This window comes from Mycobacterium numidiamassiliense (assembly GCF_900157365.1).
Taxonomy (GTDB): domain Bacteria; phylum Actinomycetota; class Actinomycetes; order Mycobacteriales; family Mycobacteriaceae; genus Mycobacterium; species Mycobacterium numidiamassiliense.
The window spans coordinates 3,084,101-3,139,887 of the sequence record NZ_FUEZ01000004.1 but is presented as its reverse complement, the minus strand read 5'-3'; the positions used below and the strand labels follow the sequence as shown (position 1 = coordinate 3,139,887).

Here is a 55,787-nt window from a genome sequence, read left to right as displayed (position 1 = left end):
ACATCTCGTCCTCCCTCACTCATCGAGAACGCTAGTGTCCGAACAGGCATCGATCAGGAGGCTTTAGTCCCCAACCACGTGGATATGAGTCCTGCCGCCGCACACGGTAGAGATGCAGTGATCCAGCCGGCAGGGACCATCGTCGCGAAAGGGGGGTCGAACGGCCCTGCTCAAAGGCGGGAATCCCCAATAACGTCTCCGAATGAGATACGGGATAGCCCGTTAGAGCTTCCAATCGGAGGATGCAATGACTCACCCGCAATCCCAACAACGGGTCGTTGTAGGTATCGATGGCTCCGACGCCGCGATAAATGCGGCCAAATGGGCTGTCGCCGAGGCAATTAGCCGCGATGTACCGCTGCGCCTGATTCATGCAATACCCGAACAACAGCCAGATGGACCCGCGGCTGATGAGAGTCTGGATATCGAGTACGGCGAAACGGCGCTTCGCGCTGCTTCCGCCGCGCTGCATGCCGTGGGTCAGCAGGTCAAAATTGAAACCGACCTCGTGCACGGATCGCCTGCGGGCGCTCTGATCAGCGAGTCACGCTATGCGGCAATGGTCTGCATCGGATCCATCGGGATTGGGGGGCTAGCCCGCAGGGTGATCGGCTCGACCGCCGACGCCGTTGCCCAGAAGGCTCATTGCCCGGTAGCCATCATTCGCCACAATCGTGGCGCTGCCGAATCGGATTCCGGATCGGTCGCGGTCGTCGTCGACGAATCCCCCGATAACGACGCCGTGCTTGAGTACGGATTCAGGGAGGCGAGACTTCGCGAGGCGCCAATTCTGGCGCTGGGGGTTTGGCGTTGGGGTGTAGGTGAGATTCCCTACCGCCAGCTGGATCATCGGCTTCGCCGCTGGGTATCTGAGTACCGTGAGGTGCACGTCCGTCCGGCCGCCGCGCGGCGCGGCGCCGCTGAATTCCTCACAAACACACAGGAACCTGTTCAGCTCGCGGTAGTTGACAGCTCAGACGCCGACAAAGCCGCCCGCATGATCGGTCCAATCACCCCACACTTCGGTCACTCCGGGTGCTCGGTGCTCGTCGTACGCAAATAACGACTTGTAGGGCAAGCGGACGCTACGGGTGCTTGCGAACCGTCGAGTGAGGCAGCGCGGCGACAAACGGCGTGTCGACGCCGACTGGACCTAAGTTGTCGGCCCCACCCGGTGAACCCAGCGCGCAATTTCGGCCTGGGAGCACTTGACTGAAGAAAGCCGCGTTGTCCTCCAGGTGCTGTAACTCGTCATCGGGCAGATCACCCTCCCAGTAAATCGCGTCGAGACGGCAGATTGACATGCAAGCACCGCAATCCACGCACTCGTCGGGATTGATATACATCGTTCGCGCGCCCTCGTAGATGCAGTCAACCGGGCACTCCTGAACACAGGACTTGTCCTTTACATCTACACAAGCAGCGCCGATCACGTAGGTCATGAACTTGACGGTAGCCAACCCGGGAGGGCCGTCGCACTCATCGAATGTCCTAGATCCTGAGGACCAAAGACCCTTTCAGTGCATGGCGCCCACGCCGCGCGCTAGCTGCCACGGGTGACAATCACTGGCACCTTTGCCGCGTGGGCCATAGCGGAGCTGACTGAACCCAGAAGCATCCCGGCAAAACCTCCGCGACCGTGGCTGCCGACGACCACCAGCTGAGCGTGCTCCGATTCCTTGAGCAGCCACCGAGAAGGCTGGTCACAACAGAGCACCCGCTTCACGCGCACATCTGGGTACTGTTCGTGCCAGCCGGCGAGACGTTCGGCGAGGATCTCATCTCCCTTAGCCTCGCTGTCCCGCCAGTCCATCCCGAGCATCGGGAACACGCCGACATCACTCCACGCGTGCAGCGCCTCCAACTCAACCCCTCGACGAGACGCTTCATCAAAGGCCAAGGCAGTCGCCGCTTCCGAGGCAGGCGATCCATCGATCCCCAGTAGCACAGGAGCATTGGGATCAGGAACCGCGCCGTTATCGGAGTGAATAACCGCGACCGGGCAGTGCGCATGGTGAATCAGTGCCGTAGTGACCGAGCCCAGCAGCAGCCGTCCCAACGCACCCAGTCCATGACTTCCGGCCACGAGCATCCAAGCATCCTTTGACGCGTCAATCAGCGCCGGGACAACGGTGGAATACACTATTGCACTGCGTATTTCGGGTGGATCGGACTCACCCAGGTTGGTGTTAAGTGTCTTGCGGGCCCGATCGACGACGTGCTCTGCGCTTGCCTTCTGCCACTCGGGCATGTCGGGCTCCGCATACAGTTGACCCACCGGCCAGCCGACAACCACGGGGGCAACAACGTGGATCAGCGTGATCGGCACGTGCCGCATGACGGCCTCGCGGGCTGCCCAGGCTACCGCAGCGTCAGATGCCACCGATCCGTCGACGCAGACCAGCATTCCGTGTTCCTTTGTGGTGTCTGACATTTCACGCTCCTTGCTATGCAATCGCATTGGCTGCCGTCGGCGTCTCGTCAAGACGATCGGGTAGCTCGATTTCCAGATGACGAACCGATCCGCAACCTTTTGACTTACAAGGCCAGCCAAGATCGAAAAATACCGTCAGCATGAGTTGATTCTCGCCTAGAACATCGGCCACGAACCGCTCGACCCCACGAGCGCGAGCGAGCTGGGCTAGATGCCTCAATAAGGCCGTTCCTACACCAAGCGAGTGATCTTCATGGGCGACCGCAACTGCAATTTCAGCAGCTTTCGGATCGTCGTGAACGACGACGTAGTTTGCCACTCCGATCAGTCGGTCAGCGTCGAATGCACCGACAGCACAATGACCTTGTGCGGGCTCAGTCATCTTGCCGACGAGCTCGTTGAGATTAATCTGGTTCAGCGTAAAGAAGCGGAAGTATCTGTCATAGTCGCTGAGATGCTGATGGAGCGCCACCGTCGCTTCTGCGTCTTCGGCGCCGAGGGGACGCAACGATACGAACCGACCGTCGAGCAGTTGAGCTGTAGCCGCGATTCCCACTAGTTGATTGCTCATCGTTTCTCCCGAACCGCTGATGCGCGCACGCTGTCATACCGGTTGCCTTGCACATGACGTTATGCCTGGTCCGAGGGGTTGGGCAGGGTCGTTAGACTCCTACCCCGGCACCATTCGTCCCACATATCTGAGCCACGGGTTTATCTCGACCGCCCCGCGAGGCTGGCGCGGCAACAGAATGGGTGACCCGCAAGCGGCGTTGCTAGGGATTTCGTCCGGTGTCAACGATCGATCAGCGGAGCGGTCCAGTGAACGCGAGTGCCGCCCTCCGGTGGACTGGTGACCTCGCAGCGGCCACCGACCTGTTCAGCGCGATACGACATGTTGGCTAGGCCGCTTCGCCGCGGGTTGTCAACGGGCATACCGCATCCGTTGTCAATGATGTCGACAGTCAACATGTCGGCAACGCTGACTTCGACGGTCACTCGGGAGGCGCCGGAGTGGCGAACGGCGTTGCTGACGGCTTCTGCGGTAACCGCTTCGGCGTGGTCGGCAAGGTCGCCGCCGATGGCGGTCATCGGACCATGCATGCGGACGGTGGTGACAATGTCCCGATCTTCAGTCAGGTCGGCGACGATGCGTTGAATCCGATTCCGAAAGCCGCCGTCGACATCCGAGGGAGATTTGAGCTGGAAGATGGTCGCGCGGATCTCCTCGATGATGGTTTGGAGATCGTCCAGCGTGCGGTTCAGGCGGTCGCCAACCTCCGGCGAGCGCACCCGGGCGACCGTGCCCTGCAGATCCATGCCCGCGGCGAACAACCTTTGGATGACATGGTCATGGAGGTCGTGCGCGATGCGCTCACGCTCAGCCACCAGGGCCAGCTGGCGCGCGTGCTCGCGGCCCGACGCAAGCATGAGTGCGATCGCAGCGTGAGTGGCAAAATCACTCACCAGGTCGAGGTAACTGTCATCGAATGCAGGCCGATCTGCGCTGCGGGCGACAGCGATCACTCCAGCGACCTCATCATGGGCTCGCAGCGGCATCAGGATCGCGCTACGTTGCCCGACATCGGTGAATGCTTGAATCGGGTAGCTCAGCGCCTCCGTGATCATCGGCTTACCAGAGCGGAACACACCGCCGCTGCTGGAGTCCTCAACGGGAATCCGTTGGCCAACAACGTCGGAGGCGTTCAGCCCCACCGCCGCAGCGACAAACAGCGTGTCGATTTCGTCAGCAGGTAGGTCGGCGTCGACCGGAACAAGCACGATGGCCTGTTCGGCTTCGGTCAACGCGCAGGCCCGTTCAGCAATCAATTGCAACGGAGCCTGGTTCGGTTCGACAACGGACAGTAGCGCGGTCGTGATTTCCCGGCTCGCGTCCATCCACTTCACCGAGGTGCGCTCCCGCTCGAATAGTTGCGCATTGTCGATGGCGACCGCCGCCGCCAACGCCAGCGCTCGAGCGGCGACCTCGTCGGATTCAGAGAACAGCCGACCCGGCTCATCGTGGGTCAGATACAGGTTGCCGAATACCCTCCCCCGGATGGAGATCGGTACACCAAGAAAAGCCCGCATCGGAGGATGGTGCTCGGGGAACCCGACCGCATCCGGGTGCGTCGTCAGATCCTCTAAACGCAACGCCGGCGTATCGAGGAGTGACACACTGAGAACACCCTTGCCAACCGGTAGGGGCCCGATTCGCCGGGCCGCGTCGGCATCGATTCCTTCATGGACAAATGCGACCAATACGCCCTCGGGATCACGTACGGCCAGTGCCCCATAGGGGGCAGAGGTCAGTTTCCTGGCTGCGAGAACGATCCGCCGCAGTGTTGCGTCCAGGTCCAGATCTGAACCGATCTCGACAATCACGCGCAGCAACTGCTCCATTTGGTCGCGTGCCGCGAGCAATTCGTCTAGTTGCTCGTGCATCTTGCTGACTAGTCCGCGCTGACCTAGTCCGGCAAAAGCCGAGATACTCTCGTCGCTGGCCACCAGACCAGACACCTCCACCACTCTTAGCCCCATGGCAGCTTGCGCGTGTTGCGCAAAGCGACAAGTGCGATTTTGAGCAACGCGGAGATGCCTGCCGCCAGCGTAGTCTCCTTCCGACTAGACCCCAACAGCACGGGATCCACGGCCCTGACGAGCTCGTCGGCGAGTCGTCAGACGACCAACTTCGCGGTCAGCTAGCTGCCCCGAGTGATCGGCGCTGACAGATCCCCCGCTTTAGCGGTCATTTACGCTGTCAGCGCGGCCGGTCAGGCCGGCGATGTGCCCGTATCCGCCACCGGCGGGTGAGATCCATGGTCCAGCTTCGACGCAAACACCGCTGCTTGGGTGCGCCGCTCCATCCCCAGTTTGGCCAGCAAACGAGATACGTAGTTCTTCACCGTTTTCTCGGCCAGGAACATGCGGGCTGCAATCTGTCTGTTAGTCAATCCCTCGCTGAGCAGCGCAAGCAGCGTTCGCTCGCGCTCGGTCAATCCAGACAAGGGATCTTTGTGCTCCGCGGCGCCGCGAAGTTTCGCCATCAAGGCGGCGGCTGCCCGATTGTCCAGTAGCGACTTGCCGGCACCGACGTCCTTGATCGCCTGAGCCAGCTCCATGCCCCGGATGTCTTTGACGACGTAGCCGCTGGCACCCGCCAAGATTGCCTCGAGCATCGCTTCATCCGAGGTGAACGACGTGAGCATCAGGCATCGCAGCTCCGGGAGTTCGGACAGCAGATCGCGGCACAATTCGATTCCGTTGCCATCGGGGAGGCGCACGTCAAGCACGGCGACGTCGGGCCGCAATGCCGGTATTCTCACCAGCGCTTCGGACGCCGAGCCCGCATCGCCAACAACCTCGAGCTCGGGGTCCGATGCAAGCAGATCGGCAAGACCGCGGCGAACGACCTCATGGTCGTCGACCAAGAAAACCCTTACCATTGCAAGTCCTTCCTGCTGGCCCTTCGAGCGAAGAATCAGGGAACCTGCCTCAATATCCCACATCATTCACAATCGCCGCGGTTCATAAACGCTGTTGGTGATTGACGATGAGAAGTGAGCATTCGGCGTCCTGCAGTATGGCACCGCCGATTGGCCCAAAAAATTCGTTGAGGTGCGCATGGTTTCGGGCGCTGACGACCACCGACTTCGGCGTTCTGCGGTTCCGAGCCAGGTAATCCAGAAGTCCGCCGTGCATCACCACCGCTTTGACTCCCAGGTTCGGATAGCGTCGCCTCCAGCGAGCCAGCCGGCGATCAAGGTCAGCGTATGCTCGCCGATCGCCGTCGCGCGCCTTTTCGTCATCGCCCAACGTCGTCGGCGCGCAAACTACTGCGTACACGGTCGCGTTGCGCAGCTGCGCTTCGTCCATGGCGGCGCCCAGCAATACGCCGTTCTCGGCAGAACCGTCTACTTCGACGACAATCTCATGCGGAGGCTGTCCCGGCTCGTCGTGATGGCCGCGAATAATCGCTACGGGGCAGCGCGCCGAAACAGCTAGAGCCGCACCGGTGGAACCCATCCGGCCCGCCTGAAAGTGGCGGAGCCCGACCGCGCCCACACACACCATCGACGCTGATGCCGACGCGCGGATCAACAACCCAATCGGCGGCTCCTGAGAGATCTCCGTCTCGATCTTTACCGCCTTGCCTGCGGCTTGGATCGCCGTGAGCGCTTGCCGGACAGCCATTTTCGCTCCGGCAAGCCTGCCGGCCGTGGTCTGCGGTTCGGCGTCTTGGGCGTCGCACAGCTCAACCGCGTAAAGGAGATGCAAAGGGACGTCGCGGCTCACCGCTTCATCGACCGCCCAGAGCGCCGCGCGTATTGCCGCCTTCGAACCGTCTATACCGACGACGACTGGCCGAGATGTGGGTGACTCATTCATGGCACGGCTTCCGGATTCAATCGCGGATCAGAGGAACTGAGCTGCCGGAATATCCACAATTGGAGGGTAATTCGGGTATCGTCGCGACACCGACGACCACCAACTTGGCATACTGGCGGTTCATCTGGACTCCTGACTAGCGGCCTGAGGGCAGACCACTTTGATCGGCCTAATGTCAGTTTATTTAGCCTGTCGCTGATGACGAAGGGGCCATTAGACCTCAGCTCGGATGCCGTTCGGACGCGCGGCGCGGCTTTATGTGCGTCATCGTATTTGCGCTGATTTTCCAAGAGGTATTTGCTTCCCGCAGTTCGGGCAGAACCTTTCGGCAGGGTGGTGAGCTGCTCCACAACTTGTGCAGAAGTGAGGTTCCGTCGCCGTCAACTGTTGCGCGGGAACGACACCCAAGGGTTGGGCCGCGTCTTGTTCGGTGACAACACCCCCCACCACAACGGACCCATGCGGGACTGGCTGGAAATCAACAGCTTTGACTTCCGCGCGATTGGGCCGACGGTTTCTCACGGCGACAAAGATCGCACGGCCCCCTATCGCGAGCACCAGTAAGACCGCACCTGCGATGTACCAACGCATGTTTGAGCTACTGAACACCGATGCGTCGCCGTACTGCTGCCGCAGATTTGCCGCACTCGTCCGGAGATCGGCCAGCCCGGGATAGTCGGGTGACAACGCCGCGGCCTGGTCGAAATCTTTGATCGCCTCGCCGTATCGGCCGGAGTAGTAATGATCCAGCCCTTTGCGGTAGTAGACATCGGCAGGTCCGAGCGTCGCCTTGACAGCCTTGCCCGCGAGTATTGCCGCGATGCGATCTGCGGGTGCGATGAAGTTGAACGCCTGCGGTTCGCCGACAGGGCCGAAGCTGTTTAGCCCGATCACCCTGCCGTCGAGGTCGACCGTCGGGCCGCCGCTCATGCCTTCGGAAACCGCGGCGTCGACTTCATACTCCGGCATGGTTTTCATGGTCGACTTTTTGCTGACCTTGCCACTCTTGTTCGTTGGGTCTAGCGATGGACCGGTGATCTGTTGAGTAGCCTCCGAAAAACCCACCGTAAGAATCGATGTGCCGATGCTGACGTCGGCATCGCTAGCAAGCTCGGACGATGGCATATTGTGCTGCTCCACCTTGAGCAGAGCGACGTCACCCTTGCCAAGGGGCCGGAAATCGACCACATTGGCCGGCATCTTCCCGGCGACCTTTGTCCCGGTGCCGTACAACACAGTGACGCTAGTCTCGGGACCCCGATCGGGGGTATCACCCTCGACGCGTGCGTTCTTCACAAGCCACCGGAGGGCTGCGGCAGGGTCCCCGGCCTCGGGCGAGTCTGGAAACTGGTTCGTGTAAGTGCTCACCGCGTTTTTGAGTATCAACTGTTTTGCGTTCTGCGGATCGACACAGTGACCTGCGGTCGCCACCCAGCCGTCGGGATTGACGACGAAACCGGTGCAGGTCCAGGTTGCCACAAAGGGAACGGTCGAACCCTCACCAAATTGGGACAGCATCTGGCCGCTGGGCAACCGGACCTGGCCGTAGCTTTGGCCCGCGAGGTACATCACAGCCGGCCGTATCATCGCCGCCGCCCTTTCCTCGGGGTTGACCTGTTGACGCCCGGCGTCTGCAGACGCAACGCCCGGCGATCCAACCAACACCGCGAGGCCAGCCGAGGACAGCAAGGCGAACGCCCGGCCCCATCGAGTGCGTCCAGCCATGATTCCTCCTCGTGTCGACCCTGGTCTTTGACGATCCGGCATGTCGAGTCGCGGCAGTAGGGACCGAAGTCCTATGCCCAGAGGACGTTGGTTTCGACTTAGGCCGTCGGGCACAGGCCTGCATTCGACCAACGCTGCAGCCGGTGCGTCCGGCAATGATCGATCTGAGCGAAGCAAACAACTCGGCGCTCTCGCGTCCCGGAAGAGCTTGGGTCAGGCGCTAATACAAATCCCTGTCATTGACGTCGGATGGTTCCGCACATAGCGCGAAGAACTTGTCCACATCCGCCCGATCGCAGGCTGCCGTACCAGGTGTCATCATCATGGCTGCGCCCGCCGCGATGCCCAACCGAACCGATTTGAAAAGCGGCCACCCACGACTGAGGCCTACCGTGATCGCGGCGACCATCGCGTCGCCCGCTCCGACACCGCTCCCCCCGAGCATCGGAATCGCCGAAAATCGGTGGCTCGCATGCTGCGTCGCAAGCAGCGCACCCTGAGATCCCAGGGACACCAACACGACTTGCGCGCAACCGTTTTCGACGAGTTCATGTGCGGCAGCGAATTGCTCCGACTCGGTGGCCAACGGAAGCCCGATGCATTCCCGCAGTTCACGCACGCTTGCTTTCAGCAGGTACACCCCCGAGGAGACGTGCTGTAAGCCGCCACCCGAGGTGTCCAGAATGAGGCGGACACCGAGATGGCTACAGATGTCGGCCACACGCTGGTAGTAATCACCAGACACGCCCGGTGGCAGGCTACCGCTCGCCACAACGAATTCGGCCGATTCCGCAGCGGTACGCAACTGGTCCATGCACCCCTTTTGTTCTGCGGACGTCAGGCGTGGCCCTGGAAGGACGAAGCGGTACTGCTGGCCGCTGGTGTTCTCGTTGACCGTAAAGCTCTCGCGGGTCGACGCCGCGATCGGAATGTGCCGAAATGGTACTCCCGCCTCGCCGAGAAGCGACATAACAAGATCACCAGTCGGGCCGCCGGCCGGAAATACGGCTGACACCGACCCGCCGAGCACGTGCACGACCCGGGCGACGTTGATGCCGCCACCCCCTGGGTCGTAACGCGTTGTCTCGCAGCGCAATTTCTCGGTCGGCTGTACAGTGTCAACACTTGTCGTGATGTCCAGCGCCGGGTTCATCGTCAACGTGACGATCTGCGGTCGGCTGGGATCCGGCTCGGCTGGCACCCCCATATTGGTTGACTCCGTTCGTAATGTGGTTATAGCCCGCTCGGATAGGTTTCCGGCGTTTCGCCGGCAATCCATAGACTCGTGGGTTCCAGCGGTTCGAGTGCTCGGGTCCGATCGATGTGGATCATCGCGTCGAATTGATCGGCTGGCCGGACGTGGAAGTAGTGGCTCTGCCGTTCCGTGGCGGGCAGGTAGATCACGCCGATGGCGCGCCCCAATCGAACGACGCTCAGCGGTTCTGCGGCTTCCGGGCTGATGTCCGGTGACACCAGGAACGCGCTCCTGCCGGTCTCGTGTAGGAGTTCCTCGATACTGCCGTCGAGCGCGGGCCGAACGGTCTTACGTTCAGCAATACCGCCCCAGTCGCTGGCCGCCGTCACTGTGCCGCCGTACGTGCTGAACCCGATGAGGCGCGACTGATCGCCGTAATCCTGGCGGACAAGTTGACCAAGTGTGAGCTGACCGTCGGCTGAGACCTCGGTCGCCCGCGCGTCACCGACATGAGAGTTGTGAGCCCACACCACTATTCGTGCCGGTGGCACATCGTGGTGGCGGTCCAGATGTTGCAGCAACGCGTCAAGTGTCTGAGCCATGTGCCTGTCGCGCAAATTCCACGACGTAACACGGCCACTGAACATCGCACGGTAGTACACCTCGGCGTTGCGCACCGTTTGCGCGTTTTGCTCGGTGTAGAACAGCTCGTCTTCGGCAAGCAGGCCGTCCCTACGCGCGTAGGCCACTGCATTGCGTTGGATATCGACTAGCTGCTCGATCGCTTGATTTTCACACGATGGGCCGGCTCCGAACGCCGCCGAAAATCCGTACGCCTGACCGTCGTCGGCAGAAGCGTGGTCGAAGCACGCATAGCGCTCCCGCGCCCGAGCTGCCGCCTTCGGGTCGATTTTATCGAGGTAGGTGACGACTTCGTGCATCGAACGATGCAGGCTGTAGAGATCAAGCCCGTAGAAGCCGGCCTGCCGCTGACCGTTTGACTCCTGCCGTTGGTTGCGTAGGCGTAGCCAATCGACGAAGTCACGAACGACGGTGTTGCGCCACATCCAGGCCGGGAAGCGCTCGAATCCGCTCAACGCCTCATCGGCGGTCTCATCCTCGCCAAGGCCGCGGACATACCGATTCACTCGGTAGGCGTCGGGCCAGTCGGCCTCCGCTGCGACGGCGCAGAAACCCTTTTCGTCGATCAGCCATTTCGTGATCGCGGCCCGAGCCTCGTAGAACTCGTGGGTCCCATGCGAACTCTCGCCGATCAAGACGATCCGCGCGTCACCGATGAGCTGCTCCAACGTCTCGCGCGGCGGAATACCGCCCGGGGCATCAATCGCAACGCTGCTGATCACCTCGGCCGGCGTCCGCGTCGAGGGCTGGCCGATCGAGGCCCCTGTCGTCGGGGTCGCGAGCAGCTGGCGAACCTCCTCGTCGCAGACCTGGCTGAAATCCCAGAACGACTCGCCGACCGCGAAGAACGGGGTGGGCATACTCGCGCAGACAACGTCGTCGACCAACCCGGCGAATTCCCGGCAGGTGGATTCTGGAGCGGCCGGCACCGCGATCACGATATGTGCGGGCTCGGCTTCTCGTAACGCCTGCACCGCCGCGAACATACTTGCGCCGGTGGCCAACCCGTCATCGACGAGGATGACCGTCTTGCCGGTCACGTCGAGAGGTGGGCGTCCACCGCGATACGCGGCCTCGCGCCGAACCAGTTCCCGCCCTTCACGCGCGGCGACGGCGCGCAGTTCCTGGGGGGTGATGCGTAAGCCGCGCACCACATCGTCGTTGACCACTACACGGCCCCCACTGGCCATCGCTCCAACTGCAAACTCTTCGTGACCAGGGGCACCGAGTTTGCGCACGACAAAGGCATCAAGCGGGGCGTGCAGCGCCGCCGCCACCTCCCACGCGACAGGCAGTCCACCCCGCGCCAAGCCCAGGACGATCACGTCATGTTGGTTGCGGTAGGCGCTGAGGAGGTTTGCCAACACACGGCCGGCCTCGCGGCGATCGCGGAACACGCGTCGCGGCGAAGGCCGAGTGACATCAGCTGCTCTGGTCATTGCGCACCATGGTCATTCGTCAGTTGGCAGACTGGACCTGAACGCGCCGCTCCGTCGGCTTCGGCTCCGAAACCGGCACCGAGACAGTGAGAATCCCTTTGTCGTAGGTGGCTTCGATGTTGTCTTCGTCCGCGCCCGCCGGCAACGACACGGTCCGAACGAATGAGCCGTAGGAGAATTCCGAGCGACCGTCGAAGTCTTTCTTCTCGGTACGCTCGGCCTTAATGCTCAGCTGGCTGTCACGCACCGTGATGTCGACGTCCTTGGCCGGGTCAACACCCGGCATTTCCGCGCGCACCACGTAGCGGCCGTCCTTCATCTCGTCCTCGAGCCGCATCACGCGAGCGTCCAGGGCGGGACGGAGTCCGGCAAAGGCGGGAAAGCCGCCGAATAGTTCGGAAAGTTCCGGGAAGAGCGACCTCGGCTGACGGCGAACGGCAAGGGTACTCATCGTTTCTCCTAGATTTGAGATTGCGTTGGTTCCGATGCTTATCCGACCAATTAGCCAGGCTCGCCGAAAGGGTCCGAAGTCCCCTGCTTGTGGGTCGTTCGCCTGCTCTGTCAGTTCGCGACCGTCATCGAGCAGGCTGCTCTGCGCCGATGTAGGCCATGACGCGGTCTAGCACGAGCTCGTACGCGTCGCCATCTTCAGCGATATGGCGCAATCCCGAGCGACTAAGAAAGACGTCCAGGCGTCGGTCCAAAGGCCAATCAGCATATGTATCGCCGGCATAGGGCGAGTTCACAAACTGCCGCGCAAGCTCGTCCACACCAGCGTCATGAAGTGACGGCGAAGAAGACATTTCACTCTCCCTGCTGTGCGTGGAGAGCTCTGTCCGAGTAGCGGGAGCGACGCGGATTCCACCATCGAGACGGCCATAGCGAACTAGCGACGAGGAACGCTTGATTGCGATTCAGCTGCTTAGACTCGGGAATCCTCGCACCAGGGCGGAGGCCGCTGGACCGACGGCGCTGCCAGTCAAATCTGGGCCCGCGGCCACCATGCGTCGAAGCATCGGTGTACTCGCCTACCGTAGAAGACATTCCACTTCCTTGTTTTGCAGGCGCCTCTGGATGAGTCGTCAGCTTGTCTTTAATCATTTCGGTGGTCGGCAAATCGCGCATAGGGTCTGAAGTCACCCATTAAAAGGGACATCCATCGGTCCGTTGCATGCCGAGCGCGGTCACTGCTGCTGCGGAGTGCCGGCGAGGTCGGGCTGGAGCCCCAGGTGGGGTCGTATGGCCCTAGTTGCTCAAGCGGCTCATGGCAAATGATCGGCGGTGTGAACGATCGAGGCTATGACGGCGGACTGGGCTTGGCGCAGGCCGCCGCAGGCGCTCAGCGGTTAACCAGCACTGAGGCAGTACGATTGCTGGCCAGCATCACTTACGGCCGCGTCGTCTTCACCCTCGACGCACTTCCGGCGATCCGCCCGGTCAATCATCTGCTGGACGAAGGCCGGATAATCATTCGCACCCGCCTGACAGCATCGATCTCCGCGGCTGTGCGATCGACCGACGGCGTCGTCGTCGCGTATGAAGCCGACAGCATCGACCCACAGAGTCGGACGGGCTGGAGCGTCGTTGTCACCGGGCACGCACGCACCATCACCGATCCCGACCAAGTCTCACGGTACGAGCAACTACTCCATCCGTGGGTCAACCACGCTGACACCGTCGTAGCCATCGAACCTGCGATCATCGCCGGCTTCCGCATCAATGCCACGGAAAACTGAAACCTCGCCGCCGCACGGCGGCTACGATCAGCGGCCCGGGCGTTCGAAGCCAACGACGAGCAACGAGAAGTGGCTGTCGCGCAAAGCCATTGCGCCGGGCGCGCCGAGCAATTGCCGAAGTTCGCCAGCTTGGGCAGCGCCGATCACGGCCAACTCGATAGATTCAGCGTGCTCCGTGAGGTAGTTGAGGAACGACCCCTCGGAATGAAACGTCTCGATTTCGACATCGGCATAGTCGTCCACGCAACGCTGCATGTGTGAGTCGCTCGCGTCGGGATCCCGGAAGTGGCTCGATGGCAATTCGGCGGCTGTCAAAACCCGCAATGGAGCGCATCGGTGTTGGGCCTCATGCAGCGCCATCTGCAGAACGTCGATGCCGTCTGGCGACTCGTCTGCAAGCGCAACTATCCAGCCCTCGCCCACCGCGCCGGTATCGCGGCGGTCGCCTCGGACGATTGCGACCGTGCAGTGCCCAGATTCTGCCAATTCCTTGGCAGTGGATCCCAACCAGACGTCGGGATGCTGGGCGGCCCCGGTGTCCCCGACACACAGCAAAGTCGTGGAACGGGAAGCGTCAATCAACCCCGCCACCGGGTGCCCTTCGATGATCTCGGTCTCGATCTTTACGGGCCTGCCCATTTCGTCAATAGCGCTGCACGCGTTGTGAATAACCTCCTCCGCTGCCACTAGCGCCGCTCCCGCTTCGGCTGGGCTGGCACCTGGGTTTGGTTTGGTGACGTAGAGCAGACGCAGCGGCGTGTCAGTGAGAGCCACCTCGTCGACGGCCCACCGGGCGGCGCGAATCGCCGCCCGGGATCCGTCAACACCGACGACTACCGACTTCGGTGGGTACCTGTCGAACATCAATAACTCCCAGTCGCAAAGGGCGGTGAAAAGCTACCCAGAACGGTACGGATCACGCCGGTGGCTGATCAGAGGACTTAGTCCTCGCCTCGAGGTCCCTTGTTCCCCTCGCGGGTGCTACGCGAGGGCCGTGCCGGTCGCCCTCGCCGCGGACTGTTCGCGGTGAAGAACTAGCTCACGGTGGAGTCCGAGTCGGCCGAGGCGCGCGGAGCTAGAACGCTGAACGGCATGTGACAGTAGGTGATTGGTTGCACTTCGCGCTCGTTGATTGCTATGTTCCGTTGGCCTTCTTCAGATGTGCGATTTCGCTGCCCCATACCGACTGGGCTCCGGCATCACCGATGCGGTAGATCTGAATCATCGACGAGACCCCGACGGTCAGCACCACTACCGCCACGATGATCCTCACTAACGATCCGGACGGGTGGGTTCGGCGTTCAGCAAAACGCAGCGCCACAAGCGCAAGCGCGACGACGAGTAGCGCAAGCGAAAAGTAAATCATTGTGTCGCCCCGCTCGGCATGTTCGCGCAAGATGGGATCGGGGTTGCGCCTTAGGTCATACAGCCATCCGCCGGCGTTTGTGGTGATTGGCGTCAGCACCGCGACGACGATGGCCAGGATCAGCGCGAGCCACGCTAACTGTCCCCGGCGCACGGCGGGCCATAGCGCGCAAGCGATCTCAAGCAAAGCGGTTAGCGGCGCGAGCACCACAATAAAGTGCACAAGCAGGACATGGGCGGGCAGGCCGTTGACAACATTCATAGGACTCCCTATCAGATGGTGGCAGCGCACGGCGGTCGCGATCATAACGCCGCCGAGGGCGGAACCCGTGGAGCCGCGTAGGCCGCTTAGACCGCGGCTTTGGTGAGGCTCTGCTTGCTGGCAAGACCGGCGGGAATGCGGTTTGCTTTATGGCATGTTTGATGATCAGCGACGGCAGGGTGAGCCGACGCCGTCGATCGCCGAACAAGTGGACGCGGCGTCGGCCGGAGAACGGAGCCATGCGGCCGAGCCACACAGTGAGGGCGCATCGGCACGGTTGAACTGGTTAAGAGCGGCGGTGCTGGGCGCCAACGATGGCATCGTCTCGGTGGCCGGCATCGTGATCGGTGTTGCGGGAGCCACCGCACAGCGTGGCACGATTTTCACCGCCGGCCTGGCGGGCCTGGTGGCCGGCGCAGTGTCGATGGCGTTGGGTGAGTACATCTCCGTGTCCAGCCAACGCGACAGCGAGCAGGCCATGCTGACAAAGGAGCGCCACGAACTACACCACATGCCCGACACCGAGCTGGCCGAGCTGACCGCCATCTTCGAGGCCAAGGGCGTCACGCCGCAGACCGCAGCTCAAGTTGCTGAGGAGTTGACCGCCCACGACGCGTTCGCGGCCCATGTCGATGCCGAGCTCAACATCGATCCCGATGACCTGGCCAATCCCTGGCAGGCCGCTGCAGCGTCTGCCGCGTCGTTCATCATCGGCGCCCTGCTTCCGCTGCTGGCGATTCTGTTGCCGCCAGCCGCATGGCGGGTGCCGGTGACGTTCGTCGCCGTCCTGATTGCGTTAGGTCTTGCGGGGGCACTCAGTGCCCGCATAGGCGGCAGCAACGTGCGTCGGGCCGTGCTGCGTGTGGTGATCGGTGGCGCCGCAGGACTTGCGTTCACCTACGGGGTCGGGCACCTCTTCGGCACCGCACTGAGCTGACACGTGGGCGAGGGTTCTCGACCCCCTTGAGCTATCCAAGGTTTCGCTCGTCGGTGGTTTGACCGATCGGCCGGCTGGGCGGTCAGCTCGCATGTAGCAGTGCCATGAATCCGTAGTCCATGTGCAGTTGTTGGTGGCAATGAAACAGTGACAGGCCGGGTTGGTCGGCGAGGAAGTCGATGTCCATAGTCTGATAGCCGCCGAGCATCGCGACGTCCTTGTGCAGCCCAGCGCTGGGTGTTCCGGCGACGTGGGTGATTTCGAAGGTGTGCCGGTGCAAGTGGATTGGGTGGATGTCGTCGGTGGCATTGCGCAAGCGGATCCGGTAGCGCCTGCCCAGCTGGAGGTCATAGACGGGTCGATTGGTGTCCATGTCGAATGGTTTGGCGTTGAGGGTCCATACGTTGAAACCGTTGTCCGCGGCGTTGCGTTTCTCGATCAGCATGTCGATGCTGTGATCGGGAGGGCGCGGCGGAGCCGGGTCGGGTGTGGCGAACAGACGGTAGTCCCATTTGAACGGCGGCGCTGGGGCCCACTGTGGATCGCCGCCGCGGCCGGCGTATTCGACCACGATGCCCATGCCGTTCTGCCGGTCGGAGTCTGCGAGGTCCCCCAGTACCCACACGCCGGGGTTGCTCATCTGCACGATCGCCGAGATCCGTTCGGCGGCACCGAGCCACAGCACCGGTACCGGCATCGGGTGAGGCACCGGGTTGCCGTCCAGCGCGACGACGGTGAAGGTATGTCCGGGCAACGCCAGGCTGCGGTTCTCACCGGCGCTACCGTTGAGCACGTGCAGTAGCACCTGCTGACCGGTTTGCACGCGGATCGGCTCGCCGTGGCCGAGCATGCGTCCATTGATCGCGAACGCGTCATAGCCCACCTCGTAGCCGTGCGGCATGCCGTGCGCTAATGAGGCGGCCATCGCCGATTGGCCCATTGCCCTGAGGTCTTGGTCCTGATCGCCGGCCAGGAAATCGGCGGCCATGTCACCCTGGGTGCTGAAGGCGGGCTGAAACTCCTTGAGCGTGAGAAAGATTTCTTGGTCGTAGGCCCCCGGATTCTGCTTCGGCTCGATGTAAACGGGACCAACCTGGCCGCTGTACTGGCCCCGGGCCAAGTCGGCGCGTGGGACGAGGTGGGTGTGATAGAAGCGGAATCCTGGCGGGCCGGGCACAAACGAGATGCGTCGCATGCCGTGGGCGGGGATGTATGGGGTGCCTTCTTCGGCGGCACCGTCGACCTCTGCAGGTAAATGCTGGCCGTGCCAGTGCAACTGTTCAGAGGTGTCGGTGTCGTTGTGGACGTCCACCCAGGTGGTTTGGCCTTCCTTGAACCTCAGCAGGGGTCCTGGGAACTGCCCGTTGTAGATGGTGGTGGACACCACTCGATCCGGCGCCAACTCGACCATGCCGGTGCCGATGCGCAGCGTGTGGTCGGGCTTGCCGCTCGGCGGCGAGGGCGGACGCGAACACCCCGCTGCAGCCCCCAGGCCACCGGCGGCGGCGATGGCGGCGGTCCCGCCCCATTTCAGGAAATCGCGCCGCCCCACCGCCATGACGCAATCCTCCTGACAGTTGTTCGACTCGGCCGACGGAACTCACCGTCTCACCACTGTTCAGTTTGCGGCAAGCTGATCGCGGCATCCCAGCGTCGGTCGGCACATCGGGTATTGCGCCCTGCGAGGTGAAGCACGTTGTGCTGCGGCACTAACCGGTGCGTCACCTATGGCCGCCCGAGCGTCGATGTCAACCTCATCGGACCTAGCCGCGGATCTCCAACACCTCGCTCAACGGTCGCCGCGGCGTCGGTTCGGGAGCGAACTCACCCTCAGGTTCGATGCCGACTCGGATCAAAACCTGAGGAACCGCTACGGGATGGCTGGTGAGAACCCGGAGGATATCTCGGCTGGCTTCCAATTCCGTGATGTGCGTTACCGGGCAGGTTGCCAGTCCAACCATCGTGCACTCCAGCAGGATCGCCGAAAGCACCTCCCCGCAATTGAGGAAATCGACCCGCGTGTCCCTGGGCGTTGACAGGACAAGGATTTTGGCTTCATCGTGGGTGCCTGCAGAACTCCTCTCATCGAACGGGTCGATAGGGAATCGACGGTTCACATCGACTCTGCGGTCGTCCGACTCTGACACCAGCGCGCTCTCGGGTATGCCTTCGAACTCTCTTGATGGTGCAGTCCACCAACGTAATTCGCTGTGATAGTGATCGTCATAGCGGCGTAGGGCCTCGGTAAGTCGTGCCGCTTCCGTTAACCGGGGTCGTGCGTCGGCGGCCAACACGTCAAGGGTGACCAAATCATTGTCGAACGAGCTGCGCAGGACGGGTACAAACGACGCCCAGTGCTTCGGCGCGCGAAAAGGTAGACGGTTGGTCCGGCGACGCAGTATCGCATCGGCGCGACTGCGCCGGCCCTGCGCGATGTAGTCGACGAAAGCGAAGTCAACCGAGGCAAGGTGGTCAAGGTTGTTCGGGTTGGGGAACCGTTCGACGTTCGACGCCCAGCCACCGGCGGCCATCGCAACCTCAAAGTGATTGAGCGCGGCGCCACAGCTGATGATCGCTTCGCGGCCTGAGGGATCCGTCGAGGTCACTGTTCGGTGCGGGTCAACGAATAGATCGACGCTCGTGCTGCTGGCAACCCACCGCCAAGGCTGGCTGTTATGCAGCGAGGGTGCGCGGCACGCTAACTCGACCGCTGCCGTGATCACCTCGGTGTCCGCGATCGTCTGGGTCATCATTTCCACCTGCCTCCTGTACTTGGTATGACCCTCGGGCATCTAAAGAATTGACGCCAGAGTCCTTGGTCCTCGGCGTTGGGTCATTTGACTCTGAGACGACACCTTTCGCAGAGCCCCTATCGACGAGCACGAGCGTCCAAGCCCGCATCAATGCATGCACGAAATCATCCAGGTTGACCGTGCCGACGAGGACAAACGGCCCTAGTCACCAATACCGCTGTAGCCCTACCGTCGAGTGGCGAAGCGTCAACTCGGCGAAGGGTTACTACTCATGCACGCAACGCCGGACAGCCAAGTCCTCAAGAATGCGGTGCTACTGGCATGCCGGGCTCCATCTGTCCACAACAGCCAGCCGTGGCTGTGGGAGGCCGAGGATGGGGTTCTGCGCCTGTTCGTCGATCGTCACCGGACGGTTCCGGGCACGGACTATTCCGGTCGAGAATCGATCATCAGTTGCGGCGCAGCGCTCGATCACCTTGGTGTCGCCATGCGGGCCGCGGGTTGGCACTCGGAAATCGAACGGTTTCCCAACTCGAACGGCCCCGACCTGCTGGCATCGATTGCATTCAGCTCCGTCGACCACGTCACCGACACCCAGCGAAAGCGCGCCGATGCGATTCTGCAACGCAGAACCGATCGGCTTCCGCTGGATCGACCCACATATTGGGATTTCTTCGAGCCTGCCCTGCGCGGCGCGATCGATGACAGCCGAGTGACACTTGACGTGCTCGCCGATGACGCACGATCGCTGCTGGTCAAGGCCGCCGAAGTCGCTGAAGCAGTGCGCCGCGACGATATGTCGTATCAGATCGAATTAGATTGGTGGACTTCGCCATTCGTAGTAAATGAGGGCGTTCCCGCGAGCGCGCTGGCGTCCGACCAAGAAGACCGCCGGGTCGATGTGGGACGCCGGTTTCCGGCCAGAAGCCACGTGGATCGACGTCCGGAGGTCGCCGTGGACTGGTCGAAGATCCTTGTGTTGTCCACCCCGGAGGACACCAAAGCGAACGCCTTGAGGTGCGGCGAAGCGCTGTCGGCAGTGCTGCTGGAATGCACCATGGCCGGCATGGCGACCTGCACGCTCACCCATCTGATCGAGGTTGATGAAAGCCGCGAAATCGTGCGTCGCCTACTCGAGCAGAACGCCCAACCACAGGTGCTGATCCGCGTCGGGATTGCGCCGCCACTGGACAAGCTTCCGGCACCCACACCGCGGAGTCCCTTGGCCGATGTGTTTCAGATCCGCTAGTCCGCCAACCGCATAACGCTCACCGACGGCCGGGCGCTCAACAGTTGAACAACTTTGGACTCCATAAGATAGGACTTTCGCCAGGGCGCAATCGGTCGGCCTCTTCGATAGCCTCATCGCTATGACACATCAAATCCAAAGCGATGACGGAGCCACCATCCTGCCGGTGCACGAATGCTGGGATTTGCTGGCAGGTGTGACCCTTGGGCGGCTGGTCACGAGCGTTGGCGGCCAGCCTGAGATCTTCCCGGTGAACTACGTGGTTCAGCGCCGGACAATCTTGTTTCGCACCGCGGAGGGCACCAAGTTGGTCAGCACCGCGATCAACAACCACGTGCTCTTCGAGGCCGATGACCATAACGTCGCCGAGGGCTGGAGTGTGATCGTGAAGGGCATGGCACGCTCGCTTCGTACTAACCAGGAGATCGAAGACGCCGAGCAAGCCCAGGTATTACCGTGGACGAATTCTGAGAAGTCGCACTATGTACGGGTGATTCCCGAAACAGTCACAGGCCGCCGGTTCCAATTCGGCTCTCCCCCAATGGAGAATTCCATTCACGCGTGACCCAACGCCGCGACCGCTTGCCGACATTTCCCCTTGCTCACGGCTCCGGCAGACGGCGCTGAGCTACATGGAGCTGCGCTCAGTGTGCTGCGAATGGCGCGGGCGCGGCATGAACTCCAGCGATAACAACACCAATAGCGCCCCGGGAATGTGGTGGACACATAACACCACGTAGCGCCGCTCGGCCAGCGAGTGGAACTTGTGCAGATAACGATAGAGCGACTCAAGGCGGATAAACGGGTCCAGCAAATGAATCAGTCGATACGCGACACGCTGCATCGGGCCGGGCCGGACGGCGTCGAAGATCTCCGGGAACGCGGCGAACGCCAACGAAAGCCGCAGGGCATTGTGGCTTTTCGAGTCAGCAATCATGTCGACGCTCAGTCGCTCGTCAACGCCATTGGGCGCCCCTGGCCGGCGGAACGGCACGTCGAGGCTGACTTCTGATCCTTGTCCGGCGGTTGCGTATCGGTGAAAGGCGACCACACGCCCGCAACGATCACGTGCGATAGCCAGCTTGATGCCCGGGTAGCGGCCCTGCAGGGCCTCGTCAAGACTCATGCAAAATCCGCGTTCGGTGCGCGCGGCACGGTGCGCTGCGTACAACACCTCGGTCAGTTCGGCGATATGCGCGCTGTCAAGCTGTTGCTCGTCTACGATCTCGGTGGTAATGCCGCAGTTGTGGGTGCGTTGCACCGCTTGGCGTAGGTTTCGAAATCTGCGCCCCCGCAAGGAAAAGTGGCGGACATCGACGACGACATCGCGACCTATCGGCACGGCGAGCATCGGCTGTCCGACCGTCTGACTGCTCCACAGCCCCAAGTACCTTTGGCCGCAGGCTAATACGATGATCTGCCAGCCTTGGCCGCGGCACATCTGTACGAAATCGGCTACCAGAGAACCGAATTGGCTGGAGTCGCCGATCGGGTCGCCACTGACCACGGCGAACCCAAGGCGGACGCGGTAAGCGATCGCCGCGGTTTTGCTCGAATTGACGTGATAGCTCTTGGTCGAATGCATGGCAAAAGGCGCCAACGGGTCCCCATGTGTGGCGTTGACCAGCGCCCATATCTGCTCCAGCATTTCCGGTTGTGGTTGCGCATTGGTAGGCCACATGAGCGCGAGGCCACTGCTGGCGACCAGAAGGTTGCCAAACAGCCCGTATGACACGAAGTGCGCACCCACGCCCGCACACACCGCGGCTGCGGCCGTCAACGCATGTCCAGTGGTCACCGGCCGACCCAAAAAAATGCCGCGCGAGATCAGGGCGACTGCGGCCAGTAACGCCAATGACCACCCGAACCGGCCAGGGGCAACCCGTTCGTAGCCGAGATATTCACGTACGACCAATACCATCAACCAGCCCAGGACACACAGCAGCATCAAGGTGCTGATGAAGCGAATCGCCGGTACGTCAGCGCGGACCAAGACCTGTCTGGGGCCCCGTACCGTGGTGGCCGCACCGCTTCTCTGCTTGGTCTTCATCGCCGCTGGCCGCGGCACTGAGACCAAGACGGCAGCGCGCTGCCGTCGTCTTCTCGGATCGACGGGATGTCATCAGCAACCGACTGGTTCGCTTCGCCTTCGGGTTCCATCGGATTCCTAGTTTTCAGCGATCCAATCATGGGCTTTGCTGGCTTCGCCTTCTGGGAAAACCCGGTATTCCCCGGGCCACAGAAAGCCAAAGAACTCACTGAATTTCGCTGCATGTTTTGCCCAAGCGACGTCGGTAACCAATGCGCACCGCTCCCAGTCGAAGAAATGTCTCCAGCCGAGCTTTTGATCCGCCCAGATCGCGCCCGGGTCGAAACCCTCTAAGTCAGAGGCAATCTCAACGTAGATGCGCAGCTTTTTGTGACGCCGCAGCCGGTCTTCAAAGTCGGGGATCAGCACTTCGTCGTAGTCGGCCTTCGTCACGTGCTCGTGCATTGCGAAGGCGGTGACGTTATCGGGAAAGCCTTTGAGCAGTTCGATCACGGGCTCCTCCTCGAAACGCGCTGTGCTCTCTGATCGCGTCATTGTCTCCCTGCGTGGATGTCCGCCTATAGAGGACAAAGTCATCGTGTCAAGCGAGTTCGCTTCCGTTGAAGATCGTTGACCGGAACGGCCTGCGTCGCCTGGCAGGCCCAACGGGCCACAGGTATTTGACGCGCCCCAAACGTCCCGGATACTCAGGACTTCTGTCCCTGCACAGGGCTTCGGCCAAGTGCTCAAATGTTCGTATGCGACGCAATCGCACAGAAACGACCGGCCATTCGCCGCGAAGGCCACGCTGATGGAGGCACGACAAATGAACACGACAGAACAACAGCAGCTCCGGACGCAGATGTTCGCCCGCGTGCTCGGTCCGTTCTTTGTCCTCGTCGCCGCTACGACAGTGGCCCGTGCATCGGATATGCGAGCACTACTTTCGGATTTCGAGGCCAATGCGGCGTGGCCATGGGTGACAGGCGCCTTCCTGCTCTTGGCGTCTCTCGTCATCGTTGCGCTGCACCAATACTGGCGCGGCGCGGCGGCCATCACCGTGTCGCTGGCGGGGTGGGTCTTGGCGCTACGCGCGCTGTTTCTGATGGCTTTCCCACATGCCTTCATGGCGGCCGCCGACTCCGCGATCCGTATGACTGCCCTGTGGGTAAGCGTTGACCTTTTCATCGGACTCGTCGGACTCTATCTGACTTGGGTCGGCTGGCGGCCGGCGCCGATTCAGCCTGTGACCCAGACGGAAACATCAACTCCTGAACTCCCGCGCGCCGCGTAATGGGCAAGGCTCTATGAGGCGAGCGAATTGCCAAGGAGTCAAGCCATGTCATCGCGCGACGCATCATTGGGAATCGTCGTCGGCATCGATGAGTCCGCGAGCGCAAGCTAGCCGTGCAACGGGCCGCACGCGACGCTGGCAGCGGGATCGCGGGCACCAGCTGCTAGACACCGCATCCAAGCTGGTCGAGGAGGCTTACCAGCGTGGTGGTCCCGCGGAAGTCCACAGCGAAATCCTTTCTCCGGCAGCAGGTCCCACACTGATCGACTGGGGCTGGTCGCTGTGCACGCGTGCAGTGATACCGATGTGTCGGAGTGGCCGGGCATCGATATCCCCGCAACAGATTCGATGGCTCGCGAAGTATTGGCCGAGCGTCTAGCAGGCTGGCAGGAACGATATCCCGACGTGCCGGTTGCCCGTAATGTTGTGTGCGACAAGCCGGCTCACCAGCTCGTCCAACGGTCCAAAGCGGCCCAGCTCATCGTAGTCGGCAGCCGGGGCCGCGGCGGATTCGCCGAGATGCTGGTGGGTTCCGTCGGCGAGACCGTCGCACAGATGGCGCAGGTGCCGGTGATCGTGGCACGCGCGTCGGTGGCCTAGTTATCTCATTGATATTGGTGCTATCCCCGCACGACCAGCACTGAGCACTCTGGGTGGCGGAAGAGCGGGTGCCCTGATGGTCCGACGAGGCGCGCTAGCTGATCGGCCTCGTCACCGCTGATAACCGCGAGCTGAACTCGCTCATCGTTGGCGCGCAGGAAGCTGGCGATCTCGTGTTCGGTCGTGATCGGGTAGACGCGCACCTCGGGATGACTCCGCTGCCAAGCCCGGACTCGGTGTTCGAACGCGCCGTCGGCATGCTCGGTGAGTTCCTCGGGTCGGCCCCCGAGGACGAGCATGGGCGCCCTGCGCAACTTCGCTTCCCACGCAGCATAATTGACGACGGCGTCGTTGTCGGGCGCGTCGATCAACCGGACCACAATCCAGTCGAAGTCCGGCGGTGGCTGGTCGGATCTTGTGCGCAGGACTGCGACCGGGCAGTGCGCCTTCTCAGCGAGCTCGGTTGCCGTCGAACCCAAGATCGAGCGCGCATAGCGCCCGATCCCGACGGAACCGACGCAAATCATTTCGGCATCGCGGGATGCCTCCACGAGGGCCGGGCCGGCCGGACCACGCGGGATCTCGGTTTCGATCTTCACGAGGTTTCGGGTGGCCTCGACCGCCAATTGCGCCTCATGAAGCGACGTCTCGGCATGCGCGAGATCTCGCGCGTAGTCATCCGGCGATGGATGCGTCTGCTTGATAACCGAGACGAGACGCAGCGGCACGCCGTGGCCGACGGCCTCATCAACTCCCCACAACGCGGCCGCGATCGCCGCCCGTGAACCATCGATACCTACGATGATCGGTTTCATCGTCCGCGCTCCTGTTCAGATCTTGCTCGAACCAACGGTTGCGCTGTTCGCATCGTGACGAAGCGCGGCCGACCCCGGTCCCGGTCCCGGCTGGGCGAGCCGGTAGACGTCGATCAACCGTGCGAGATCGCTTGGGGTGACGATGCCGACCACTTGGCCGCCGTCGATCACCAGGGCACGGCTACCGTGACCTGCTGACGACAATCGGTCGATCAGCGCACTAAGCGGCTCACGGGGGGCCGCGGTCGGCACGCTGTCGAGCGGCAGGGCGATCTCACGCACGCTGGTCGTGGTGCGTCGGTCGGGCGCAAGTTCGCGCAGCTGACGCAGCGTGACCAAACCCATGGTCGAACCGTCCCGGTCGGCAACCGGGTACGCCGAGTGACGATCGCCTAGCACATAGCGCTGGATGAAATCCTCTACCGTTAGCCAGCCAGGGGCGGTATGCGGGTTAGCGGTCATAGCATCGACGACCCGCAGTCCGGCAAGGGCCTGCCGAGTGGTCACCTGCATTTCTTCCTCGCGAGCGGCGGTGAAGATAAACCAGCCGATGAATGCCAACCAGACGCCACCGATAAGGCCGCCCGCGAGAAACTCGGCCAATCCCAACGTGATCAGGATGATGGCGACCACTCGCCCGGCATGCGCCGCACCGACTGAGGCGCGCACGCTATCGCCGTAACGGTGCCACAGATATGCGCGCACCACGCGGCCACCGTCCAACGGGGCACCGGGTAGCAGATTGAACAGACCCAGCAGCAGGTTGATGGTTGCCAACCACCAAGCAACACTGACGGCGATGGCTGCGGCGTGCACGGCGCCAAGCGCGATTGCCAGCCCGGCGAAACCCGCAGACAGCACAAGGCTAGTGGCCGGACCCACGAATGCGATTCGGAAGGCCGCCTTAGGGGTCTTCGCCTCACCCTCGAGGCTCGTCACCCCACCGAAAAGCCATAACGTCACGTCCCGCACGCTGACCCCCATACGACGGGCGACGACCGCATGTGCGAGTTCGTGTGCCAACAACGATGCCAGCAGCACCACCGCGCCACAGGCTCCGGCCAGCCAATACGCTGCGTGCGAATACCCTTTGACGGTGCCGGGCAGCGTGCTCGCCAGACTCCACGTGAACAACCACAGGATCACTATCACGCTCCAGTGGACCTTCACTCCGAACCCGGCAATTCGTCCTAGCGGAATGGCCTCACTCACCTTAGAACCTCCGAAACCTATTGCTGGACAACATCTTTAACAGCCCGTAAAACGGGCGGCGATTGCGTCGAGGACAACCGCTCGACCCGATGTTTGAATTCGATCAGAAATGTGCGCGTCGTCAACGCGACCAACGGCCTGGCCATCTCCATGGCAAGCACTTCGCCAGGGTGGCGCAAGCCGATTCGTACGCGCACAAGGAGCCGGACACGGTCCTCCCAATGCGGCAGAACATGGATCGACCACAATGCATCCCGCAGCAGTCCCGGTCGCATTGCTCTGAGCACGATGTACTTTTCAGGTTCGATCTCGGCAACGCACATCCTCAGGCCGCGCTTGAGCCCCATCCAGCCCATAGGGGCCGGGTACAAAACATCCCCTACTTCAAGATGTTGCGATTCCGGACGAATGCGCTCGGCGTCGCCCCGGTCCTGACCCATCTGCGCCAGCAAGGCCCAGACTGTTGATGGCGGCGAGTCGATGTAGACGGCCTCAGTCGCCTGAACAACGGGATCACCGACTAGTGCGTCGCCGGGCAAATGGAGCACGCACTCTTCCTTGGTTGCACCCCAATTGCGGTAGTACTGTCGCGCGGCGTAGAGCACCGCACCGAGCGCCAACATCCGCCCGACCGTTGCTGTTACATTTGCCATGTCGCCAGTCTGGTGTCTGCGCTGTACGGCCTACCAGGGCCAATAGTCCTCGCCGACCACGCCAATATGCCCTGCATACTGCCGGCAGATATCGGCGGCGCTAGATCTCGACTGAATTAAGAAGCCGCCCCTGCGCCGCCGGCCCACTCCTTCGCGCGCTCAAGCTCGTCGAGGCCGAACAGGGCGAGCTCGCCCGGGACCATCCACGCCAGCGCGTGCAGGGTATGGGCTACCCATTGCTTATCGGACACTACCGCGATTCGCTTGAAGCCCGAATGATGCTGTAAGAGAGCGCCAAAGCCCAGTTTCAGGTCTTCGACCAACCCGCCCGGCCCGAAGCCCTCGTAATCGGACGCGATGACCTCCACGATCCTGACATCTCCGGCTTTCAGCAACTCCTGCATGGCCGGCTTGAACTCACGCAGTTCGTCACCGAGCAGCCGGCCCGACACGCGGATACCGGTCACTCCCTTTGGCATGTCCGGCAGTACTTCGATCATCGATTTCTCCCTGTCAATAGCTGAGGCCTTTGACAATCAGCTCGACCACGACGGCCAGAACCTCATCTCAAACATCGCGGGGCATGGCTCAATGCAGCATCGTCGCAGGGGTTAGCTTTTCGTCGACTAGACCGTTGGGCTGGGACTTTGAGGCCTTCGTCTCTCGGTTCAGGAAGCCGGTGAGTTCTCCGATCGCGCTCATCAATGGGGCGGGGAACACGATGGTGGTGTTTTTCTCCACGCCGAGTTCTGCCAGGGTCTGCAGGTTTCTCAGCTGCAAGGCCAGCGGGTGCTGCATCATGGTGTCGGATGCATCGCCGAGCGCCGCGGCTGCGCGCGCTTCGCCCTCTGCGGCAATGATTTTGGCTCGCTTCTCCCGCTCTGCTTCGGCCTCGCGGGCCATCGCCCGTTTCATGCTGTCCGGAAGCTGGATATCCTTGAGCTCGACCAAGGTAACCTCCACGCCCCAGGCCACGGTGGTGGTGTCGAGGATCTGGCGAATGCTCCCGTTGATCTTCTCGGTCTGGGCGAGCACTTCGTCGAGAGAATGTTGCCCGACAACGTTGCGCAGGGTGGTCTGTGCGATTTGATCGATGGCGGAATTGACGTTCTCGATGACGACGACGGATTTGCGCGCATCGGCGACACGGAAGTAGGCAACCGCAGCGATGTCTACGCTGACGTTGTCGCGGGTGATGATGCCCTGCGACTGGATGGGCATGGTCACGATGCGCATCGAAACCCGCCACAAGCGGTCGATGATCGGAATGATCAATCGCAGCCCCGGTTCGCGAACCCCGATGACCCGGCCGAGCCGAAAGTGCACACCGCGCTGATATTGCTGCACCACCCTGATTGACGCAGACGCCAACAGTGCCAACACGATAAACGCGGAAGCCACGAGAATTATCCCATTTTGGCCCATCAGGACCACCTCGATTCATGTCGCCGCGTTGCAGTGGCACCGGGCATGCCACCAACGCTAGAGCCGCCGTGGTCATCAGTCAGCGGCCAAAAGTCCCCGCCCACGTAGGCGAAGGGCCCTTCCTCGTGGCGGATCGATCCCTAAGGGGCGGAACGCGAACCTACGGCAGATTCGAGTTCGGTCAGGCACTGCTCGGTCAGCGGTATCAGAGCCTCGATATCGGGCACCACCTCGCGGCCCGCCGCGTAGCCGAATCCGACCCGGTCGGCGTACGAGCAGGTCGTGACGTTGAGCGCCAACCCGTCGTAGACCGTTGACACCGGATACATCTCTTCGATATGGGCTCCGTTCCAATACATTTCGTCCCGGGGTCCGGGAACATGCGAAATCGGCAAGTTGAATCCGGTACGGATTTTCGGCGTGAACGGCAGCAGCGGGGAAATGACGGTCGCGGCGATGCTTCCCGCGTTCGTCAGCAACGATGCCGCCGATCCGCGTTTGGCCACCCAGTGTTTTCCTTCTACCATCGACCGGTGGATCACATCCAGCCGCACAACCGGATCGGCCACATTCGTGCCCATCGGGCACAGCCAGAGACCGAACATGTTGCCATGCTGGTCATTTGACGGATCGCGCTCCCGATCGCGCACGGTGATCGGGCAGGCGGCCACCAGTGACTGCTTGGGCAGTTCGGCACGGTCACGCAGCCAAGTGCGCATAACGCCAGCCACTACCGCGGTGATCACATCGTTGGAGGTGACACCGGCCGCCCGTTGCACGTCCTGGATGCGCTTCTTCGCCCAACTGCCCGCACAGACGGCCCGCTCGGGCCCGAGGCGGCCGTTGAACCGGGTGTAGGGCGCTCCGAAAGGCAACACGGTCGTGTGCCCGACCAAGCTGTCGATCGCAGTGGATAGCTCGCCCGCGACGACCCGCTCGATCAGCCCAAGGCTCGATGCCGTCGCGCCGACCAGCGTCCGTAGCGGTGCGAGAACACGAGAGGCCACTCCGGCCGACGGCGGCGGCGGCGCGGATTCACCACGGCAGTCGGCATAGAAGGGCGGCATCGACCGCCGTTTCGGATCGGTGCTCAGCGCGTCGGTGATCATCTGAAAACCAGCCACACCGTCGATAACGGTGTGATGCACCTTGATATACAACGCGAATCGGCCGTCCTCGAGGCCGTCGATCAGATACGACATCCACATCGGACGAGACCGGTCGAGGCGCTCCGCATCCAGCTCACCGATCAGCCGCCAGAATCCGTCAGGGCCGCCAGACACCTTGCGGCGCTGGCAATGTCGGCGCATGTCAACGGTGTCGCTATCACGCCAGACCCACATCCCACCGGTGTCTACCCCACGATGCGGATACCGGCGCAACCTCGGATCGATCGGATCGTTGCCGGCGAGAGCCTCGCGGTGCAGGCGATCGACGTAGTGCGGGCCCGCATCGCCAGGCGGTGACAGGATCAACACGGCGCCGACATGCATCGGGTTGGACAGCAACTCCGCGGTCATCATCGCCGCGTCCAAGGGATCTAGCGCAGTCATTTCGTCCTCGGCGACTAGGCAGGACGGCCGCGCCGCATTGGTGATCCGTCCAGGAGCCCCGAATGCTGCAGCGCGTTCCACGTAAACCGCTGTACCGGCTCCGAACGGAAGAATCCGGTGTGACCGCCTGGGTACCAGACGATTTCCGGTTTACCCCAGTGCTCCCACAGGCGAATCGCCTGCTCGCGCGGATGCACGAGCTGGTCAGCGACGCCGGCGTAGATGAAACGGCCCGACATGGGCACGAGCGGAGCGAGCGACAGCGGTGACACCATCCGCCCGATAGGTTCAGCCAATTCCATCGTGTGACGGCGGGGGTCATCGCGACTGAGGCCGGAGTGGCGCCCCAGCAGCTCAACGAGGTCAGCCACCGGAACACCGAGAATCGCGCATGTCAGTCCCTTCTCGAGGCTGGCGACCAGCGCCGCAACGTAGCCGCCGAGCGAAAGACTGTTCAACCCGATCCGTGACTCGGGCTCCTGCAACCGGATCCACGACAACAGCCGGCGGATATCCCACACCGCCTGGGCTGTCGCGTGTACGTCGTCGAGCACATCCTCCCCCGGAAACACGGCGCCCTTTGGCAGGCCGCGCGCCCGCGGTCCGTGCATCGGCAGGACGGGCATAACGACGTTGAGGTCAAGCTCGTAGTGTAGTTTCCAGGCCCGGAACAGGGCGAGATCAAGCGCAGCGCGGCCCATCTCGGTTCCATGGATACATACCAACCAGGGTCGCGGTTCGGGGTGGCGCAGCAACAGTGCGTACTCGCGGTCGTTCGCGGTGTACCTCTGCCACCGTTGCGCGCCCGGTTCGCCTGGATACGGCGTGTATCCGCTGTCGAAGAAGATGCGGTAGAAGGAATCTCTCTGCCCCTTGACCTTTCGTACCGTAACGTCGGAAAGGGGCGGAGGCTTAGCGAAGAAACCTTTTGGCTTCTCTAGCCAACCCTTGTCCCCGTAGAACTCCAGCCCCGCGACCACCTCGCGGGTGATGCGGTCGAACACATCCCCCCTGCTGACCGGGCGGCGCGCCTTCAAGCCCATCAGCACGACCTCATCGCGAAATGCCTGTGCCGCCAATGCAATGGTGGGTCGTGCGATCGGAAGTTCGTCAGGCGCTTGATTGAGATAATCGCGCCACAGTCGGGCGAAGTACCGACCGGTATGCGTAAACGGTCTGACGGCGCTGCCCAAACCAGCGATGCCGGGTGGGCTGAAGTGAAAAGCCTCCGGATGTTGACGGGCATCGTCGCTGGTGGTTACTGCCATGGCGGTCAAGCTAACAGCACCCGCGATAACGCGTTAGGGACTTACGTCCCGGCGAAAGTCACCCCGGCACCGTAGTTCCTGATGAGAACCGGCAGAGGTAGCCGACAGCTCGACGTGGGACGAACGATGAGGCGAGGAAGGACTTTAGGCACTCGTGTCGGCTGCGTGGAGGTCATAGCGTTTGCTTCGGCAGAGTTGCGATTCGCTGCACAAGATTTGCAGCGTCACACTAACAATTTGAGGAGATTGACAATGACACAGACACCGGAAAAGGCCGAGTCACGCTGGGCCGAACTGTCCGACGAGGTGCTCGAATCGGTCGAGGCCAGCCGTAAGCAGGCCATCGATGCCGTCCGCACCTTCGTCGACCAGGTGACCGGAGATATCCCCGAGGAGTCGCGGCGCAAGAACGTCATCGAAGCCGCCCTGGACTTGACCGAAGAGTTGGTCACCGGGCGCATCGAGTTCGCTCGCAGCGTGGTGCGGAGCGCCGGCCAGGCCGTAGGCAAATAGTCGTTATGAACCAAGGCCGATGACTGGGCGGGTGCCTTCAGAGCACCGCCCAGTCGCGGTCATTTGTCCTTGCTGTCCCGCTTCTTCACATCGGTCATGAAGCGGCCTGGGAGCCCGCGACCTTTTTGCGCATGCGTGTCGCGAACGCCGCCGCCCGACCGAGATCGTGGTCATCAGGGCGCCCCTTGTTGATCCCGCCGATGAGTCCGAATGGTCCAACCGTGTCGAATCCGCGGCAAGAAAACGAACCGATCACATCAAAGCCCTTCAATTCCAGTTGTTTTCGGACCGGTTTGTTGTAGTCCATCAACGGAATCGTCCGGGCACCGCTGGTGAAGAAGGTGAACGCACGGACGTTGTCAACGGCAGGCAGGCGACGTATCAGGTCCCGCAGCCTCGCGTCCACGCTCATGTAATAGATGCCGGATCCGAAGCCGACGAGGTCGTACTCGCCCAGCGTTTCGGGATCGACCGACTCGGGTTCGACGACCTTGGCATCGAGCACCTCAGCCATCCGGTCACCTATGCGGCGGGTACTGCCGTGCGACTTCGAAACGCACACGATGAGCGATTTCATAGCCCAACTCCTTGTATACGATGGCCCGGACGCGTCCAGGCTCCGCTTGAATCCCGCCATGCGGTAAGGGCGCAAAGGCGCCAAAGCCCAGGGCTTTGGTCACTTTTGGCCGCATCAGTCGAACGCCCGGATCACCTGGCGTGCCACATGTTCGATCTGCCGACGCGTCTCGTGATCGAGAGGTAGGTAATCCGTGGCCGGGATCTCCCCCGTGGTCGTGACCACCCCGGGTTCCTCCTGCGCCCAGCGGGCGTTGACCTTGTCGCCCAATGCACGCGCGGGCGGGTTGTCGGAAAGCACCCGACCGTGAAACCGCTCGATGCCGTCGACGCGTGCTGCGACCGCCAACGCACCGAGCAGCAGTGTCCCGATCCCGCGGCCCTGGTAGGCGTCCGCCACGGTGAGCGCAACCTCCGCGGAGGCGAGGTCGTCCTTATCCCGGATGAAGCGTGCGTCGGCGACGACCGGCCCGGCCATGCCGTCGGTAACCACCCAGACGAAGTGGTCGACGTAGTCAACCTCGAACAGGTACGCCAACCGTGCCTCGGTCGGAGCACTACCCTGATAGCGCCGGTACAGGGTCTCCCGCGAAAAGGCTCCGTTGCTCTTGGAACGCTCGGCATCACCGGGCAGGACTGGGCGCAGCCATAGCCTGGCACCGTCTTTGGCCGATACCGCGATCGGGGCGATGTACGCGGCCATTCGCTGCCGCGCGGTGCGGACCATTCGGTCGGCGAGCATCGGCATGGCTAGCATGCACTCGAAAGCGACGTCGTATCCGACGTATCCGCAGACGTCATCTTTCGCAATCACCGTCGCCGTTCTGGGTGCGCTTCGCAGCAAAGCGATTTCACCGACAATCGTCGCGGGCGACAGCTCTGTCACCGCGATCTGGCCATCCGTGCCGACGTGCCTGATCTCGACTCGACCGGACGCGATGATCGCAAACGACACCGCCCGCTCACCCTGCCGCATCAAGACCTCGCCGGCGGCCACATGCAGTGGCTCCAGGTTGGCAGCCAATGCCGCAAGATCCTCGGCGCGAATACCGGCGAACACATTCAGCGCCGCCAACTCCTCGATGCCGACGGCGTTCATACCAGGCCGCTTAGCGGCTCCGTGCGAGTGCCTGATGCGCAGCACTCCGTCGCCAACCGCCGACGGCATCGCGTGGGGACGTTTTCCGAGCTCCCCGTGACTTTAGTCACTACCCGAACCTACCGGACCGCAGCAGGATTGAAGGCGAGTTAACTACGCCAACGTTGTGCGGCGTGGCAACGATGGGTGAGGAACATGACAGCACCACTCGCCTCACTGGAGAGGCCCGACTTAACCAAGATCGAGAATCGCGCGCCGTCGGTGGCGCGGATGTTTCTCGACCGCGTCACCGCGACCCCGCATACGGAAGCTTTTCGCTATCCGCAGGGTCACAGCTGGGAGAGCGTGACTTGGCAGCAGGTCGGTGAGCGCGTACACCAGATCGCCGCCGGGCTGATCTCACTGGGAATCGCTACCGAGGATCGGGTGGCGCTCGCATCGTCTACGCGCTATGAGTGGGTGCTCGCCGATTTCGCTGTGATGTGCACCGGCGCCGCGACCACCACGGTGTATCCGACGACCATGGCCAGCGATGTCGCCTACATCGTGGCCAATTCCGGAAGCCGGGTGGTGATCGCCGAGGATCAGACGCAGGTCGACAAGCTGGTCGAGCACCGTGCCGAACTGCCCGATGTGAGCAAGGTCGTGATCATCGACGGCAAGGGCGACGGCGACTGGGTGATCACCCTTTACGAACTGGAGCAATTCGGTAAGCAGGTGCTCGCCGACTCGCCCAACGTCATCGAGGAGCGGGTCGCATGCATCGGTCCCGACCAACTGGCCAGCCTCATCTACACTTCCGGCACCACCGGCCGGCCGAAAGGCGTGCGGCTGACCCATGGGGCATGGACGTACACCGCCGCGGCCATCGACGCGCTCAACATCCTCGGCCCCGACGACCTCAACTTCCTGTGGCTGCCACTGGCACATGCATTCGGCAAAGTGATGCTGGCGCTGCCGCTGCAGATCGGCTTCCCTACTGCAATCGACGGCCGCGTTGAGAGGATTGTCGATAACCTCGCGGCCCTACGTCCCACAATCATGGGTGCGGCACCGCGCATCTTCGAGAAGGCACATGCCCGCATCGAGGGGATGGCCGCCGAGCGGGGCCGGCTCTCGAAAACGATGTTCGACTTGGCAATTGGGATCGGCTTGCGGGTCTCGGAAGCGCGGCAGGCCGGCAGGAAGCCGTCTTTGGCGTCCTCGCTGGCCTATAAGGTGGCCGACCGGCTGGTGTTCTCCACTATCCGCGAGCGCTTCGGTGGGCGGTTGCGGTTCTTCGTCTCCGCAGCCGCCGCCCTGGACCGTGACATCGCGCAATGGTTCGACGCCGTCGGGATCATCGTGCTTGAGGGCTACGGGCTGACCGAGACCGCGGCAGCATCGTTTATCAACCGGCCCAATGCTTATCGATTTGGAACGGTCGGGTGGCCGTTCCCGGCCACCGAGGCAAAGATCGCCGACGACGGCGAAATCTTGGTCAGGGGACCTGGTGTGATGACCGCCTACCACGATCTGCCGGATGCCACTGCCGAGGCCCTCGAGGAGGACGGTTGGTTCCACACCGGCGACGTCGGTGAGATCGACGCCGACGGCTATCTGCGGATCACCGACCGCAAGAAGGACATGTTCAAGACCTCGCAGGGTAAGTACGTGGCGCCGGGGGTGATCGACGCGAAATTCAAGGGCCTGTGCCCCTTTGCGAGCGAGCTTCTCGTCTACGGGGAGGCTAAGCCCTACTGCGTGGCGCTGGTCAGCCTCGACAACGAAGCGATCACCGAGTGGGCCGGCAAGCACGGTCTGGCGGGCGGTTCCTTCGCCGAGATAGCCAGCGATGAGAAGACGCAGGAACTCATCGCCGGCTACATCGACGAGCTGAACCTGGAACTGAATCGCTGGGAGCAGATCAAGAAATTCACGATCATCGACCGCGAGCTCTCCATCGAGGCCGGCGATCTCACGCCGAGCATGAAGTTGCGTCGCAAGATCGTCATCGACAAGTTCACCGACCGCCTCTCGGCTCTCTACGAACACTGAGCATCAGCTGTCCGCATCGAAAGTCGTCCAGCACAACGCTTTCAGCACACTCAGCAATCGATGGGCTCACCATTGCCAGAGATCACGGCTGAACGGCGAGGACCGTGACAGTGCCGGACCAGTAATCCCCTACGTAGAGGTGGTGACCATCAGGGCTCACCGCCAACGCTTGGGGATGTCCCCCGACTTCGACGGTATCGGTCACGCATTGGGCGATGGCGTCGATAAGCGACACAGTGCCGTCACCGAAGTTGCAGACGTAGGCACGTTTACCGTCGGGGCTAATGAGCACGGACCGCGGCAGGTCGCCGACCGCAATCGGCGCCACTTCGTTGGTAACGGTATCGATAACCGACAGTGAGCAACCGTTGACCACATACGCCTGCAAACCGTCCGGAGTAAGACTTACTCCAAGTGGGCTGTCGCCCAAGGCAATCGGTGTGACGCGGTAAGAGGAAAGGTCGACTGCCGACACCAATTTATGGTCATAGTGCGTCGTGTACAACATCGATCCATCCAGGCTGACGCTGATGGCGTCAGGCGAGGAAACCAGATCGATGGTGTGGATCAGCGCGTTGGTCGTCGTGTCGATCACGCCGATCAAACCGGCATCGTATTGATAGTAGGTGCTCCGCCGGGATAACCCGGCGTATACACGGTCGCCCTCAGGGGCGGCAGCGAGATCGGTGATGACATGACCGTCGGGCCCGGCAATGGTAGTGACCGTGCCGCCGTCCGTGTCGATCACCGCGATCAGGCCGCCATCGATCGCATTACTCGCCGCGTAGATCAACATTCGATCCACTGTCTCGACCCGCTGCACACAGCACGCGCCTGGGATGGCTTCGACGCGGCAGCCGGCGTGGTCGACCACGGAAACCGAGTCGCCGTAGTTGCTCACATACAGGCGGGTGCCATCGGCATCCATTGTCAGACCCCGCGGATGTCCGCCCACCGGGACAACGCACGAGACGTCATGAAGGCCGCTGATGACCGCGATCGAGTCACGCAGGGCCACATAGGCAACGGAGTCATTTGGGCTGGCGACTATGTCGCTCACCCGGTCGCCAAGCGATATCTTCGCGACCACCATCTGTGGCGACTCAGACTTCGGCTCAGGCTCATCCGGCTCAGCGCTATCGCCGATCAAGCCGGTAGCCATGTCAGGCGTGCGGCCAGTCAATGACGGCGATGCCGTGCGGGATCTTCCATGCCGGTGATCGGATCCCGCGGTTCGCCATCTCACGTCTCTCATCATTGGTGCACCAGCGACAACAGGCGTAGAGAACAAAGTCATCTCGGTGACGGCGTTGGTCCACCGGAAGCCGCCCTGCCGCTAGGCGGCGGCACCGCCCTCAGCGACCAATCCACGCCCTGCAGGTACTTCTGACCGGGACCTAAGACCCGTATCTGGGGGCTAACGACTCTCGCCGAGCACATTGGTCCTTCATACGGTTGGCAAAGAACAGGCACAGCCAGAGCGAAGAGGGACGGCATGCGATCAGAACGCCTCAAGTCGTTGGTAAAAGCAGAAGGTCCTTTTGCCTCGGTGTATTTCGACGATTCACACGACACCGCAGATGCCATGGGACAACTCGAAACGAAATGGCAGGATATCCGCAAGGAACTCGAGGCCCTGGGCGCGAGCGCGGCAGTCATAGGCAAGCTCGAGGAAGCCGTATTGCACCATCGACCCCCCGTGGGTCGGCGCGGCCGCGCTCTGATCGCGAACAGCGATCAGGTGCTGGTCAACGAGCAACTGATCACCCCACCGCCGGCCACGGTCGTCCGTTTATCGGATTATCCGTACATCGTGCCGCTGATCGGACTCGAGGTGCAGCGACCGACCTATGTATTCGCCGCGGTTGATCACACCGGTGCCGAGGTCACTCTGCACCAGGGGGGCACCATCCGTTCCACCACCATCGACGGCGCCGGGTACCCGGTGCACAAGCCGGTCACTGCGGGCTGGAGCGGCTACGGCGACTTGCAGCGCACGACCGAGGAAGCCATCCGCATGAACAGCCGTGCGATCGCCCACGAGCTCACCCGACTGGTCGACGAAGCGGATCCCGAGGTGGTGTTTGTGTGCGGCGAGGTTCGTTCGCGCACAGATGTGGTCGCCGAATTACCGCAGCGCGTGGCAGAGCGGGTGTCGCAATTGCATGCGGGCACGCGCAGGAGCGGTATCGATTCCGAGGAGGTCCGCCATCTCATCACTGCGGAGTTCGCTCGGCGCCACGGCATCGAGATGACCGAGATCGCTGATCGGTTCGAAGCCGAAATCGGGCGTCACTCTGGTTTAGCGGCCGAGGGGCTCGCTGCCGTATGCCAGGCGCTGCGTGACGGCGACATCGGCACGCTGATCGTCGGTCAGCTGGGCGGCACCACCGTGGTCACCGGCCAGGCGCTTACCACGGTCGCGCCCGATGCCGATGTGCTATCCGGGCTCGGCGAACCGGTGGAACGTGTGGCAAGGGCCGATGAGGCGTTGCCGTTCACCGCAATCGCGGTTGGCGCGTCGTTGGTTCGGGCGGACAATCAGATCACGCCCGCGGACGGTATCGGCGCGTTGCTGCGTTACGCCGCAACCGACCGACTCGCCGGCCAACAGTCCTAGGTTCCGAGTCAATCGCGATGACGCATAGCGCTTTTCGAGCACATCGTCGCTTGCCCAACCGGGCGGCCCACAACGGTATCGGGACTCGACTGATGAAGCGCTTCGATGATCGTGCCGATGCCGGACGGAAGTTGGCGTCGCGCATGGACTTTCTGCGCGGCCACAATGTAGTCGTGCTCGACGCCGCCACAAACGGTTAGACGACACAGATGGGCGTCTACGCAGTGACTGGATCGGCATCCGGGATGGGGCACATGGTCGCGCAGAAGTTGCGTGACGCCGGCCATACCGTAATCGGAGTGGATATCAAGCAGGCAGACATCGTGGCCGATTTGTCGACCGCCGAGGGGCGCCGGGCTGCCGCCGACTGCGTGCTCGCGTCGTCGCGAGCCAGACTGGATGGAGCGGTGCTCGCAGCCGGTCTTGGCCCCGGGCCGGCCGCCGACCGTTCGCGCCTGATTGCCCAGGTCAACTACTTCGGTGTCGTTGACCTGCTTGACGCGTGGCGGCCGGCGCTGGCCTCCGCCACCCGCGCGAAGGTCGTTGTTTTCTCGAGCAACTCGACAACAACAACGCCCGCGGTTCCCGCTCGAACCGTCCGGGCATTCCTCGCCGATGACGCCGACAAGGCGGTTCGTTCCGTGAAGCTATTCGGCACGAATGCGTCCACGATCCTCTACGCCGCCTCCAAGATCGCTGTGAGCCGTTGGGTTCGACGTGAGGCGGTGAAACCTCAATGGGCGGGCGCAGGCATCCGCCTGAATGCTCTCGCTCCGGGAGCGATCATGACACCGCTTCTGGAGGAGCAGCTCTCAATACCCAAGCAGGCGAAGGCCGTTCGTTCATTCCCTATCCCGATCGTTGGGTTCGGCGACGCTGGGCAGCTTGCGGACTGGGCGCTCTTCATGCTGTCAGATGCCGCGGATTTCTTGTGCGGAAGCGTCGTTTTCGTCGATGGCGGGTCGGACGCATACTTCCGCGCCGACGACTGGCCGAGGACTGTGCCAACGCGTCGAGTGTTGCATTACCTCAAGCGATTCAGCGACTTCTCGGCGTCGGGGCCAAACTAGTCGCCACTGTCGATGATGTGAATGGCGGCCTCTTCGGCAGACGCTGCTCCCCCGCTGATACCGACATCCTCGGCCACCAGCTCCGCCTCGGTGTCTTCGCCATACCCCCCGTCCGGCGCGACAAGTCGACCCGCTCGCACCCGCCCGACCTCGCGTCGCTGCGGAAACTCGAATTCACGCTCTGCTTCGTCGGACCGCTGCTGTTCATCCATATCGAGCGGGTTACCGATTCGCGACAGCGGATCTGGCTCTTCCTCTGCTAGGTGTTGGTCGAGGCTTTCCGACGACGCGTAGGCCCCACGTCCATAGGGGCGCTCGGGCGGCGAATATCCCTCGTCGAGTACGTCATCGACGCCGCGGTCGATCAGCGTGTCCTCTGGCTGCAGCTGGTCGTCGTCGTCCGCGCTGTACTCGCCTGCCGCCGGCCCCAAGCCGAAGTTCCGACTACTCATGTCTCAACAACTCCTTTCACCGTGAGCCGGTGGCAATCTCGAACCAACTCGGCATTCTCAACGTTCCGTCAATCCGGCCTCCGGACATAAGGGCGCAAAGACACCTCGCCACTGGACGAAGGTCACTGGTAACGCTGACGTACAAGACGCCTAGCCCGCCGGGGCAATCAAGCCGTAATGCCCGTCGTACCGGTGATACAACACGCCGGCGCGGCCTTGGGCGGCATCGACAAAGAACAGGAACGGCAGACCAAGCAGGCCCAGCCGGTCGGCCGCCTCCTCTTCGGTCAAACACGGCACTGGTTGCCGACTGATGGTCACTGGCAGCTCGTACGGGCTCAGCTGGTCGGCCAATGCGGGCGCTACCAGCGCCAGGCGATATCCCGTCGCGCCATTGCGGTACAAGACAGCCGCAGTACCGGTGCCTCGTTCAGTAAACAGGTGAAAGTCGTAGTCGAATAGCGCCATTTCACGGGCGGCCTCGTCAACGGTGCAGGGCGCCATCGTGAACGACTTGCGACGGATGACACGGCGCTCATCTGCGGGACGGGGGAAGTAGTTGGGCCGGTGCGTCGGCTCGGAATCGTGCCGCCATTCGTGGGAACTGGCCGAGGGCAGCTCGCCGCGCCGCGCCTCCCAGTGTTCGGCGATGCGTTCCAGCCGGCGGCGCAGCCGCGCAGCGAGGAGATCGACCGCTTCTCGCCCAGTCTCCGCCTGGACCTGAGCGCGGACAAGCCGGCCATCGACGTCGAGATTGGCCTGCGCGACCACCGGCCGCGGCACCGCCGGATCGCGATGTCTGCTCAGTTTGACGCGGGCCTGCAGCACAGGTCGGCTGGTGTACCGTCCGAGCTCGCCGATCTTGGCACGCGCGTATTCCGCTGCTTCCGGAAACTCATCGTGCGTTGTCACGTCAACGTCGATGGCCTGTGGTAAATCCGTTCTGTGGTGCATACTTCCGTGCTACATCAGAGAACTGATTGCTGACGAGGGCCAAAGGTCACTGGACCTGCGCGAGCCCTTTCACCGCCTCATCCCCAGCGCCTACTTGCTCTTATCGTGGGAGATGGCCGATTGCACGGCTCCGAACCTATGTCGCGCACGCTCGTCGGCGTCGGCCTGCTCTCTAGCTGTGACGACGATCGCGTCCGCGCCCGGGAAAACGGTCGCCTCGTGGTCGGTGGCGAGCCACCGCACCACATACGGTGGTGCGCCGTCCGGTGAGTGAATTTCGGTGATCAGTCCCCGCTGGTCTGGCTGATCTAGTGTGGTGCCCTTCATCACCAGCCAGTCACCGACGTTTGCCTTCATCCGCTTGCCCTTTCCTTCGGGAGTTCAATCGTGCACACGTGTGTCAGGTCGGCGGCAGGGGTATCACGTCACCGACCTGGATGTCCAAAGGCCCTCGCCGCCTCCTGCACGACTTCACTGTGCAGAAGGTGTTCGATCGCAACGGGTTTGAGAACTCCAAACATCGACGACACGCCCGAATACGAAGACCGTGCAGTTAGGAAAGCAGCGGTAACCGCCACAGAGACTGGCCGGGCTCGAGTAGCCACAGCCGGCGGGCCGTCAAGCGCACCAAGCTCCAGGCACCGACAATGAGGACGAGCGCCAGCACTCCGCCGAGCAGCGCGGTCACAATCGCCGAGTGAAATTCTTCGGGACTGGCGGTCGTGACGTCGAACCATGCGTCACAGAGCAGCAGTATCCCAGTGGTGAAAGCAGGAAGCACCAGCACCTGACGGTGCAGCCAGGTCAGGATCGCCGTCGCGGCCATGAACACAACCAACAAGCTGTCGAAGCCCAACCACGTCAACGGCCAGTCGCGGACGGTGTAGTTCTCGGGCAGGGTAAAACCGAGATAGACAATCCAAGGGATCATGAACACCGCACCGCCGGTCATCAACCCCAGATGCGCTTGGGTTAGCTTCGCTGCGAGGCCTTTTGGCCTTAAATCCGCCGTGGGCCGCTCGAGACGCTGAATGAGCTCACGCCGCTGGGCGGCTGTCAGCGCGGTGATCTGCGCATCGGACAGAATGTTCTTCGTCATCGCCGGCGCACCCTCACGTCCTTGCCGGGCCACGTTCAACTGCTGGCCGGCCTATGCGGTCGTCTGTGGCGCGAATACTTGAGGCACAAGGGATTCGGTGACCTAACTTTTGTCATTGTCCTCCTGATCCAGCAGTACCTGCTATCACACCAAATTCGCGCCAGGGACGGTGGCCGCGAGATCTCGCCGGGCAGATGGCGGTCAGGTTTCCGTTGGGGCCCGGTCGGTGCCCAGTGCGCGGACAGGAAGGATCCGCGGGAACAGGAGGCCGGTGCGGGCCTTGTAGGCAGCAAAGCCGGGATGCCGCGACATCGAGCGGTCCTTCTTGATCATGTTGCGGACGAAGAACCCAAAGATCCACGCGAAGTTGACGACGAACGGGAACCAGTTCCACGAGATGATCGCGTAGCCCATGTAGGTCATGATCTCGCCGAGGTAGTTAGGGTTTCGGGTCCGGGCGAACAGCCCCGTCTCGATCAGACCCGGGTGGACCTGCAGAGTGAAGTACTTCTGCGCGTCCGCGACGTAGTGCAAGAAGATGCCAAACGTGAAGCTCGAGACGCCGAGCGTGACAGCCCAACCGGGCACGTTCGGGTGAAGCCAGGCCAGCAGGATCGGGGCAGCGTAATACCCGGCCAGCGGCAGGAAGACGAACAGGCCCCCGATCCAGATCGGCACCTGCTCGGCGAAACGGCGGTCGGGGTAGGTACGGCCCTTGATCAGCCACAGGATCGAGTAGGTGCCGTGCATCCCCAGATACAGCCACATCACGGTTGAGAAGTTGCCGAACATCACCATCGCCGCCACCGTCACCGGGATGACAAGTGCCTTGTGTAGGTCGATGAAGAAGCCAGTGGGTTTCATGCATTCCTCCGGACGTTCGCGCTTTCTGATCTCGCGTCGACACCGACATTGATACTGGGCTCAGTTCTGGGACAGGGCATTTCGATCTGCACAGCGTGGATCAAGTCGGCAGTCGACTGACGGACATCCGCGGCGCGCCCAAATCGACCGTTAGCTATGACGTTATGAAATCCGGTGGTGGTTCATCGGGAGGCGTTGGTCATCGATCACAGGGTAAAAGGGCCTTAATCGCAGCCCGACACATGATTCCGTGGTTGTCCCGCCAGCCGCCACCAAGGCATAGTGCGCCAACAAGATCAGACGATCGGCATACTGTGGCGATGGAGGCGCTTCCACGGGGAAGCCACCGCTCGTGATAACTCGTGATGTCGAGGCGACCGCCGTCGCCGACTTAGCTTTCATGCCGCCACGCGCGGCGTTGGCCGCCACCGTCGACGGCGAGATCGTCGTGGTTCCGGTGAGCGTGACTCTCGAACAGCCGGCCGATCCCACGTCTTCGCCGCGCATTGTGCAGGTGCCGGAGGGTAACGCAGATCTGAACGGTCGCAATGTCGTCGTGATTGCCGACGACGGCCCGCAGTGGTTCCGACTGCGATCGCTGAGCGTCAGAGGGCAGGCCAGAGCTATCGGCGATCGCAGTTATCGGGTAGCGCCCAAGCGGATCGTGGCCTGGGACTACGGCTCACTCCGTGAAGTACCGACACCACAGGGAACCTCAGCTCCACGACCGGCGCCGTTTTCCGTCACCGACGAGAAGGACGACACTCACCCGTTCCACTCGCCGAATCTTGAAGCGGCGGTGTGCAGGTCGCGAGTCATGGTTCTTGCTAGCCGTTCACATAAGGGAACGCCGTTCGCGGTACCGCTGTGGTTCGTCCCCCATCACGGCCGCATCTATGCGACGACCTCGGCGTCGTCCTGGATAGTAGCTCATCGAAGTCCTAAACTTTTGGGACTTCCGCCCCTATCGCGGGCAGCGCTTGAACGATCGGATATCCCTCATGGGATGTGCAACCCACCCGGAGACCGTGAAGCCGTTGTCTCGACCACGAGACGCTCAGCGGAGTCGCCGCCTTGAGTTCTGCCCAATAATTCAATCCACTTCTCCCATGTTCGCCCGCCTCATCGGCGGAAGGGGGTCCGGTTTGGTTTCGGCCACACACCAAAGGAATGCAGCATGGGCGTTGCGCTATCGGCGAACTTAGCAATCCAGTTCGAGGACGCCGTGGCATGCACTCGAGAAGCCCTTGCAAAACAGGGGTTTGGCGTTCTTACTGAAATCGACATGAAAGCGACACTCGAGGCCAAGCTCGGCGTGCAGATGGAGGACTACCTGATCCTCGGTGCGTGTAATCCAGCCTTGGCATACCGGGCTCTCACCGTCGATCGACAGATCGGGCTGCTGCTTCCCTGCAACGTATTGGTGCACGCCGACCCGGGCAACCCAGGCGCCGTGATTGTCGAGGCGATGGATCCGGGTATCTTGCTCGGGGTAACCGGAGAGCCGACCCTCATCGCGATCGCCGACGAAGTCACCACGAGGCTGGCCGCCGCAATCGCCTCCCTGGCCGACGGTTGCGCTTGATTTCGGCCACAACCTTGTCGACCACTTCGGACACGGCGCCCGCCACCTTTGGGGTCAAACCGATGCCATGACCGGTGTCTGCCAGTTCGATGGTGAAGATTTCAAGCGCACCGGGTGTTCGGCCCAGCACCTGACCGAGCGCATAAGTGCGCCCGATATCGACACGGTGCGAACTCAACCCGTCGGACGCCGTGACCAAATCGCCTACGGTGCAATGACTGACGCGACCTGGCGTTGACGGAGTCATGACAGCGCCATCGATGACCACGGCGAGCGGGGCACCCGACCATGCCTCGACCAGATCCATTGGATCCGCAATGCCTGTTACTACGCGAACATGCGGCAACGCGAGTTCGTCTAGCGCTGCGGCGGCGGCGACGCCCACGCCGTCGTCCTGGCGGTAGCTATTGCCGAGGCCGATCACGACCACTGCGCTGCTGAGCTCGCGCGCATCCCCGGTCACGTACGCTGCACCGTCAACGTCAAAAAGTGTGTCGAGCATGAGATGCAAGGGTCGTAGCTACGGATCAATCGCTCGCACAGCGTGGTCAGCGCGGCATCATCGAGAGACAGATTGTCGGAGACGATACGGGCCAAGTCGGCCTCGATGGCTGCCTGGTTCTGCGAAGTCGGCGGAATGATGGTCGCCGCGGAAACCAGCCCGTCCTCATCGATCCGGTATCGGTGATACAGCAGGCCGCGGGGTGCCTCACTGACGCCATGCCCGACGCCGGCCCGGGCGGGAACATCGACAAATGGGCGCGACGGACGCTGGTATTCCTCGATGATCCGCAGCGCCTCCTCGATGGCATAGACCACTTCGACAGCACGAACAATGATGCTGCGAAAGGGATTTCGACATTCGGACAACAACCCCGCGTCTGCGGCCGCCTGCGCAGCGATCGGCGACAGCGCTGGCGAGTTCAGCGAATACCGCGCCAACGGTCCGGTCAGATGGCGGCCGCCGTCGAGTGTCGCGTGCAGGGCAGTGGAGTACGGCACCTGTGACTCGGCGACGTGGTTGGTGAAATCGGCCACCGCAAACGATGGGCCGCCACTGCGCGCAATGGTGCCATTCTCGATCGGGTACCGGCCGGATGCCGTAAGTGCCAAGAACTCATGATCGAGCTCGACATCGGGGAAGTCGAACCCGGCTACCCACTCGACGGTGGCCACTGCGCTGTCCAGCGCCCGGCGCAACTGTTCGGCGATCGGCCTGAACTCCAATCGGGCTGGCACGGAATAGAACCCACCCAGCCGCACATTGACAGGGTGTATTGCCCGCCCTCCAACGAACTCCATCAGCCGGTTGCCGGCCTTCTTCAGCGAGAGCCCACGCTCGACGACCTCAGCGTGGTCGCGGCTCATGCCGACTATGTCCGGGTAGCCGAGGAAGTCCGGCGCGTGCAACAGGTAGATGTGCAGAGCGTGACTGTTGATCCATTCACCGCAATACAGCAGTCGCCGGAGCGCAACGAGATCGTCGTCGACCTGGACGCCGCAGGCTTCTTCGATCGCATTGCAGGCACTGACTTGGTAGGCGACCGGGCAGATTCCGCAGATCCGCGCGGTCAGGTCAGGTGGCTCGGTGTACGCGCGTCCGCGTAAGAACGCCTCGAAAAACCTTGGCGGCTCATAAATATTGAGCTCGACACCTTCCAGTTCGCCATCCTTGAGCGTGACGTGCAGCGCGCCTTCGCCTTCCACGCGCGCCAATGTGCCGACGCTCAGCGTGCGAGTCTCTGGAGTCACTGCTTGCTCCGCTCAGCGGTGAAACTGGCGACGTTGAAGGTCGAGAACACGCGGTCAACGTCGCCGTCGGACATCCCATCGCGGCGCAGCAGCGGGATCAACGTCGCGGTTCTTGGCACCGCCGACGGGCCGAAACAGCCATAGCAGCCGCGGTGATGCCTGGGGCACAGTGCTCCGCAGCCAGCGTGGGTGACCGGGCCAAGACACGGGATGCCTTCGGCGACAATCACACACGTCACTCCGCTGAGTTTGCATTCGGTGCACACCGTCTTGGCCGGCAGCCGCGGTTTGCGTCCGATCAGTACCGCCGCGAGAGTGTCGAGCAGCTGTCCGCGGTCAATCGGGCAACCCGGGATCTGATAATCAACCTTGACGTGCGTAGACGCCGGCGTGGAAGTTGCCAGTGTGTCGATGTACTCCGGCATGGCATAAACCACCGAGGTGAACTCAGCGACGTCGGCGAAGTTGCGCAACGCTTGCACTCCCCCGGCCGTCGCGCATGCGCCGATGGTAATGAGCAGTTTCGATTGGTCTCGGATCTCGCGGATGCGTTGCTCATCGCGCCGGGTAGTGATCGAGCCCTCGACCAGCGACACGTCGTACGGCCCGCCAACCATTGCACTGGAAGCCTCGGCAAAGTTCGCGATCTCCACCTGGTCGGCGAGGGTGAGTAGCTCGTCCTCGCAGTCCAGTAGCGTCAGCTGGCAACCATCGCACGAGGCGAACTTCCACACCGCCAGAGTGGGTCGGCTCATTTAAAGCTCCTTCACCTTCAGCAGCGGCCCGGCGACGTCATACCCGACGACAGGCCCGTCGCGGCACAGCAGTAACGGTCCCAGCTGACAATGGCCGCACCAACCGATTCCGCACTGCATGTTACGTTCGAGTGAAACGCGAATATTATGGGCAGCAACGTCTTTCGCCACCAAGGCCTCAGCCCCGAAGCGCAGCATCGGCTCCGGCCCGCACAAGAAAGCGGTGGTGCGATCGGCATTCAACTCTAGGCGGTTCAACGGAGCAGTGACCAAGCCGACCTCGCCGCTCCAACCACGTGTCGGGGCGTCGACGACCAGATGTAGTTCGATCCGCGGGTCTTGGGCCCATTTTTCGAGTTGAGCCGCGAAGACAAAGTCAGCCCGTGAGCGGGCACCCACGACGAGCATCACCTTGCCGTAGCGTGCCCGCTGCGCCAACGCGCCAAGGATTGCCGGACGCAACGGGCACAGCCCCACCCCGCCCGCGACCATGACCAAATCCCGGCCGGCGGCCTCGGCCAACCCCCAGGCGGTGCCGAATGGACCCCGCACCCCGACCACAGTGTCCGGTTGGGCATCGTGCAAGGCTCGGCTCACCGCGCCGACAGCGCGGATCGTGTGGGTGATCGAACCGTCGGTGACGGTGGGATCGCCACTGATCGAGATCGCCGCTTCGCCGACACCGAACGCGTAGAGCATCATGAATTCGCCCGGCTCCGGTGACCGCAGTGCCTCGCCGACCGGCTCCAGGCATAACGTCGCCGAATCCGGGCTCTCCACAACGCGATTGCGCACCCGATACGGGACCGGCGCCATCGCCGACGTCGTCGACGCGACGCCGATCGCCCCGTCAGTCATCGTCGGCCATCTTGTTCATTTCTTCGGTGATGTCGATACCGGTGGGACACCAGGCGATGCATCGCCCGCAGCCGACGCAGCCGGACATGTCGAACTGGTCGTGCCAGGTACTCAGCTTGTGAGTCAGCCAATGCCGGTACCGCGACGCGCCGGATTGGCGGACGCTGCCGCCACCATGGACAAAGGTGAAATCGATCTCGAAACACGACGCCCAGTGCCGCCACCGCTCGGCATGATCACCGGTCAGATCGCTGACGTCCTCGGTGCTGGTGCAAAAGCACGTCGGGCACACCATTGTGCAGTTGCCGCAGGTCAGACAGCGACTGGCAACCTCGTCCCACTGTGGCGACTCGCGTGACTCAATCAGCAGGTTTCGCAGATCCGTTTTCGGCATCTGGCGGCCCATCTTATCGGCGGCCGCCTCGACATCGGCACGGGCACAATCGATTTCCTCGCTGTCCGCAGCCCGGTGAGACACCGCCGCGAGCACGTCGGCGCCGTCCTGACTTCCGATGGCGACAAGGTACGACGGCGTGTCGCTGTCCAGACGCTCGGTCAAGGCGAGGTCGTAGCCTGGTCCGACGGCGGGACCGGTGCCCATCGAAGCGCAGAAGCACAACCCGCCCGGTTCGGTGCAATTCACCGCGACGATGAAGGCCTGCCGACGGCGGCCGACGTAGGAGCTATCCGGGTACTCGGAGCGGCCGAGCACCCGATCCAAGGTGTTGATTGCGGCCAGGTCGCATCCCCGCACACCAAGAAATGCGTATCGCGGGACCTCGTCTTCGGATTGGGCGCTACTCGCCCCGTTCCGGGTGCCTGCCCACACTCGCTGCCGCGGTGGATGAAGGAATTGCTTCCAGGACTGCGGGCCGGCGGAATGGCCGAATACCGCGTCGTCGTCGCGACGGCGCACGCGATAGTGCCCCGGACCTACATCAACGCCCCAGCCGGACGGAAGGTCGGCCGCCGACTCCAGCTCTGCAAGCACGATTGCGTTGTCGCGCAACGTCGGACCGACGACGCGATATCCTCGCTCGATCAGCACCTCAACAAGGCGGTGCATCCCGGCTGCATCGAAGAAAACGGTAGGGGGATCACCGGATCCGCTCATCGACATATCATCCGCCCATTTCCCGTTTGGTGCATAGTGCGTCGTCCCCTCTCGGGAACACGACATTCGTCAATACTGATTCGTCCGGCCGCCGTCTTCTTGCAACCATGTCATTGAACGTTCCCATTGGGCGTCGCGGGCCTGGTCAAGCTGCGAGCTCGCGGCGACGACCAGAGATGTCAGTCCAGCACCGACGATCAGCAACGCCGACATAGTTGTGGCAAGTGCGTCGCCCAGTGCTTGCCACCTCGGAGATGGCGGTGCCTGCCTGATTGCCCTCCTTGTCCACCCACATTTGGGCGCGATCTCCCTCCCGTGCTGCATTAGCGACTTCAAGCCGGCCCGTACGCTCGCCGGCTGCGACCGGCCATTTCACTTGCACAACAATGCTGCCCAAGCCATCGCTCCAGGAGTCGGTAACGGTTGCCATGACAGCGTGTCGCTCACGGGCCTCCTGCGCGTAGAGATGGGCGTGGATGCCGTAAATCGCGGCGCCCACTACAACCGCGACAGGTATCGCCAGCAACGCCACACCGAGTGCAACGAGCGTGACCAATGCTTCAACACGGCCTACGCGCCGAATCAACGGGTTGGGGCTCAGGATGACGCCTATCCGCCAGCAGCGCGGGTCTAATGTGAACGTCTCCATCACAAACTCCATTGAGCAGCAACGATTTCTATGTGTCAGCGTCAATAGTCTGTCCGGCGTGGTTCCAGCATCTAGAGTCGTTGGACCCGCACGCCGAGGCCCGGAGTCATCAGATCAGCAGCACGCAGATGAATAGTCATGACCTGTGGATCGGACGCGACTTGCTGGTCACCTCCTCAATCATCCGGTCGTTCGACGAGCGTGCCCTTCTCGAACGTGGCGCGGGTGCGGGCCAGCGCGGCGCGGGGTGATTGTCTGTTTAGGACGTCGACGTGCTCGGTGTGAATCAGCGGTGCAGGTGCAGCCGTTCGCCATGCGGCCCGAACATCATGATCGCCTCCACCGGACCGTCGACCACGCCGAACCAGTGCGGCGTCCATGTCGAGAACTCGACGGCTTCACCGGGTTGGATGGTGAAATCGCGCTCTCCGAGGACAAGCCGCAATCGACCCGACAGCACGTAGATCCACTCCTGGCCTTCATGCACGGGTAGCCCGGTGGGCGCCGTGCGACGGCGGGGACTGACCCGGATCTTGAACGTGTGCAGCCCGCCGCCGGGGCCCTGCCGGGTGAGCGGCCAGTACGTCACGCCGTCGCGGGTGTGTGAGGTGCCCTGCACGCGCGGGTCTTCGGCCGCGGGTTCTCGCACCAGCTCGTCGGTGCTGACGGAAAGTGCCGCCGCCAGTCTCGGCAGGTGATCCAGGGCCAGCCGCCGTTTCCCCGACTCCAGGCGGCTCAGGGTGGACACGTCGATCCCCGCTTCCTGCGCGACGTCCTCAAGGGTTAGGCCGCGCTGCATGCGAAGCTCGCGCAGTCGCCGCCGCACCACCACATCGACGCTGTCTTTTGCCTGCATGGCAAGAAACCTTGCCACAGCCTCTAGCCGCGGGCACCGTGAGGGTATGGGAATGTCTGAGGCACAGCAGAGTTGGGAAGAGCACTATGGTCAACGCGATCGGGTGTGGAGTGGACGGGTGAACGTCCGTCTGGCCGAGCTAGTCGAGCCGATGACGCCGGGCCGTGCGCTCGATCTCGGTTGCGGTGAGGGCGCCGACGCGATGTGGCTCGCCGAGCACGGCTGGCATGTGACGGCGGTGGACATCTCGCAGACTGCACTGGACCGGGCGGCGGCCGATGCCATGGCCCGCAATCTCGCGGACCGCATTGACCTTCAGCGTCACGATTTGAACGAGAGTTTTCCGGGTGGCGTATTCAAGCTGGTGTCGGCTCAGTTTCTGCATTCGACGGTCCCGCTGGATCGTGCGCGGCTGCTGCGACGCGCAGCTGACGCCGTCGCCCCGGGCGGCACGCTGGTGGTGGTGGACCATGGCGCGGCACCGCCATGGGCGTCGAAGCTGGATCACCATCACCATCACCATGAGTTCCCGACCGCAGATGAGGTGGTCTTATCGTTGAATCTCGATAACTCTCAATGGGATCGGGCAAGAGTTGCAGCGGTCGAGCGCGACGCAGTCGGACCGACAGGGCAGCAAGCAGTCCTCACCGACAACGTGATGGTCTTGCAGCGGCGCTAACTACGGGTCCCAAAGCGCCAACGTTCATCGCTATTGGTTCAATACCGGCGTCCCGCTCGCGATCGACTTGCGCGGCTAAGATACCTGCGCGAAACGCGGCAGAATTTGGACGCTCTTCAAATCCGACCTACTCGGCGCCGTCGTGTTTGCGGTCAGCCATCCCCTCGACGAATTCGGAGAGTTCGCGTCGCGGGGTCGACGGCAACGGGTCCGCATTGATCGGGGCCCAACCCACCCGCAGCAGCATCTGCGGATAGCTGCCACCGCCAAAGATTTCCTCGCGCACAGCCTCGCGTGTTTCGCTGATCTCCAGCGGTTCGGTGACCGGGCAACTCGCCAAGCCCATCGATGTGGCGGTGAGCAACACGATGCTGGTGGCCTCACCGGCGCGCAGCTGGGCCAACCTGTCGTCGTCCCGAGTTCCCAGAGCAAGCACTACGGCGTTGTCTTCGTCGGGTGACGAGCCCGATGTCATTGCCAGCGCCGGACCGGCAAAGAGCCGACTCGGAACTTTTGCCTTCGGGTCGGATTTCGGCGTGTTGCGGGCCGGGACGCCGGCCACCGAGGCATAGCGTCCACTCCACTCGGTGAGTTCGACAAGATAATCATGGGTCATGTGATCCCAGACAGCTTGAGCCACAATCTTATGCAGGTTGTCGGTGTCTTGGACTTCGCACAGCGTCACGCCGTTCCGAGCGGCTCGTGCGGCCATCACACCGATATCGCCTACCGGCACCGGCCAGGAACTGTAGTGCCGCCGGTCGGTCCGCCGTCGCGGGATCGCCGCGGCGAGCGCTATGTCGACTGGGTCAGCGGTTGAACGAGACAATTCGATCGAGGCAAGGTGTGCGGGATCGGCGGGATTCGGGAGGCGATTCACCTTGGATCGCCAACCAACCGCTGCTAAGGCGGTCACGCAGTGATGCAGTGCCGCACCGCAACTCAAGATGAGATCTCGTCCATCGGGATCGATATTGGGCAGTTGCCGGTCGGCGTCGGAGTAGAGATGCAGGCTCTCCGAGCCCACCACCCAACGCCACGGTTGAGTGTTATGGACGGAGGGAGCGCGAGACGTCAGAGCCAGCACCGTCCGGATGGTGCCAGTATCGGGAAAGTGCACGTTCATGGCTATCGGCCCCTTCAGTAAAACTTGTTATGCCAACGATGGCCGAATTGGGCTGGCTGTACGAGAGCATGACGTCCCCAGTCCGAAAGGACTTTGTGCCACGATCCGTGTGGGCAGCGCATGGCGTACCCCGCCGGAAGCTAAGCCGCAGCCGCAACGAACACATCAACCGATAATTGGTCGCCGACGGCGCAGGCCGTCGCCCAGTCACCGACGCACGCCGCTCGCGCGAGATCCTCAACCAGGGGGCTGTGCGCGCCCAGATCCGCAAGCCACCCCGATACTGTAGGTGCGATCTCGGGACCGCGAACCCGGACTGTGCGGCCACTGTGCAAGCGATCGGCGACGCAGTAGATCGTCTCAACCCGCGTCACATGCTTTACGAACCTCATTGCGGCCTCCTCGATCAGCCTTGAGGTCGATTCGACCAATTGCCTGATCCGGCCAATAGAGGCGAACGAAACTGGTGAGAAGTGCTTCAGTCGCGCTTCTTGTCACACCGAGGTCCCAGCCCCAAAGGCCTTACGTCACCGGGATCCCGGGGCCCAATGGCCCTAGATGCGCGCGATCGTGTTGCACCGCTGACGCTTTGATGAGGCCCAGGACATGATCCAGCGGGCTCTAGAGGTCTGTACGCTCGGGCTGCTCACCGATACGTCGATGCTTGCGGCGGGATCAGTTGCCGCAGCAGGTTACGTGGGCGTATGGGTCTCAGTGGGTTCATCGTGGTTTGCGGCGCTCTGGCCGCGCGCTGCCAAGGCGCCCGCGATCGATGCGCAGGCGATCGTCAGCAAGGCGCCGAACATCAACGCCGATGCTTCCCCCGCGACGAGCAGGTGTTCCTCGGTCCCGATCGTGGCCGCGGCTACCGGCACGCCGAGCTGCGCGGCCGACAGCACGGCGAGTGTCAACGGCTGGCCGAGCAGCCTTCCTGCGCTATGCACCAGCACAGCACCCAGCCCCAGGCTTACCCCTAACACAATGAGTTTCGGGTGCGAACCCAACTCGCGTACCTGTAGGGAGGCGCCCAGCCAAACGAAGAACAGCGGGCTGAAGAACCCCTCGGTGATGCCGAATAACTGACGCGCCAGCCGTCGAGGTTCGCCGACCGCCGCGATCACCAAGCCCACCGCGAAGCCCGCTAGCATGACCGACACGTGGGTACTGACGGCCAGCGCAGCCAGCGCGAATAGCACGATCAGGCTGGTCCGCAATTCCAGCGCAAAGCGATGCTTTTCGGAATAGGAGTGAGCGCGGGCACGCCAGCCCCTGCGGTCGACCGCGCTCAGCAGCACAAACAGCACCGCCGCGCAGCCGGCGACTGCCAACGCACCCAGCGCTGCCGCCGCTGCATTCCGAATGTCAATCACCAACGGCAACAACACAATACACGCTGTGTCGGCAACAGCGATCTGCGCAGTGACGGACAGCACCTGTGGTCCCTGCAACCGTAGCGAATCGATCACCGGTAATGCCATTGCCGCGGACGAAGAGGCCATCAGCACCGTGTAAAGCGCCGCGTGTCCGGTGCCGAACTCCGCCGCCAGCCCAATAGCGAGAGCGAACGCGACGGCACCGCCCAGAAGCACCCGCGCCAGTGCCCGCGGCACCGCCGAGCGCATCTCGTGGCCGCGGATCGGTACATGGGTGCCCACGACGAACATCACCAGCGCGAAGCCGATATTGGCGAGCAACTGAAACGTTGGGTCGGCGGCATCGACGATACCGAAGCCGGTCTTGCCGACGATGAGTCCCGCGGTCAGCTCACCGACAATCACCGGAATCCGCAAGCGCGGCAATGCCGCAAGCAACGGACCGGAAAAACCGATTGCGGTCAGCAGTGCCAGTGTTTCGAAACCGAACCCCTGCACGTCAGTGGCCGTTCACCGGGGTGCGAAGCAGCGTCATCCGGTAATCGTATTTGCGGTGCGCCAGCTAGCCCCTCAACCTGGTTTGAAGGCATGTCGTCTGGGGCCTGATGACCCACCTGACTGGGACCAACGACTCCTGACCCGCCGGCGCCAAGCGATTAGCGTCATTCGCATCGCTCGCTTGCACCGGCAACAAGGAGGCCTTACAGCGAATGTCTGACAGCGCAACATCTCCGGGCATCGTGGTCGGGGTCGATGGGTCATCGTCATCCATGACGGCGGTGCGGTGGGCCACCTCCGAAGCGCGGATGCGCAATGTGCCGCTCACGCTCGTCCACGTCGAGGTCACCGCGGCCTGGGGCCCAGCTCCGTGGCTTCTGGCCGATGTCCCACTTCCCCCGGCCGAAGAGGATTCAGAACGGCAAGAATCTGGCCGAAAACTCCTCGCCGATGCAATCAAAGTCGTTGAAAGCAGCAGCGAGGGTGGCGTGGGCCCCAATCAAATTAAGACCGAGCTGTTCTTTTCGGTGCCGCTGGCCCCGCTTGTCGCCCTTTCCAAAGAGGCGCAGATGGTAGTGGTGGGGTGTCGCGGGAGGCACGGTCTGAATCGGATCCTGCTCGGCTCGGTCAGCACCGGGTTAATTCACCATGCGCACTGCCCAGTTGCAGTAATCCATGACGACGCTCCATCTTTGGTGCATCCCTCCAAACTGCCGGTCGTGGTGGGCGTCGACGGTTCGCCAGCGTCGGAATTGGCCACCGCAGTCGCGTTCGACGAGGCATCGTGGCGCGGCGTGGACTTGGTCGCAGTGCACGCGTGGAGAGACCCAGACCTATCGGCGGCCCCAAGTATGGAGTGGTCGGCGCAGGAGGCTCTGCGTAATGAAATCCTCGCGGAGCGGCTGGCGGGGTGGCGGGAGCGCTATCCGGATGTCACCGTTCATCCGCGGGTCGCTTGGGACGACCCGGCCCGCCATCTCCTCGATGAGTCCGAGTCGGCCCAACTCGTCGTGGTGGGCAGCCACGGCCGCGGCGGATTCGCTGGAATGCTACTGGGATCGGTCAGCACGGCAGTGGCCCACGCAGCCAGGATTCCCGTGATCGTAGCCCGGCAGCGCTAAATAGCGAATAACCGTTGGCACCCAAAGCCACTGCAGTGCATCGGAATTACCCTCCAGATGCCTGCTTACCGGACGGTGTGGGTTGATGCGGGCGCCGGAAGTTCGGGGTTGGCTTCAGCAGTGATCTGCTCGGTGTGGGTGTTGTAGTCAAACAGTTCGGCGTATCGGCCCCAGCTGACGGCGATGCGGAATTGTTGGCGCGCGTCGTGGGCGCTGAACCCTTGTTGAAGAATGTCGAGGAAGAAGCCTGCCCGCAGAGTGCCATCCGGGCAATCGTGCAGGGCGTTGCAGATGGTGTGCACCAGCGGCGCGCGGGTGCGCACTTGTTGGGCGAAGATCTGCTTGCTGATTTGGATGTCGGCGGTGGTGAAATCCTTTCCGATGGGTGTGAGTTCGAGGCCAGCGCCGCTGACGCGCACGAAGTCAAGAAGGACTGCGGCGTCGACCAATGGCAGCAGGTCTCTGGCATCGATGCTCAGGTCAGTGGCGATGTCGGAGATTTCGGCGCGCCCACCCTTGCCATACACGATTTCGACCAGACCGGCCATTCCGCCGACGGTGGCCTTGGGTAGGGGATGGCTGGTAGGCGTGGCGGCGGCGGATTCGACGAGCGCGGCAACGGGACCGGTGCCGGTCAGCAGTCCATAGACATTGTCGACGAGTGCTTCGAAGGATGGCGAACGGCGGTCGCGGGGACGCTCTAGGTCGATATTCAGTTCGGCCAGGATGTGGCCGGGATTACTGCTCAGCACGATGACGCGGTCGGCCAGCAGTATCGCCTCTTCGATGTTGTGGGTGACCAGACAGATGGCCCGGGTAGGGAATTCATTGCCAGTCCACAGGGTCATCAACTCGTTGCGGAGGTTTTCCGCAGTGAGGACGTCGAGGGCTGAGAAGGGTTCGTCCATCAGCAACAGATCGGGTTGCAGCACCAGAGCCCGTGCGAACCCCACACGTTGGCGCATCCCCCCGGAAAGTTCTTTGGGGAAGGCAGATTCGAAACCGTCGAGGCCAATCAAATCGATGGCATCCACCGCACGCTTACTCCGCTCGGCCGGCGGGATTTTGCGAGCTGCCAGCCCGAGTTCAACATTTTTTTGCACCGTCAGCCAGGGCATCAGGGCGAAGTTTTGGAACACCATCGCCGTACCAGGGTTGGCAGCGT

General features: G+C 62.5%; 57 protein-coding genes and 1 pseudogene (2 of these 58 running past the window's edge). 15 read left to right on the top strand and 43 right to left on the bottom strand.

Translation table 11 applies throughout. From position 1 onward, the window contains the following. Positions 1–4: the 5' end (the start) of a universal stress protein gene (locus MNAB215_RS23260; protein WP_077082261.1), read on the bottom strand. 884 nt of this gene lie to the left of the window's left edge; 4 of the gene's 888 nt are visible here — the first part of the coding sequence; its start codon is at positions 2–4; its stop codon lies off the left edge, out of view. A gap of 243 nt (positions 5–247) precedes the next feature. Here MNAB215_RS23260 and MNAB215_RS23255 point away from each other — a divergent pair, with 243 nt between their 5' ends. Next, positions 248–1,063 carry a universal stress protein gene (locus MNAB215_RS23255; RefSeq protein WP_077080888.1) on the top strand — a complete coding sequence of 272 codons (816 nt, stop codon included), beginning with the start codon at positions 248–250 and terminating at the stop codon, positions 1,061–1,063. 22 nt (positions 1,064–1,085) lie between these two features. Here MNAB215_RS23255 and fdxA read toward each other — a convergent pair whose 3' ends face one another. From fdxA to MNAB215_RS23200, 11 genes are all read right to left on the bottom strand, one after another. After that, entirely contained in the window at positions 1,086–1,442 is a 357-nt protein-coding gene (fdxA, locus tag MNAB215_RS23250) for a ferredoxin (protein WP_077082260.1), read from the bottom strand. 101 nt (positions 1,443–1,543) lie between these two features. Then, positions 1,544–2,434: a universal stress protein gene (locus MNAB215_RS23245; RefSeq protein WP_077080887.1), complete on the bottom strand. Its 891-nt coding sequence runs from the start codon at positions 2,432–2,434 to the stop codon at positions 1,544–1,546. Positions 2,435–2,447: 13 nt separating this feature from the next. Beyond that, on the bottom strand, positions 2,448–3,005 hold the full coding sequence (locus tag MNAB215_RS23240) for a GNAT family N-acetyltransferase (RefSeq protein WP_077080886.1): 558 nt from the start codon (positions 3,003–3,005) through the stop codon (positions 2,448–2,450). A gap of 221 nt (positions 3,006–3,226) precedes the next feature. Beyond that, entirely contained in the window at positions 3,227–4,876 is a 1,650-nt protein-coding gene (locus MNAB215_RS23235) for a GAF domain-containing sensor histidine kinase (protein WP_165691652.1), read from the bottom strand. 329 nt (positions 4,877–5,205) lie between these two features. Further along, entirely contained in the window at positions 5,206–5,877 is a 672-nt protein-coding gene (gene dosR / locus MNAB215_RS23230) for a hypoxia response regulator transcription factor DosR/DevR (protein WP_077080885.1), read from the bottom strand. A gap of 82 nt (positions 5,878–5,959) precedes the next feature. Then, entirely contained in the window at positions 5,960–6,820 is an 861-nt protein-coding gene (locus tag MNAB215_RS23225; protein WP_077080884.1) for a universal stress protein, read from the bottom strand. A 264-nt stretch (positions 6,821–7,084) separates the two neighbouring features. Next, the gene (locus tag MNAB215_RS23220; protein WP_077080883.1) at positions 7,085–8,545 is read right to left on the bottom strand and encodes a trypsin-like peptidase domain-containing protein; all 1,461 of its coding nucleotides are present in this window, start codon (positions 8,543–8,545) and stop codon (positions 7,085–7,087) included. 220 nt (positions 8,546–8,765) lie between these two features. After that, positions 8,766–9,752 (bottom strand): 1-phosphofructokinase family hexose kinase, encoded by a 987-nt coding sequence (locus tag MNAB215_RS23215; RefSeq protein ID WP_077080882.1) that lies wholly within the window; start codon positions 9,750–9,752, stop codon positions 8,766–8,768. Between the two features lie 26 nt (positions 9,753–9,778). Beyond that, positions 9,779–11,821 carry an erythromycin esterase family protein gene (locus MNAB215_RS23210; RefSeq protein ID WP_083746225.1) on the bottom strand — a complete coding sequence of 681 codons (2,043 nt, stop codon included), beginning with the start codon at positions 11,819–11,821 and terminating at the stop codon, positions 9,779–9,781. Positions 11,822–11,840: 19 nt separating this feature from the next. Then, entirely contained in the window at positions 11,841–12,272 is a 432-nt protein-coding gene (locus tag MNAB215_RS23205) for an HSP20 family small heat-shock protein (RefSeq protein ID WP_077080880.1), read from the bottom strand. A 124-nt stretch (positions 12,273–12,396) separates the two neighbouring features. Next, positions 12,397–12,624, bottom strand: coding sequence for a hypothetical protein (locus MNAB215_RS23200; RefSeq protein WP_077080879.1), 228 nt, complete (start codon positions 12,622–12,624; stop codon positions 12,397–12,399). A 507-nt stretch (positions 12,625–13,131) separates the two neighbouring features. Here MNAB215_RS23200 and MNAB215_RS23195 point away from each other — a divergent pair. Next, positions 13,132–13,557 carry a pyridoxamine 5'-phosphate oxidase family protein gene (locus MNAB215_RS23195; protein ID WP_077082258.1) on the top strand — a complete coding sequence of 142 codons (426 nt, stop codon included), beginning with the start codon at positions 13,132–13,134 and terminating at the stop codon, positions 13,555–13,557. A gap of 27 nt (positions 13,558–13,584) precedes the next feature. Here MNAB215_RS23195 and MNAB215_RS23190 read toward each other — a convergent pair whose 3' ends face one another. Together MNAB215_RS23190 and MNAB215_RS23185 are read right to left on the bottom strand one after the other, a co-directional pair. After that, positions 13,585–14,421 carry a universal stress protein gene (locus MNAB215_RS23190; protein ID WP_077080878.1) on the bottom strand — a complete coding sequence of 279 codons (837 nt, stop codon included), beginning with the start codon at positions 14,419–14,421 and terminating at the stop codon, positions 13,585–13,587. A 271-nt stretch (positions 14,422–14,692) separates the two neighbouring features. After that, positions 14,693–15,184 carry a DUF2231 domain-containing protein gene (locus MNAB215_RS23185; RefSeq protein ID WP_077080877.1) on the bottom strand — a complete coding sequence of 164 codons (492 nt, stop codon included), beginning with the start codon at positions 15,182–15,184 and terminating at the stop codon, positions 14,693–14,695. Positions 15,185–15,338: 154 nt separating this feature from the next. On the opposite strand from MNAB215_RS23185, the gene MNAB215_RS23180 reads away from it, so the two are divergent. Continuing rightward, on the top strand, positions 15,339–16,121 hold the full coding sequence (locus MNAB215_RS23180) for a VIT1/CCC1 transporter family protein (protein ID WP_083746223.1): 783 nt from the start codon (positions 15,339–15,341) through the stop codon (positions 16,119–16,121). Between the two features lie 82 nt (positions 16,122–16,203). Here the strand turns inward: MNAB215_RS23180 and MNAB215_RS23175 are convergent, their stop codons facing one another. Beyond that, complete coding sequence (locus MNAB215_RS23175; protein WP_077080876.1) at positions 16,204–17,679, bottom strand: multicopper oxidase family protein; 1,476 nt, start codon at positions 17,677–17,679, stop codon at positions 16,204–16,206. A 205-nt stretch (positions 17,680–17,884) separates the two neighbouring features. Further along, positions 17,885–18,874, bottom strand: coding sequence for an Acg family FMN-binding oxidoreductase (locus MNAB215_RS23170; protein ID WP_077082256.1), 990 nt, complete (start codon positions 18,872–18,874; stop codon positions 17,885–17,887). A 271-nt stretch (positions 18,875–19,145) separates the two neighbouring features. On the opposite strand from MNAB215_RS23170, the gene MNAB215_RS23165 reads away from it, so the two are divergent. Continuing rightward, positions 19,146–20,123 (top strand): Acg family FMN-binding oxidoreductase, encoded by a 978-nt coding sequence (locus MNAB215_RS23165; protein ID WP_077080875.1) that lies wholly within the window; start codon positions 19,146–19,148, stop codon positions 20,121–20,123. Positions 20,124–20,244: 121 nt separating this feature from the next. Then, positions 20,245–20,688, top strand: a complete 444-nt coding sequence (locus MNAB215_RS23160; protein WP_077080874.1) for a pyridoxamine 5'-phosphate oxidase family protein — start codon at positions 20,245–20,247, stop codon at positions 20,686–20,688. Between the two features lie 63 nt (positions 20,689–20,751). Here the strand turns inward: MNAB215_RS23160 and MNAB215_RS23155 are convergent, their stop codons facing one another. Continuing rightward, a complete protein-coding gene (locus MNAB215_RS23155) occupies positions 20,752–22,173 on the bottom strand; it encodes a bifunctional lysylphosphatidylglycerol flippase/synthetase MprF (RefSeq protein ID WP_077080873.1) in 1,422 nt (473 codons plus the stop codon). A 117-nt stretch (positions 22,174–22,290) separates the two neighbouring features. Then, complete coding sequence (locus MNAB215_RS23150; protein ID WP_077082255.1) at positions 22,291–22,665, bottom strand: SpoIIAA family protein; 375 nt, start codon at positions 22,663–22,665, stop codon at positions 22,291–22,293. 349 nt (positions 22,666–23,014) lie between these two features. Here MNAB215_RS23150 and MNAB215_RS23145 point away from each other — a divergent pair, with 349 nt between their 5' ends. Then, on the top strand, positions 23,015–23,446 hold the full coding sequence (locus MNAB215_RS23145; RefSeq protein WP_083746351.1) for a hypothetical protein: 432 nt from the start codon (positions 23,015–23,017) through the stop codon (positions 23,444–23,446). 273 nt (positions 23,447–23,719) lie between these two features. Next, positions 23,720–24,046, top strand: a pseudogene (locus tag MNAB215_RS30585) (universal stress protein); the annotation flags it as partial. 20 nt (positions 24,047–24,066) lie between these two features. Here MNAB215_RS30585 and MNAB215_RS23135 read toward each other — a convergent pair. The 7 genes from MNAB215_RS23135 to MNAB215_RS23105 all read right to left on the bottom strand — a co-directional run bounded on the left by MNAB215_RS23135 (position 24,067) and on the right by MNAB215_RS23105 (position 30,972). Then, a complete protein-coding gene (locus tag MNAB215_RS23135) occupies positions 24,067–24,861 on the bottom strand; it encodes a universal stress protein (RefSeq protein WP_077080871.1) in 795 nt (264 codons plus the stop codon). A gap of 15 nt (positions 24,862–24,876) precedes the next feature. Then, positions 24,877–26,073 (bottom strand): site-2 protease family protein, encoded by a 1,197-nt coding sequence (locus MNAB215_RS23130; RefSeq protein ID WP_077080870.1) that lies wholly within the window; start codon positions 26,071–26,073, stop codon positions 24,877–24,879. A 17-nt stretch (positions 26,074–26,090) separates the two neighbouring features. Continuing rightward, entirely contained in the window at positions 26,091–26,726 is a 636-nt protein-coding gene (locus MNAB215_RS23125) for an SRPBCC family protein (protein WP_077080869.1), read from the bottom strand. 116 nt (positions 26,727–26,842) lie between these two features. Then, complete coding sequence (locus MNAB215_RS23120; protein ID WP_077080868.1) at positions 26,843–27,226, bottom strand: SpoIIAA family protein; 384 nt, start codon at positions 27,224–27,226, stop codon at positions 26,843–26,845. Positions 27,227–27,314: 88 nt separating this feature from the next. Beyond that, on the bottom strand, positions 27,315–28,151 hold the full coding sequence (locus MNAB215_RS23115; protein ID WP_077082254.1) for a slipin family protein: 837 nt from the start codon (positions 28,149–28,151) through the stop codon (positions 27,315–27,317). Positions 28,152–28,291: 140 nt separating this feature from the next. Next, a complete protein-coding gene (locus MNAB215_RS23110) occupies positions 28,292–29,704 on the bottom strand; it encodes a wax ester/triacylglycerol synthase family O-acyltransferase (RefSeq protein WP_077080867.1) in 1,413 nt (470 codons plus the stop codon). A 14-nt stretch (positions 29,705–29,718) separates the two neighbouring features. Continuing rightward, on the bottom strand, positions 29,719–30,972 hold the full coding sequence (locus MNAB215_RS23105; protein WP_077080866.1) for an alpha/beta hydrolase family protein: 1,254 nt from the start codon (positions 30,970–30,972) through the stop codon (positions 29,719–29,721). A gap of 252 nt (positions 30,973–31,224) precedes the next feature. Between MNAB215_RS23105 and MNAB215_RS23100 the strand changes: the two genes are divergently transcribed. Continuing rightward, positions 31,225–31,485, top strand: a complete 261-nt coding sequence (locus tag MNAB215_RS23100) for a hypothetical protein (protein ID WP_077080865.1) — start codon at positions 31,225–31,227, stop codon at positions 31,483–31,485. A 94-nt stretch (positions 31,486–31,579) separates the two neighbouring features. Here the strand turns inward: MNAB215_RS23100 and MNAB215_RS23095 are convergent, their stop codons facing one another. Both MNAB215_RS23095 and MNAB215_RS23090 read right to left on the bottom strand, forming a co-directional pair. After that, on the bottom strand, positions 31,580–32,062 hold the full coding sequence (locus tag MNAB215_RS23095) for a flavodoxin family protein (protein ID WP_077080864.1): 483 nt from the start codon (positions 32,060–32,062) through the stop codon (positions 31,580–31,582). A 114-nt stretch (positions 32,063–32,176) separates the two neighbouring features. Further along, positions 32,177–33,160, bottom strand: coding sequence for a GNAT family N-acetyltransferase (locus MNAB215_RS23090; RefSeq protein WP_077080863.1), 984 nt, complete (start codon positions 33,158–33,160; stop codon positions 32,177–32,179). Between the two features lie 195 nt (positions 33,161–33,355). Here MNAB215_RS23090 and MNAB215_RS23085 point away from each other — a divergent pair, with 195 nt between their 5' ends. Further along, complete coding sequence (locus MNAB215_RS23085; RefSeq protein WP_077080862.1) at positions 33,356–35,197, top strand: AMP-dependent synthetase/ligase; 1,842 nt, start codon at positions 33,356–33,358, stop codon at positions 35,195–35,197. 82 nt (positions 35,198–35,279) lie between these two features. On the opposite strand, the gene MNAB215_RS23080 is transcribed toward MNAB215_RS23085, so the two are convergent. Next, the gene (locus MNAB215_RS23080) at positions 35,280–36,359 is read right to left on the bottom strand and encodes a YncE family protein (RefSeq protein ID WP_077080861.1); all 1,080 of its coding nucleotides are present in this window, start codon (positions 36,357–36,359) and stop codon (positions 35,280–35,282) included. 333 nt (positions 36,360–36,692) lie between these two features. Here MNAB215_RS23080 and MNAB215_RS23075 point away from each other — a divergent pair, with 333 nt between their 5' ends. Then, on the top strand, positions 36,693–37,817 hold the full coding sequence (locus MNAB215_RS23075) for an Rv2629 family ribosome hibernation factor (protein WP_077080860.1): 1,125 nt from the start codon (positions 36,693–36,695) through the stop codon (positions 37,815–37,817). A 209-nt stretch (positions 37,818–38,026) separates the two neighbouring features. Then, positions 38,027–38,887: an SDR family oxidoreductase gene (locus MNAB215_RS23070; RefSeq protein ID WP_077080859.1), complete on the top strand. Its 861-nt coding sequence runs from the start codon at positions 38,027–38,029 to the stop codon at positions 38,885–38,887. On the opposite strand, the gene MNAB215_RS23065 is transcribed toward MNAB215_RS23070, so the two are convergent. The 5 genes from MNAB215_RS23065 to MNAB215_RS23045 all read right to left on the bottom strand — a co-directional run bounded on the left by MNAB215_RS23065 (position 38,884) and on the right by MNAB215_RS23045 (position 42,256). Continuing rightward, on the bottom strand, positions 38,884–39,339 hold the full coding sequence (locus MNAB215_RS23065) for a DUF5709 domain-containing protein (protein ID WP_077080858.1): 456 nt from the start codon (positions 39,337–39,339) through the stop codon (positions 38,884–38,886). The two genes, MNAB215_RS23070 and MNAB215_RS23065, sit on opposite strands and share 4 nt — an antisense overlap. A gap of 150 nt (positions 39,340–39,489) precedes the next feature. After that, a complete protein-coding gene (locus MNAB215_RS23060; protein ID WP_077080857.1) occupies positions 39,490–40,293 on the bottom strand; it encodes a sigma 54 modulation/S30EA ribosomal C-terminal domain-containing protein in 804 nt (267 codons plus the stop codon). Positions 40,294–40,383: 90 nt separating this feature from the next. Then, on the bottom strand, positions 40,384–40,650 hold the full coding sequence (locus tag MNAB215_RS23055; protein ID WP_077080856.1) for a DUF1918 domain-containing protein: 267 nt from the start codon (positions 40,648–40,650) through the stop codon (positions 40,384–40,386). Positions 40,651–40,846: 196 nt separating this feature from the next. After that, complete coding sequence (locus MNAB215_RS23050) at positions 40,847–41,392, bottom strand: hypothetical protein (RefSeq protein WP_077080855.1); 546 nt, start codon at positions 41,390–41,392, stop codon at positions 40,847–40,849. Positions 41,393–41,593: 201 nt separating this feature from the next. Further along, positions 41,594–42,256 carry a DUF1295 domain-containing protein gene (locus MNAB215_RS23045; protein ID WP_077080854.1) on the bottom strand — a complete coding sequence of 221 codons (663 nt, stop codon included), beginning with the start codon at positions 42,254–42,256 and terminating at the stop codon, positions 41,594–41,596. Between the two features lie 1,177 nt (positions 42,257–43,433). Between MNAB215_RS23045 and MNAB215_RS23035 the strand changes: the two genes are divergently transcribed. Further along, entirely contained in the window at positions 43,434–43,841 is a 408-nt protein-coding gene (locus MNAB215_RS23035) for a DUF302 domain-containing protein (RefSeq protein WP_077080852.1), read from the top strand. On the opposite strand, the gene MNAB215_RS23030 is transcribed toward MNAB215_RS23035, so the two are convergent. The 6 genes from MNAB215_RS23030 to MNAB215_RS23005 form a co-directional block, all read right to left on the bottom strand. After that, positions 43,789–44,343: a hydrogenase maturation protease gene (locus MNAB215_RS23030; RefSeq protein WP_083746221.1), complete on the bottom strand. Its 555-nt coding sequence runs from the start codon at positions 44,341–44,343 to the stop codon at positions 43,789–43,791. The two genes, MNAB215_RS23035 and MNAB215_RS23030, sit on opposite strands and share 53 nt — an antisense overlap. Then, positions 44,301–45,593 (bottom strand): Ni/Fe hydrogenase subunit alpha, encoded by a 1,293-nt coding sequence (locus MNAB215_RS23025; protein ID WP_077080850.1) that lies wholly within the window; start codon positions 45,591–45,593, stop codon positions 44,301–44,303. The genes MNAB215_RS23030 and MNAB215_RS23025 overlap by 43 nt, the downstream gene beginning before the upstream one ends. Next, positions 45,590–46,348 (bottom strand): NADH-quinone oxidoreductase subunit B family protein, encoded by a 759-nt coding sequence (locus MNAB215_RS23020; RefSeq protein WP_077080849.1) that lies wholly within the window; start codon positions 46,346–46,348, stop codon positions 45,590–45,592. The genes MNAB215_RS23025 and MNAB215_RS23020 overlap by 4 nt, the downstream gene beginning before the upstream one ends. Then, on the bottom strand, positions 46,349–47,206 hold the full coding sequence (locus tag MNAB215_RS23015) for an FAD/NAD(P)-binding protein (protein ID WP_077080848.1): 858 nt from the start codon (positions 47,204–47,206) through the stop codon (positions 46,349–46,351). Further along, positions 47,199–48,320, bottom strand: coding sequence for a 4Fe-4S dicluster domain-containing protein (locus tag MNAB215_RS23010; RefSeq protein ID WP_077082253.1), 1,122 nt, complete (start codon positions 48,318–48,320; stop codon positions 47,199–47,201). Before MNAB215_RS23010 ends, MNAB215_RS23015 begins: the two co-directional genes overlap by 8 nt. A gap of 145 nt (positions 48,321–48,465) precedes the next feature. Then, entirely contained in the window at positions 48,466–48,969 is a 504-nt protein-coding gene (locus MNAB215_RS23005; protein ID WP_131829164.1) for a hypothetical protein, read from the bottom strand. 128 nt (positions 48,970–49,097) lie between these two features. Between MNAB215_RS23005 and MNAB215_RS30580 the strand changes: the two genes are divergently transcribed. Next, the gene (locus MNAB215_RS30580; RefSeq protein WP_281253344.1) at positions 49,098–49,220 is read left to right on the top strand and encodes a hypothetical protein; all 123 of its coding nucleotides are present in this window, start codon (positions 49,098–49,100) and stop codon (positions 49,218–49,220) included. A 35-nt stretch (positions 49,221–49,255) separates the two neighbouring features. Here MNAB215_RS30580 and MNAB215_RS22995 read toward each other — a convergent pair whose 3' ends face one another. Continuing rightward, positions 49,256–49,825, bottom strand: coding sequence for a helix-turn-helix domain-containing protein (locus MNAB215_RS22995; RefSeq protein WP_077080846.1), 570 nt, complete (start codon positions 49,823–49,825; stop codon positions 49,256–49,258). 52 nt (positions 49,826–49,877) lie between these two features. Here MNAB215_RS22995 and MNAB215_RS22990 point away from each other — a divergent pair, with 52 nt between their 5' ends. Next, the gene (locus MNAB215_RS22990) at positions 49,878–50,504 is read left to right on the top strand and encodes a class I SAM-dependent methyltransferase (RefSeq protein ID WP_077082252.1); all 627 of its coding nucleotides are present in this window, start codon (positions 49,878–49,880) and stop codon (positions 50,502–50,504) included. Between the two features lie 127 nt (positions 50,505–50,631). Here the strand turns inward: MNAB215_RS22990 and MNAB215_RS22985 are convergent, their stop codons facing one another. After that, on the bottom strand, positions 50,632–51,630 hold the full coding sequence (locus MNAB215_RS22985) for an Acg family FMN-binding oxidoreductase (RefSeq protein WP_077080845.1): 999 nt from the start codon (positions 51,628–51,630) through the stop codon (positions 50,632–50,634). Positions 51,631–52,322: 692 nt separating this feature from the next. Next, the gene (locus MNAB215_RS22975; protein ID WP_077080844.1) at positions 52,323–53,501 is read right to left on the bottom strand and encodes a cation:proton antiporter; all 1,179 of its coding nucleotides are present in this window, start codon (positions 53,499–53,501) and stop codon (positions 52,323–52,325) included. A gap of 212 nt (positions 53,502–53,713) precedes the next feature. Here MNAB215_RS22975 and MNAB215_RS22970 point away from each other — a divergent pair, with 212 nt between their 5' ends. Further along, positions 53,714–54,622, top strand: coding sequence for a universal stress protein (locus MNAB215_RS22970; RefSeq protein WP_077080843.1), 909 nt, complete (start codon positions 53,714–53,716; stop codon positions 54,620–54,622). A gap of 65 nt (positions 54,623–54,687) precedes the next feature. Here MNAB215_RS22970 and MNAB215_RS22965 read toward each other — a convergent pair whose 3' ends face one another. Beyond that, positions 54,688–55,787, bottom strand: partial view of an ABC transporter ATP-binding protein gene (locus MNAB215_RS22965; protein WP_245830382.1) — the 3' portion only. Its footprint extends 154 nt past the window's final position; the window shows 1,100 of its 1,254 coding nt (coding positions 155–1,254); the start codon falls outside the window, past its right edge — the gene reads right to left on this strand; it ends in the stop codon at positions 54,688–54,690.

Excerpts from the sequence above, each read along its gene's own strand:
- MNAB215_RS23155 (WP_077080873.1), bottom strand. The coding sequence starts at position 22,173 with ATGAAGACCAAGCAGAGAAGCGGTGCGGCCACCACGGTACGGGGCCCC.
- MNAB215_RS23115 (WP_077082254.1), bottom strand. The coding sequence starts at position 28,151 with ATGGGCCAAAATGGGATAATTCTCGTGGCTTCCGCGTTTATCGTGTTG.
- MNAB215_RS23020 (WP_077080849.1), bottom strand. The coding sequence starts at position 46,348 with ATGAGCCGACCCACTCTGGCGGTGTGGAAGTTCGCCTCGTGCGATGGT.
- MNAB215_RS23225 (WP_077080884.1), bottom strand. The coding sequence starts at position 6,820 with ATGAATGAGTCACCCACATCTCGGCCAGTCGTCGTCGGTATAGACGGT.
- MNAB215_RS23145 (WP_083746351.1), top strand. The coding sequence starts at position 23,015 with ATGTTCGCCCGCGTGCTCGGTCCGTTCTTTGTCCTCGTCGCCGCTACG.
- dosR (WP_077080885.1), bottom strand. The coding sequence starts at position 5,877 with ATGGTAAGGGTTTTCTTGGTCGACGACCATGAGGTCGTTCGCCGCGGT.
- MNAB215_RS23185 (WP_077080877.1), bottom strand. The coding sequence starts at position 15,184 with ATGAATGTTGTCAACGGCCTGCCCGCCCATGTCCTGCTTGTGCACTTT.
- MNAB215_RS23085 (WP_077080862.1), top strand. The coding sequence starts at position 33,356 with ATGACAGCACCACTCGCCTCACTGGAGAGGCCCGACTTAACCAAGATC.
- MNAB215_RS23075 (WP_077080860.1), top strand. The coding sequence starts at position 36,693 with ATGCGATCAGAACGCCTCAAGTCGTTGGTAAAAGCAGAAGGTCCTTTT.
- MNAB215_RS22985 (WP_077080845.1), bottom strand. The coding sequence starts at position 51,630 with ATGAACGTGCACTTTCCCGATACTGGCACCATCCGGACGGTGCTGGCT.
- MNAB215_RS23070 (WP_077080859.1), top strand. The coding sequence starts at position 38,027 with ATGGGCGTCTACGCAGTGACTGGATCGGCATCCGGGATGGGGCACATG.
- MNAB215_RS23210 (WP_083746225.1), bottom strand. The coding sequence starts at position 11,821 with ATGACCAGAGCAGCTGATGTCACTCGGCCTTCGCCGCGACGCGTGTTC.
- MNAB215_RS23065 (WP_077080858.1), bottom strand. The coding sequence starts at position 39,339 with ATGAGTAGTCGGAACTTCGGCTTGGGGCCGGCGGCAGGCGAGTACAGC.
- MNAB215_RS23100 (WP_077080865.1), top strand. The coding sequence starts at position 31,225 with ATGACACAGACACCGGAAAAGGCCGAGTCACGCTGGGCCGAACTGTCC.
- MNAB215_RS23240 (WP_077080886.1), bottom strand. The coding sequence starts at position 3,005 with ATGAGCAATCAACTAGTGGGAATCGCGGCTACAGCTCAACTGCTCGAC.
- MNAB215_RS23180 (WP_083746223.1), top strand. The coding sequence starts at position 15,339 with ATGTTTGATGATCAGCGACGGCAGGGTGAGCCGACGCCGTCGATCGCC.
- MNAB215_RS23045 (WP_077080854.1), bottom strand. The coding sequence starts at position 42,256 with ATGAAACCCACTGGCTTCTTCATCGACCTACACAAGGCACTTGTCATC.
- MNAB215_RS23035 (WP_077080852.1), top strand. The coding sequence starts at position 43,434 with ATGGGCGTTGCGCTATCGGCGAACTTAGCAATCCAGTTCGAGGACGCC.
- MNAB215_RS23095 (WP_077080864.1), bottom strand. The coding sequence starts at position 32,062 with ATGAAATCGCTCATCGTGTGCGTTTCGAAGTCGCACGGCAGTACCCGC.
- MNAB215_RS23190 (WP_077080878.1), bottom strand. The coding sequence starts at position 14,421 with ATGTTCGACAGGTACCCACCGAAGTCGGTAGTCGTCGGTGTTGACGGA.
- MNAB215_RS22995 (WP_077080846.1), bottom strand. The coding sequence starts at position 49,825 with ATGCAGGCAAAAGACAGCGTCGATGTGGTGGTGCGGCGGCGACTGCGC.
- MNAB215_RS23060 (WP_077080857.1), bottom strand. The coding sequence starts at position 40,293 with ATGCACCACAGAACGGATTTACCACAGGCCATCGACGTTGACGTGACA.
- MNAB215_RS23215 (WP_077080882.1), bottom strand. The coding sequence starts at position 9,752 with ATGGGGGTGCCAGCCGAGCCGGATCCCAGCCGACCGCAGATCGTCACG.
- MNAB215_RS23165 (WP_077080875.1), top strand. The coding sequence starts at position 19,146 with ATGCACGCAACGCCGGACAGCCAAGTCCTCAAGAATGCGGTGCTACTG.
- MNAB215_RS23010 (WP_077082253.1), bottom strand. The coding sequence starts at position 48,320 with ATGAGCGGATCCGGTGATCCCCCTACCGTTTTCTTCGATGCAGCCGGG.
- MNAB215_RS23005 (WP_131829164.1), bottom strand. The coding sequence starts at position 48,969 with ATGGAGACGTTCACATTAGACCCGCGCTGCTGGCGGATAGGCGTCATC.
- MNAB215_RS23030 (WP_083746221.1), bottom strand. The coding sequence starts at position 44,343 with ATGCTCGACACACTTTTTGACGTTGACGGTGCAGCGTACGTGACCGGG.
- fdxA (WP_077082260.1), bottom strand. The coding sequence starts at position 1,442 with ATGACCTACGTGATCGGCGCTGCTTGTGTAGATGTAAAGGACAAGTCC.
- MNAB215_RS23205 (WP_077080880.1), bottom strand. The coding sequence starts at position 12,272 with ATGAGTACCCTTGCCGTTCGCCGTCAGCCGAGGTCGCTCTTCCCGGAA.
- MNAB215_RS30580 (WP_281253344.1), top strand. The coding sequence starts at position 49,098 with ATGAATAGTCATGACCTGTGGATCGGACGCGACTTGCTGGTCACCTCC.
- MNAB215_RS22990 (WP_077082252.1), top strand. The coding sequence starts at position 49,878 with ATGTCTGAGGCACAGCAGAGTTGGGAAGAGCACTATGGTCAACGCGAT.
- MNAB215_RS23235 (WP_165691652.1), bottom strand. The coding sequence starts at position 4,876 with ATGCACGAGCAACTAGACGAATTGCTCGCGGCACGCGACCAAATGGAG.
- MNAB215_RS23160 (WP_077080874.1), top strand. The coding sequence starts at position 20,245 with ATGACACATCAAATCCAAAGCGATGACGGAGCCACCATCCTGCCGGTG.
- MNAB215_RS23220 (WP_077080883.1), bottom strand. The coding sequence starts at position 8,545 with ATGGCTGGACGCACTCGATGGGGCCGGGCGTTCGCCTTGCTGTCCTCG.
- MNAB215_RS23050 (WP_077080855.1), bottom strand. The coding sequence starts at position 41,392 with ATGACGAAGAACATTCTGTCCGATGCGCAGATCACCGCGCTGACAGCC.
- MNAB215_RS23090 (WP_077080863.1), bottom strand. The coding sequence starts at position 33,160 with ATGAACGCCGTCGGCATCGAGGAGTTGGCGGCGCTGAATGTGTTCGCC.
- MNAB215_RS23080 (WP_077080861.1), bottom strand. The coding sequence starts at position 36,359 with ATGGCTACCGGCTTGATCGGCGATAGCGCTGAGCCGGATGAGCCTGAG.
- MNAB215_RS23245 (WP_077080887.1), bottom strand. The coding sequence starts at position 2,434 with ATGTCAGACACCACAAAGGAACACGGAATGCTGGTCTGCGTCGACGGA.
- MNAB215_RS23175 (WP_077080876.1), bottom strand. The coding sequence starts at position 17,679 with ATGGCGGTGGGGCGGCGCGATTTCCTGAAATGGGGCGGGACCGCCGCC.
- MNAB215_RS23200 (WP_077080879.1), bottom strand. The coding sequence starts at position 12,624 with ATGTCTTCTTCGCCGTCACTTCATGACGCTGGTGTGGACGAGCTTGCG.
- MNAB215_RS23135 (WP_077080871.1), bottom strand. The coding sequence starts at position 24,861 with ATGAAACCGATCATCGTAGGTATCGATGGTTCACGGGCGGCGATCGCG.
- MNAB215_RS23015 (WP_077080848.1), bottom strand. The coding sequence starts at position 47,206 with ATGACTGACGGGGCGATCGGCGTCGCGTCGACGACGTCGGCGATGGCG.
- MNAB215_RS23255 (WP_077080888.1), top strand. The coding sequence starts at position 248 with ATGACTCACCCGCAATCCCAACAACGGGTCGTTGTAGGTATCGATGGC.
- MNAB215_RS23170 (WP_077082256.1), bottom strand. The coding sequence starts at position 18,874 with ATGATGACCCAGACGATCGCGGACACCGAGGTGATCACGGCAGCGGTC.
- MNAB215_RS23055 (WP_077080856.1), bottom strand. The coding sequence starts at position 40,650 with ATGAAGGCAAACGTCGGTGACTGGCTGGTGATGAAGGGCACCACACTA.
- MNAB215_RS23105 (WP_077080866.1), bottom strand. The coding sequence starts at position 30,972 with ATGGCAGTAACCACCAGCGACGATGCCCGTCAACATCCGGAGGCTTTT.
- MNAB215_RS22970 (WP_077080843.1), top strand. The coding sequence starts at position 53,714 with ATGTCTGACAGCGCAACATCTCCGGGCATCGTGGTCGGGGTCGATGGG.
- MNAB215_RS23120 (WP_077080868.1), bottom strand. The coding sequence starts at position 27,226 with ATGATCGAAGTACTGCCGGACATGCCAAAGGGAGTGACCGGTATCCGC.
- MNAB215_RS23125 (WP_077080869.1), bottom strand. The coding sequence starts at position 26,726 with ATGGCAAATGTAACAGCAACGGTCGGGCGGATGTTGGCGCTCGGTGCG.
- MNAB215_RS23110 (WP_077080867.1), bottom strand. The coding sequence starts at position 29,704 with ATGACTGCGCTAGATCCCTTGGACGCGGCGATGATGACCGCGGAGTTG.